General features: G+C 62.8%; 54 protein-coding genes and 2 pseudogenes (2 of these 56 running past the window's edge). 28 read left to right on the forward strand and 28 right to left on the reverse strand.

The features are described 5' to 3' along the window. From DM450_RS02665 to DM450_RS02685, 5 genes are all read left to right on the forward strand, one after another. Positions 1–1,307, forward strand: partial view of a protein adenylyltransferase SelO gene (locus DM450_RS02665; protein ID WP_142632471.1) — the 3' portion only. It extends 151 nt beyond the left edge of the window; 1,307 of the gene's 1,458 nt are visible here — the last part of the coding sequence; the start codon falls outside the window, past its left edge; the stop codon is at positions 1,305–1,307. Between the two features lie 34 nt (positions 1,308–1,341). Further along, complete coding sequence (locus tag DM450_RS02670; RefSeq protein WP_185928688.1) at positions 1,342–1,884, forward strand: N-acetyltransferase; 543 nt, start codon at positions 1,342–1,344, stop codon at positions 1,882–1,884. A gap of 1 nt (position 1,885) precedes the next feature. Next, positions 1,886–2,167 (forward strand): DUF427 domain-containing protein, encoded by a 282-nt coding sequence (locus DM450_RS02675; RefSeq protein ID WP_142632473.1) that lies wholly within the window; start codon positions 1,886–1,888, stop codon positions 2,165–2,167. Positions 2,168–2,238: 71 nt separating this feature from the next. Continuing rightward, a complete protein-coding gene (locus DM450_RS02680) occupies positions 2,239–2,682 on the forward strand; it encodes a hypothetical protein (RefSeq protein WP_142632474.1) in 444 nt (147 codons plus the stop codon). A 26-nt stretch (positions 2,683–2,708) separates the two neighbouring features. After that, positions 2,709–3,461 carry a folate-binding protein gene (locus DM450_RS02685; protein ID WP_142632475.1) on the forward strand — a complete coding sequence of 251 codons (753 nt, stop codon included), beginning with the start codon at positions 2,709–2,711 and terminating at the stop codon, positions 3,459–3,461. 45 nt (positions 3,462–3,506) lie between these two features. Here DM450_RS02685 and tnpC read toward each other — a convergent pair whose 3' ends face one another. From tnpC to tnpA, 3 genes are read right to left on the reverse strand one after another with little or no spacing between them, the layout of a single operon-like run. Beyond that, a complete protein-coding gene (gene tnpC / locus DM450_RS02690) occupies positions 3,507–5,171 on the reverse strand; it encodes an IS66 family transposase (RefSeq protein ID WP_142632476.1) in 1,665 nt (554 codons plus the stop codon). 60 nt (positions 5,172–5,231) lie between these two features. Then, the gene (gene tnpB, locus DM450_RS02695) at positions 5,232–5,573 is read right to left on the reverse strand and encodes an IS66 family insertion sequence element accessory protein TnpB (protein WP_260610108.1); all 342 of its coding nucleotides are present in this window, start codon (positions 5,571–5,573) and stop codon (positions 5,232–5,234) included. Beyond that, positions 5,570–5,926, reverse strand: coding sequence for an IS66-like element accessory protein TnpA (tnpA, locus tag DM450_RS02700; protein WP_142632478.1), 357 nt, complete (start codon positions 5,924–5,926; stop codon positions 5,570–5,572). The genes tnpB and tnpA overlap by 4 nt, the downstream gene beginning before the upstream one ends. A 162-nt stretch (positions 5,927–6,088) precedes the next feature. Here tnpA and DM450_RS02705 point away from each other — a divergent pair, with 162 nt between their 5' ends. From DM450_RS02705 to DM450_RS02715, 3 genes are all read left to right on the forward strand, one after another. Further along, on the forward strand, positions 6,089–6,823 hold the full coding sequence (locus DM450_RS02705; protein ID WP_409529357.1) for an ABC transporter ATP-binding protein: 735 nt from the start codon (positions 6,089–6,091) through the stop codon (positions 6,821–6,823). Then, complete coding sequence (locus DM450_RS02710; protein ID WP_142632480.1) at positions 6,820–8,376, forward strand: ABC transporter permease/substrate-binding protein; 1,557 nt, start codon at positions 6,820–6,822, stop codon at positions 8,374–8,376. Before DM450_RS02705 ends, DM450_RS02710 begins: the two co-directional genes overlap by 4 nt. 261 nt (positions 8,377–8,637) lie before the next feature. Next, positions 8,638–9,582, forward strand: coding sequence for a TIM barrel protein (locus DM450_RS02715; protein ID WP_142632481.1), 945 nt, complete (start codon positions 8,638–8,640; stop codon positions 9,580–9,582). A gap of 16 nt (positions 9,583–9,598) precedes the next feature. Here DM450_RS02715 and DM450_RS02720 read toward each other — a convergent pair. Beyond that, positions 9,599–10,356, reverse strand: a protein-coding gene (locus DM450_RS02720) for an IS5 family transposase (RefSeq protein ID WP_142632413.1) whose coding sequence is annotated in 2 segments (ribosomal slippage) — positions 9,599–10,023 and positions 10,023–10,356 — 759 coding nt in all. Because the reading frame shifts where the segments join, the coding sequence is not laid out codon by codon here. 47 nt (positions 10,357–10,403) lie between these two features. Between DM450_RS02720 and DM450_RS02725 the strand changes: the two genes are divergently transcribed. Continuing rightward, positions 10,404–10,844: an alpha/beta fold hydrolase gene (locus tag DM450_RS02725; RefSeq protein WP_142632482.1), complete on the forward strand. Its 441-nt coding sequence runs from the start codon at positions 10,404–10,406 to the stop codon at positions 10,842–10,844. Between the two features lie 191 nt (positions 10,845–11,035). Here the strand turns inward: DM450_RS02725 and msrA are convergent, their stop codons facing one another. The 3 genes from msrA to DM450_RS02740 all read right to left on the reverse strand — a co-directional run bounded on the left by msrA (position 11,036) and on the right by DM450_RS02740 (position 12,954). Next, on the reverse strand, positions 11,036–11,680 hold the full coding sequence (gene msrA / locus DM450_RS02730) for a peptide-methionine (S)-S-oxide reductase MsrA (RefSeq protein ID WP_142632483.1): 645 nt from the start codon (positions 11,678–11,680) through the stop codon (positions 11,036–11,038). After that, positions 11,677–12,189 (reverse strand): peptide-methionine (R)-S-oxide reductase MsrB, encoded by a 513-nt coding sequence (msrB, locus tag DM450_RS02735; RefSeq protein ID WP_142632484.1) that lies wholly within the window; start codon positions 12,187–12,189, stop codon positions 11,677–11,679. Before msrB ends, msrA begins: the two co-directional genes overlap by 4 nt. Positions 12,190–12,399: 210 nt before the next feature. Continuing rightward, a complete protein-coding gene (locus tag DM450_RS02740; protein ID WP_185928689.1) occupies positions 12,400–12,954 on the reverse strand; it encodes a glutathione S-transferase N-terminal domain-containing protein in 555 nt (184 codons plus the stop codon). A gap of 247 nt (positions 12,955–13,201) precedes the next feature. On the opposite strand from DM450_RS02740, the gene DM450_RS02745 reads away from it, so the two are divergent. Both DM450_RS02745 and DM450_RS02750 read left to right on the forward strand, forming a co-directional pair. Further along, positions 13,202–14,140 carry a VPGUxxT family thioredoxin-like (seleno)protein, type 2 gene (locus DM450_RS02745; RefSeq protein WP_260610110.1) on the forward strand — a complete coding sequence of 313 codons (939 nt, stop codon included), beginning with the start codon at positions 13,202–13,204 and terminating at the stop codon, positions 14,138–14,140. A gap of 23 nt (positions 14,141–14,163) precedes the next feature. Then, positions 14,164–14,964, forward strand: a complete 801-nt coding sequence (locus tag DM450_RS02750; protein ID WP_142632486.1) for a transglutaminase-like domain-containing protein — start codon at positions 14,164–14,166, stop codon at positions 14,962–14,964. A gap of 26 nt (positions 14,965–14,990) precedes the next feature. Here the strand turns inward: DM450_RS02750 and DM450_RS02755 are convergent, their stop codons facing one another. Continuing rightward, positions 14,991–16,118, reverse strand: a complete 1,128-nt coding sequence (locus DM450_RS02755; protein ID WP_142632487.1) for an aminotransferase class V-fold PLP-dependent enzyme — start codon at positions 16,116–16,118, stop codon at positions 14,991–14,993. 103 nt (positions 16,119–16,221) lie between these two features. On the opposite strand from DM450_RS02755, the gene DM450_RS02760 reads away from it, so the two are divergent. Genes DM450_RS02760 through DM450_RS02775 form a run of 4 tightly spaced genes read left to right on the forward strand, consistent with a single transcriptional unit; the run spans position 16,222 to position 19,267 of the window. Next, positions 16,222–16,926 (forward strand): DNA-3-methyladenine glycosylase I, encoded by a 705-nt coding sequence (locus tag DM450_RS02760; RefSeq protein ID WP_142632488.1) that lies wholly within the window; start codon positions 16,222–16,224, stop codon positions 16,924–16,926. A 25-nt stretch (positions 16,927–16,951) separates the two neighbouring features. Continuing rightward, a complete protein-coding gene (locus tag DM450_RS02765) occupies positions 16,952–17,419 on the forward strand; it encodes a DUF1348 family protein (RefSeq protein ID WP_142632489.1) in 468 nt (155 codons plus the stop codon). A 2-nt stretch (positions 17,420–17,421) separates the two neighbouring features. Continuing rightward, positions 17,422–18,342 (forward strand): pyridoxamine 5'-phosphate oxidase family protein, encoded by a 921-nt coding sequence (locus tag DM450_RS02770; protein ID WP_142632490.1) that lies wholly within the window; start codon positions 17,422–17,424, stop codon positions 18,340–18,342. A gap of 40 nt (positions 18,343–18,382) precedes the next feature. Further along, the gene (locus tag DM450_RS02775) at positions 18,383–19,267 is read left to right on the forward strand and encodes a DMT family transporter (RefSeq protein WP_221889450.1); all 885 of its coding nucleotides are present in this window, start codon (positions 18,383–18,385) and stop codon (positions 19,265–19,267) included. Between the two features lie 163 nt (positions 19,268–19,430). Here DM450_RS02775 and DM450_RS02780 read toward each other — a convergent pair. Beyond that, positions 19,431–20,794 (reverse strand): annotated as a pseudogene (locus tag DM450_RS02780) (IS3 family transposase). 819 nt (positions 20,795–21,613) lie between these two features. Here DM450_RS02780 and DM450_RS02790 point away from each other — a divergent pair. After that, positions 21,614–22,939, forward strand: coding sequence for a tyrosine-type recombinase/integrase (locus DM450_RS02790; RefSeq protein WP_142632492.1), 1,326 nt, complete (start codon positions 21,614–21,616; stop codon positions 22,937–22,939). 109 nt (positions 22,940–23,048) lie between these two features. Here DM450_RS02790 and DM450_RS02795 read toward each other — a convergent pair whose 3' ends face one another. Continuing rightward, entirely contained in the window at positions 23,049–23,414 is a 366-nt protein-coding gene (locus DM450_RS02795; protein ID WP_409529358.1) for a DNA -binding domain-containing protein, read from the reverse strand. Positions 23,415–23,446: 32 nt separating this feature from the next. Between DM450_RS02795 and DM450_RS02800 the strand changes: the two genes are divergently transcribed. Further along, on the forward strand, positions 23,447–23,701 hold the full coding sequence (locus tag DM450_RS02800; RefSeq protein ID WP_142632494.1) for a multiprotein-bridging factor 1 family protein: 255 nt from the start codon (positions 23,447–23,449) through the stop codon (positions 23,699–23,701). On the opposite strand, the gene DM450_RS26520 is transcribed toward DM450_RS02800, so the two are convergent. Then, on the reverse strand, positions 23,698–24,018 hold the full coding sequence (locus DM450_RS26520) for a helix-turn-helix transcriptional regulator (protein ID WP_142632495.1): 321 nt from the start codon (positions 24,016–24,018) through the stop codon (positions 23,698–23,700). The two genes, DM450_RS02800 and DM450_RS26520, sit on opposite strands and share 4 nt — an antisense overlap. On the opposite strand from DM450_RS26520, the gene DM450_RS02810 reads away from it, so the two are divergent. Beyond that, positions 23,988–25,351, forward strand: a protein-coding gene (locus DM450_RS02810; RefSeq protein ID WP_142632496.1) for an IS3 family transposase whose coding sequence is annotated in 2 segments (ribosomal slippage) — positions 23,988–24,336 and positions 24,336–25,351 — 1,365 coding nt in all. Because the reading frame shifts where the segments join, the coding sequence is not laid out codon by codon here. The genes DM450_RS26520 and DM450_RS02810 overlap by 31 nt on opposite strands. Before the next feature lie 89 nt (positions 25,352–25,440). Next, positions 25,441–26,226, forward strand: a pseudogene (locus DM450_RS02815) (sulfatase-like hydrolase/transferase); the annotation flags it as partial. Here the strand turns inward: DM450_RS02815 and DM450_RS02820 are convergent. The 4 genes from DM450_RS02820 to alr form a co-directional block, all read right to left on the reverse strand. Beyond that, complete coding sequence (locus DM450_RS02820; protein ID WP_142632498.1) at positions 26,223–27,104, reverse strand: OmpA family protein; 882 nt, start codon at positions 27,102–27,104, stop codon at positions 26,223–26,225. The pseudogene DM450_RS02815 and the gene DM450_RS02820 sit on opposite strands and share 4 nt — an antisense overlap. Positions 27,105–27,903: 799 nt before the next feature. Further along, positions 27,904–28,251 (reverse strand): RidA family protein, encoded by a 348-nt coding sequence (locus tag DM450_RS02825; RefSeq protein ID WP_142632499.1) that lies wholly within the window; start codon positions 28,249–28,251, stop codon positions 27,904–27,906. Between the two features lie 22 nt (positions 28,252–28,273). Further along, complete coding sequence (locus tag DM450_RS02830; protein WP_142632500.1) at positions 28,274–29,524, reverse strand: D-amino acid dehydrogenase; 1,251 nt, start codon at positions 29,522–29,524, stop codon at positions 28,274–28,276. After that, positions 29,521–30,657, reverse strand: a complete 1,137-nt coding sequence (gene alr / locus DM450_RS02835; RefSeq protein ID WP_142632501.1) for an alanine racemase — start codon at positions 30,655–30,657, stop codon at positions 29,521–29,523. The genes DM450_RS02830 and alr overlap by 4 nt, the downstream gene beginning before the upstream one ends. Positions 30,658–30,809: 152 nt before the next feature. Between alr and DM450_RS02840 the strand changes: the two genes are divergently transcribed. Further along, a complete protein-coding gene (locus tag DM450_RS02840) occupies positions 30,810–31,277 on the forward strand; it encodes an Lrp/AsnC family transcriptional regulator (RefSeq protein WP_142632502.1) in 468 nt (155 codons plus the stop codon). Between the two features lie 175 nt (positions 31,278–31,452). Here DM450_RS02840 and DM450_RS02845 read toward each other — a convergent pair whose 3' ends face one another. From DM450_RS02845 to DM450_RS02890, 10 genes are all read right to left on the reverse strand, one after another. Beyond that, entirely contained in the window at positions 31,453–32,400 is a 948-nt protein-coding gene (locus DM450_RS02845) for an IS481 family transposase (protein WP_142632503.1), read from the reverse strand. Positions 32,401–32,457: 57 nt separating this feature from the next. Further along, positions 32,458–33,399, reverse strand: coding sequence for a sugar transferase (locus DM450_RS02850; protein WP_260610113.1), 942 nt, complete (start codon positions 33,397–33,399; stop codon positions 32,458–32,460). A gap of 658 nt (positions 33,400–34,057) precedes the next feature. Then, positions 34,058–35,419, reverse strand: coding sequence for an HlyD family type I secretion periplasmic adaptor subunit (locus DM450_RS02855; protein ID WP_260610114.1), 1,362 nt, complete (start codon positions 35,417–35,419; stop codon positions 34,058–34,060). 4 nt (positions 35,420–35,423) lie between these two features. Further along, positions 35,424–37,226: a type I secretion system permease/ATPase gene (locus DM450_RS02860; protein ID WP_260610115.1), complete on the reverse strand. Its 1,803-nt coding sequence runs from the start codon at positions 37,224–37,226 to the stop codon at positions 35,424–35,426. Positions 37,227–37,290: 64 nt separating this feature from the next. After that, positions 37,291–38,856, reverse strand: coding sequence for a TolC family outer membrane protein (locus DM450_RS02865; protein WP_142632506.1), 1,566 nt, complete (start codon positions 38,854–38,856; stop codon positions 37,291–37,293). A gap of 416 nt (positions 38,857–39,272) precedes the next feature. Further along, a complete protein-coding gene (locus DM450_RS02870; protein ID WP_260610116.1) occupies positions 39,273–40,541 on the reverse strand; it encodes a cell wall hydrolase in 1,269 nt (422 codons plus the stop codon). Positions 40,542–40,564: 23 nt separating this feature from the next. Beyond that, a complete protein-coding gene (locus tag DM450_RS02875; RefSeq protein ID WP_185928690.1) occupies positions 40,565–41,785 on the reverse strand; it encodes an outer membrane beta-barrel protein in 1,221 nt (406 codons plus the stop codon). 97 nt (positions 41,786–41,882) lie between these two features. Beyond that, a complete protein-coding gene (locus DM450_RS02880; RefSeq protein ID WP_142632508.1) occupies positions 41,883–42,965 on the reverse strand; it encodes an IS630 family transposase in 1,083 nt (360 codons plus the stop codon). A gap of 69 nt (positions 42,966–43,034) precedes the next feature. Then, complete coding sequence (locus DM450_RS02885; protein WP_260610117.1) at positions 43,035–43,619, reverse strand: polysaccharide biosynthesis/export family protein; 585 nt, start codon at positions 43,617–43,619, stop codon at positions 43,035–43,037. A 425-nt stretch (positions 43,620–44,044) separates the two neighbouring features. After that, positions 44,045–44,473 carry a hypothetical protein gene (locus DM450_RS02890; protein ID WP_142632509.1) on the reverse strand — a complete coding sequence of 143 codons (429 nt, stop codon included), beginning with the start codon at positions 44,471–44,473 and terminating at the stop codon, positions 44,045–44,047. An 860-nt stretch (positions 44,474–45,333) separates the two neighbouring features. On the opposite strand from DM450_RS02890, the gene DM450_RS02895 reads away from it, so the two are divergent. Both DM450_RS02895 and DM450_RS25690 read left to right on the forward strand, forming a co-directional pair. Continuing rightward, a complete protein-coding gene (locus DM450_RS02895) occupies positions 45,334–46,359 on the forward strand; it encodes a polysaccharide pyruvyl transferase family protein (RefSeq protein WP_185928691.1) in 1,026 nt (341 codons plus the stop codon). A 275-nt stretch (positions 46,360–46,634) separates the two neighbouring features. Next, entirely contained in the window at positions 46,635–46,793 is a 159-nt protein-coding gene (locus DM450_RS25690) for a hypothetical protein (RefSeq protein WP_185928692.1), read from the forward strand. A 141-nt stretch (positions 46,794–46,934) separates the two neighbouring features. Here the strand turns inward: DM450_RS25690 and DM450_RS02900 are convergent, their stop codons facing one another. Next, complete coding sequence (locus DM450_RS02900) at positions 46,935–47,285, reverse strand: hypothetical protein (protein WP_142632511.1); 351 nt, start codon at positions 47,283–47,285, stop codon at positions 46,935–46,937. Positions 47,286–47,518: 233 nt separating this feature from the next. Between DM450_RS02900 and DM450_RS02905 the strand changes: the two genes are divergently transcribed. The 4 genes from DM450_RS02905 to DM450_RS02920 all read left to right on the forward strand — a co-directional run bounded on the left by DM450_RS02905 (position 47,519) and on the right by DM450_RS02920 (position 53,034). Further along, complete coding sequence (locus DM450_RS02905; protein ID WP_142632512.1) at positions 47,519–48,628, forward strand: acyltransferase family protein; 1,110 nt, start codon at positions 47,519–47,521, stop codon at positions 48,626–48,628. Positions 48,629–48,744: 116 nt separating this feature from the next. Beyond that, on the forward strand, positions 48,745–51,366 hold the full coding sequence (locus tag DM450_RS02910; protein WP_142632513.1) for a family 16 glycosylhydrolase: 2,622 nt from the start codon (positions 48,745–48,747) through the stop codon (positions 51,364–51,366). Positions 51,367–51,505: 139 nt separating this feature from the next. After that, positions 51,506–51,691 carry a hypothetical protein gene (locus tag DM450_RS02915; RefSeq protein ID WP_142632514.1) on the forward strand — a complete coding sequence of 62 codons (186 nt, stop codon included), beginning with the start codon at positions 51,506–51,508 and terminating at the stop codon, positions 51,689–51,691. After that, positions 51,688–53,034 carry an O-antigen ligase gene (locus DM450_RS02920; RefSeq protein WP_142632515.1) on the forward strand — a complete coding sequence of 449 codons (1,347 nt, stop codon included), beginning with the start codon at positions 51,688–51,690 and terminating at the stop codon, positions 53,032–53,034. The genes DM450_RS02915 and DM450_RS02920 overlap by 4 nt, the downstream gene beginning before the upstream one ends. Positions 53,035–53,125: 91 nt before the next feature. Here the strand turns inward: DM450_RS02920 and DM450_RS02925 are convergent, their stop codons facing one another. Next, positions 53,126–54,091, reverse strand: a complete 966-nt coding sequence (locus DM450_RS02925) for a family 16 glycosylhydrolase (RefSeq protein WP_142632516.1) — start codon at positions 54,089–54,091, stop codon at positions 53,126–53,128. A 196-nt stretch (positions 54,092–54,287) separates the two neighbouring features. Here DM450_RS02925 and DM450_RS02930 point away from each other — a divergent pair, with 196 nt between their 5' ends. Beyond that, positions 54,288–55,412: a glycosyltransferase family 2 protein gene (locus tag DM450_RS02930; protein WP_142632517.1), complete on the forward strand. Its 1,125-nt coding sequence runs from the start codon at positions 54,288–54,290 to the stop codon at positions 55,410–55,412. 9 nt (positions 55,413–55,421) lie between these two features. After that, positions 55,422–56,414 carry a glycosyltransferase gene (locus DM450_RS02935; RefSeq protein ID WP_142632518.1) on the forward strand — a complete coding sequence of 331 codons (993 nt, stop codon included), beginning with the start codon at positions 55,422–55,424 and terminating at the stop codon, positions 56,412–56,414. 21 nt (positions 56,415–56,435) lie between these two features. Here the strand turns inward: DM450_RS02935 and DM450_RS02940 are convergent, their stop codons facing one another. Then, positions 56,436–57,177 carry the final stretch of a hypothetical protein gene (locus DM450_RS02940; protein ID WP_142632519.1) on the reverse strand. 1,817 nt of this gene lie beyond the right edge of the window, so the window shows 742 of its 2,559 coding nt (coding positions 1,818–2,559); the start codon falls outside the window, past its right edge; its stop codon occupies positions 56,436–56,438.

Genomic DNA, 57,177 nt, shown 5'->3' on the forward strand with positions numbered 1-57,177 from the left:
CTGAGCTCATTTCGGGCTTTCGGCTGCCCGGTGGCGCCGACCCGATTGCGCAGGCCTATTCCGGGCACCAGTTCGGCCACTTCTCGCCGCAGCTTGGCGATGGCCGTGCAATACTATTGGGGGAACACATTACTCCGAATGGGGCCCGGTTCGATTTGCAGCTGAAAGGCTCGGGGCGCACGGCTTTTTCTCGTGGTGGCGACGGCCGTTATGCGCTGGGGCCGGCTTTGCGCGAACATCTGGTTTCGGAAGCGATGGCCGCGCTCGGGATCGAGACGACGCGGTCGCTCGGTGTCGCGCTGAGCGGGGAGCAGGTGGCCCGGCAGACCCTGCAGCCTGGCGCCGTGCTCGCCCGGATCGCCAAGAGCCATATCCGGGTCGGCACATTCCAGTTCTTCGCCGCCCATCTTGGGCCGGATCATGTCAAGCGACTGGCAGACCACGCCATTGCCCGCCACTATCCGGCGGCCGCTGGGGCCGCCAACCCCTATCTCGCCTTATTCGAGGCGGTGATGGAAGCGCAGCTGCGATTGGTCGCATCGTGGATTCATGTCGGCTTCGTGCACGGTGTGATGAATACCGACAATGTCGCGATTTCGGGTGAGACGATCGACTTTGGCCCTTGCGCATTCCTCGATGCCTATTCGGCCAAGGCGGTGTTCAGTTCGATCGATGAAAATGGACGCTATGCCTTTGGCAACCAGCCGGTGATCGGCCGCTGGAACCTGACGCAACTTGGATCGGCGCTGGCGAGCGTGGTTGCCGAAGTCAATCCGCAGGAGGTGGAGACGATGAATGCCCTGCTGGCGGGATATGGCGAGCGATACCTTGGGGTATGGCTGAACGGAGTGCGGGCCAAGCTGGGGCTGGCCCGCGCCCTTGCGGGTGATCTTGATCTTGCCAACCGGCTGTTCGCTGCCATGGAGGGACAGGGGGTCGATTACACCAATCTGTTCCGAAACCTGGCCAGGTCGCTGACTGCTGGACTTGAGGTTGTCACTGGTATGTTCACCAACCGCGAGGAAATCGGCATCTGGCTCGATGACTGGAATGCCCGCATTGCCAACGATGAGGCCATGTTGCCCGAAGCGCGTGCGGCGGCGATGAATGCGGTCAACCCGCTTTATATTCCACGCAATCACAAGGTGGAAGCGGCCCTTTCGGCGGCGGTCGAAGGGGATCTTGCCCCCTACTTCAGACTGCTCGAAGTCGTCACCAATCCCTACGTGGAACGGCCTGAGTGGGCCGATTACGCCATGCCGGCACCCGCCGGGTCGCAACCGTGCGTAACCTTTTGTGGAACCTGACGAGATGGCAAGTGTGTCAATGGAAACGAACCCGGTGACGATCCTGACCAATGGTTCTTGTGCCAAATCGCGAGCCATTGCCGAACAGGTCAAAGGTCTTGGTGTAGAGCCGCAGATTGTCGACATTTCCGGCGATCCCGAAACGGCGGCTGACTTCGCCACCCTGTTCGGTGATGGCAGGCCGCATTCACCGTCGCTGGTGATCGGGCAAAGGGCATGGCGCAACCCGGCGGTCAGCGACATCGAAAAGCTGCTTGGACGGTCCGGACTGATCCCGCGCCGGGCAATTCACTATCCGCACCAGCAGCGCGTCGTCTGGCACATGGAACCCAGCGACGCATTTGCCAGTTACTCGCTGCGTGAAGACGGGACCTTTGTTTTCGGCCATATCGAAACACCGTCCGCACTGCGTGGGTCGGGGCTTGGCGCCAGGCTTGCGGCGGAACTGTTCGCCTGGATTGCGGAGTCGGGCATCAAGGCCCTCCTGACCTGCAGCTTCCTACGGCGGGTGGCTGCGTCGAAGCCCGATTGGGCTGCGAGATATTTGTATGAACGGATCAACCGACCGGGAGATTGATATGGTACAGGCAGTGTGGAACGGTGTGGTGATCGCCGAAAGCGACAGGACCGTTCAGGTGGAGGGCAATCACTACTTTCCGCGCGCGTCGGTGAAGGCGGAGTACCTTGTGGAAAGCTCGAGAAAATCGACCTGCCCCTGGAAGGGGGTGGCGTCCTATTATTCAGTATCAGTTGATGGGCAGACGAATGCCGATGCGGCATGGTACTACCCCGAGCCGTCAGGAGCAGCCTCCGAGATCAGGGATCACATTGCGTTCTGGCGCGGCATCGCGGTGGGCTAAACGGTCTTCAAGCTGAGCCTTTGGAAATCAGGGTTGCCCGGGTGACGTGCCCGGCGGAAAAAGGTGGGACAATGAACAAAGAATGCGTCAGGGAAAGCCTGCGGAACCTCACAGCCGAGGAACTGGAGCACGCTACACATAATTATCTTCAGTTCCTGGCGGGAACCAGGCTGGTCCCAACCGAACCAATCGAACTGGATGAACAGGCCCAGGCGAAGTTTCAGGCCAATCTTGCCGAAGGACTTGAGCAGCCGGTCCATTCCGCCGAACAGAAATTCAAGGCGATCGGAGCAATCGATTTCAGCCCCAAGGACAGGGTTGAGCAGGGAGCCGTGGTTTGCGTCGATGGCCGTCATTTTGTGATCGGGGTATCGACAGGAAGGTTTACTTGCGAAGGCGTGGAGATGATGGGGCTTTCCGAGTCCGCACCGTTCTATGGCGCGATTGACGGCTTGACGGCGGGAGATGTCACGGAATTTCGCGGGCGCGAATTTGAAGTCCGTGCCGTTTACTGAACTTTCGCAAATAGCCAGGATTTTCCATGACCGCGACCCGATTGTTCTCGCGCCGTTTCGTCCGTCTTGATCCCGCAGATCGCTCTATCGATGTCGCTGCTTTCCTTGAGCCGCGCCTGTCGAACCGGATCACGCACTATCTGCCGGTATGGGCGGCCATGCTTGACGATCGGGGGCGGGTGCTGTTCGATTTCCTGGTCTGGCCGGGTGGCTATGGCTATCTCCTCGATTGTGAGGCCGCATACGCGGAGGAGCTGGTGAAATATCTCAGGCCTGACTGTGCGCCAGCCGGCATCACCGTTTCAATAGATGACAGCGTGGCCGCTCACTACCGTGCATACAGCGGCGATGGTGCAGCGTCCGACCCTCGACACCGTGCGCTCGGTCAGCGATGGATCCAAAAGGTGGGTACAGACGATGAAAGTGCAGACAAGCGCTGGTTGGAGTGCCGCCTGTCGCTTGGCATCGCAGAGGGCAGGGCGGAACTTGGTTTCGGTGAACTGACATTGCTCCAGTGTAACGGACTCGAACTGAACGGGGTGGTGCTGGATCGGCATGACTTTCCGGGGCGAGCTGCCTTGATCGCCGAGAAGTCAGATGGTGTGCCGACCCGCTTGGTTGTGGTGCCTCTCGGCCTTGCTGAGAAGACCACGAAGCGTCACGACCACCCGGATCAGGGACTGTCAGTCGACGCTCGGCATCCCGGCAATCTACCGGCACATGTGATCCCCGATTGGCTGAAGGCCAGCTGTGCCTGCGTCGTTGAAAACCGGGGTTGAATGGGGCGTACGTAAGCATACGCCGAGGACCGCGGCGAAGTTGGGTCAGGCGGCGAGATCGACCTTAGCGGACCGCCAGTTCCACGGGAGCAACTCGTCGATCCGGCTGATGGGATGATCGGCGATGCGGGCGAGGACGTCGGCGAGCCACGCCTGGGGATCGACGTCGTTGAGGCGACAGGTCTGGATCAGCGAATAAGCGACCGCCGCCCGCTGGCCACCGCGATCGGAACCGCAGAATAGCCACGATTTGCGTCCGAGCGGCACACAGCGCAGCGATCGTTCGGCGGCGTTGTTCGAGAGGCAGACCCTGCCTTCGTCGAGAAAGCGGGTGAACGCACTCCAGCGGCGCAGCATGTAGTTGATGGCCTTGGCGAGATCGTGGTTGCGCGAGATTCGGGCGAGCTGTGCGTTCAGCCATTCGTGGAGCTCGGTCATCAGCGGCGCGCTGAGTTCCTGACGGGCTGCGAGACGTTCGGCCGGGCTCTTGCCGTTGATGTCGCGCTCGATGGCGAACAGGGCATCGAGCTTCTGCACGGCCTCGAGCGCGATCGGATAGACGAGCCCGGCCTTCTCGCCGCGGCTCTTTTTACGTGCGGCACCTTCGACGTCGGCCAGCTCGAAGAATTTCCTCCTCGCGTGCGCGAAGCATCCAGCCTCGAGGATCGCCCCCGGCTGCCGGTTCGGAGCGTAAAGCTCGTTGTAGCCGCCATAGGCGTCCGCCTGCAGAATCCCGGACCAGGCCGCAAGATGGCGTCGTGGATGATCGCCGCGCCGGTCGCGCGAATAGTAGAAGACGACCGAAGGGGGATCATTGCCGCCGAAGGGCCGATCGTCGCGTACGTAGTCCCACAATCGCCCGGTAATCGTCTTGCCCTTGGCCATGATCGGCACGGTGGTGTCGTCGCCGTGCAGGCGCTCGGCGGCCAGTGTGTGGGCCTCGATCAGTTGGTATATTGGCATCAGCGCAAGACAGGCCGCGCCGATCTGGTCGGCGAGCGTCGAGACGCTGAGCGTCACGCCTTCGCTGGCAAAGCGCTCGGCCTGACGGTGAAGCGGCTGATGCTGGCCGTACTTGTCGAACAGCAGCATGGCGAGAAAGCTGGGGCCGGCCCATCCGCGCGGGGTGACGTGGAACGGTGCTGGCGGCTGCGTGATCTTCTCGCAATCCCGGCAGGCGAACTTCTCGCGCACCGTCTGGATGACCTTCCACGAGCGCGGGATCACCTCCAGCGTCTCGGTCACATCTTCGCCGAGCCTGGACAGCCGGTTGCCGCCGCAGGCCGGGCACGAGCACGGCGCGGCAACGACAACACGTTCGCGCGGAAGATGAGCGGGGAACGGCTTCCTGACCGGCTTCTTGCGCTCGAAGGCGGAAATGGCCGTCGTCTTCGCGGCGGCGGCTTGGGCGGCGAGTTCGTCCCCGGCCGCATCGGCTTCGAGGTCCTCGAGCTCAAGCTCGAACTGCGCAAGCAGCCGCTCGGTGCGTTCGGCGCTGGTGCCATACTGCTCGCGGCGTAGCTTGGCGTTCTGCAACTTGAGATGGGCGATCATGGCCTCGGTCGCACTCGCCAGAGCGCGGGCATTGGCCAGTTCGGCCTCGACGGCTGCGGCGCGTTGCTCTGCCTCGTCGGCCTTCAGAAGCGCGTTCGCCAGCAGCGCCTTGAGCGCATCAGCGTCATCTGGAAAGGGCGAAGCAGCGGCTTCCATGAAGGGAGTGAATCATCGTCAGCCCCTCCGATCAAGCCCGAAATGCGATCGCTTTACTAGCTATCCGGCGCTCTGTGGCCGCCAGGAATACTGCGGGTTGCGCCAATCGATACCGTCGAGCAGGCAGGCGAGTTGCGAACTCGTCAGCGACACCACACCATCCTTCGCCGAGGGCCAGATGAAACGCCCCTTCTCAAGCCGCCTTGAGTAAAGCGACATGCCGATCCCATCGTGCCAGATGATCTTCACCAGCGTGCCGCTGCGTCCCCGAAAGACCCACAGATCGCCGGCAAACGGATCCTTGGTGAAGTGCTGCTGGACCATCGCGGCCAGACCCTGCATGCCCCTACGCATATCGGTGTGGCCCATCGCGATCCACACTCGCGCGCCCGACGGGATCACCGTAGCGCCTTCAGCGCGGCTGCGGCCAAGGCAGGCGGCGTCGATGCCGAAATGCGCAGTTGCCGGCCATCAGGCAGTTCCAGCACGATCGCCGCCTCCGGTTCGGACAGCCCAGTGGGAGTCACGGTTGGCTCCGAAACTTCCTCGATGACCGCGGGGACGAACGCCGCTTCCGCCCGCCGCATGGCCGCTCGGCGCCAAATGTAAATCAGCCCCCGCGAAACATCGTATCGCCGCGCCACCTGCGAAACGACTGCGCCCGGCGAAAATGCCTCACGGAGAATCTCCAGACGTTCCTCGTCCGACCAATCCCGATGCCGTCGCGCACCATTCAACACCGTCACTTGCGTCATGATCGTCCTATCGTACGCTCAAATGAGCGACCAATAGGACGTCCTGACCACACATCCCGAACCGAGCAAGCGGGTCAGGCCGGACGGTTACCGGCGTACGGCCCTTCCTGTCGCTGCAATGATACACTACCGGTGTTGCACGTGGACCTTTCGACCCCAACCATTCTGACCTTTCGGAACGCCAGCAAGGCATACGGTGCAAGGCCCGTGCTGGGGCCGTTGTCACTGGACATAACGCGCGGTAGCATGACCGCGATCGTAGGAACGTCCGGCGCGGGAAAATCGACCTTGCTGCGCCTGGCCAACGGATTGATCGCACCCGATGGTGGCGAGGTGCTGTTTGAAGGCGCTGCGCTTGGGCCAATGGATCGCCGCAAAATCGGTTTCGTCTTCCAGTCGGTCGCGCTGTTTCCGCATATGAGCGTGGCACGTAACATCGAAATCGGCGTGACGATCAAGGGCGAGAGGTCCGATAGTGCGCTGGTTGCGCGCCAGCTCGAACTGGTCGAGCTCCCAGCCGATTTTGCCACGCGCATGCCTGGCGAACTTTCGGGCGGGCAGCAACAACGGGTAGGGCTGGCCCGCGCGCTCGCACCTTCACCAGCCCTGCTGTTGCTGGATGAGCCCTTTGCCGCGCTCGATCCGGTTACGCGCAGTGGCCTCGCCCGACGTGTCCGCGCCCTGCATGACTCGCTTGCGCTTACCAGCCTGATCGTCACGCACGACATGGCCGAAGCTCTGCTTATCGCTGACCGGGTTCTGGTTATGGAGCGCGGACAGATCGTGGCCGATGAAACGCCCCGTGCACTACTCGGAGGCGCCGGCGGTGAACAGGCGCAGGCGTTGATCGCCATTCATCGCGATGCGGCACGTCGGTTGATTGAGCTTCAGCAATGACCGCGTGGTCGGCAGCCTTCGATGGTCTGGGCACGAAGCTCGCGGCACACGTTTTGCTCAGTGCTGCGGCATTGCTGCTGGGGATCACCCTGGCGCTGCCGCTCGCGGTGTGGGCAAGCCGTTCGCGGCCTGTGGCGACCGTGGCGCTGGGACTGGCCAGCCTGGTCCAGACAATCCCGGCGCTTGCACTGCTGGCGCTGTTCTATCCCGTCCTGGTAAGTTTTGGCTCGCTTACCGGTTGGCCGATCCCGGCATTCGGCTTCACCCCGGCGCTGCTGGCCCTGACGCTCTATGCCCTGCTGCCCATCCTGCGCAATGCGGTGACAGCCCGGCAGCGGATGGACCCGGAGGTGATCGAGGCAGCCGACGCACTGGGGATGACATCTTGGCAAAAGCTGCGCCTGGTCGAGGCGCCGTTCGCCATGCCATTCATCGTCGCAGGAATACGCACGGCGGCAGTGTGGACAGTGGGGGCGGCCACGCTTGCCACCATGGTCGGCCAACCGAGCCTTGGCGATCCGATTTTTGCAGGGCTCCAGATCCAGAACTGGTCATTGGTGCTGGCGGGCTGCACACTGGCGGCGGGGCTGGCGCTAACAGTCGATTTCCTCATCGGTCAGATCGAGGTCGGCTTGTCGCTCCGGCGCAGATGGCAGGCCGTGCTGGCGGGGTTCGCGATTGTCGTTGGCTTTGTTTTCTGCCTCGCGGTCACTTTCGCGCCTTCCGCTGCCGAGCGTCCACGCGTCGTGATCGGGGCCAAGAATTTTTCCGAACAATTCATCCTTGCCCGATTGATCGGGCAACGCCTGGAAGCGCAGGGGTATGCGGTCGACTACCGCGACGGCCTGGGTTCAAGCGTTGCATACAAGGCGGTCGCTGCTGGTGAGATCGATGTCTATGTTGACTATACCGGCACACTATGGGCCGGCGAGATGAAACGCACGGATCAGTTAGATCGAGCGGAGACACTCGAAACGATCGGGCAATGGGCGAAGTCGAATGGCGGGGTGGAATTGGTCGGGGCCCTGGGTTTCGAGAATGCCTATGCCTTCGCGATGCCAGGTGAAAAGGCTAAGGCGCTTGGAATCTCAACTCTCGATGACCTCGCCCGCCAGTCGCCGCATCTGGTAATGGGCACCGATCTGGAATTTCTTGCACGGCCCGAATGGCAGGCGGTGAGGCATGCCTATCGGTTCGAATTTGCCAATACCCGGCGCTTCGCGCCGTCCCTGATGTACAGTGCGCTGGCCAGCGGCGATGCTGACGTGATCTCGGCGTTCAGCTCGGACGGTCGGATCGCGGCAGACAGTCTGGTTGTTCTGACTGACCCGCGCCGGGCGCTGCCAGGATACGACGCTGTCATGCTGCTTTCACGGCGCGCCGCGGGTGATAGCCGGTTTCTTGCGGCAGTACGGCCGATGGTGGGGCGGATTGGCGTGGATCAGATGCGCAAGGCGAACTACGCAGTTGATCGCGCTACCGACAAGCAGTCACCGGAAACTGCGGCGCGCGTGCTAGCATGCGCCACCGGCCTCGGAACCTGCGGCCGGTAGCGAGCACACTCTGGGACGGATAGTTCTGTCCGCCACCCGCCGCGAGGGGAAACCATATTTGCCCCGCGCCGCCAATGGGATGCGGCGCACCATCCGGATTTCGTATTGAATCTATTCGGATAGGCGATTGGACAAGCGCCCGGGTTGTTGAGAACACCTCCGCGCGCACCAGATCAGGGAGCGTGTAATGAATTATCTGCCCTTTGTGGATTATTGCTGACCGCCCTATGGATAATCTGTCGACTTCGGTCAGAGCTGCACGTGCGTGAATCTACCGCGCGAAGTGGGCAATTCTGCAATCCGGTTGAGGCCACCTTAACCCCGGCAATGAACCGCCAGATGCCAAATTTTGGCGTGGGCGGGTTTCCACCTGCCTTCGTGAGGGGGACTACGGGGAAAGACCGTTCGGCCATATTTGCGTGGCTAGCCGGGCTTGGGCTCAATGCGTTGGAACTGCAGATGACGCGCGGTGCAAACATGCCGAAACACACCTGCCGGCTGTACCGCAAGCTGGCAGAAAATTATGGCATCAGACTTTCGATCCATGGATCCTATTATATTGTCCTGAGCAGTCCAGAGCCTGAGAAGTATCGGCGTTCAACCGAATCCCTGCTGCGGACTTTCGAGTTGGCGGACGAGCTTGGAGTCCGAGAAATCGTGATCCACCCCGGCTCGTTGTACGGCCAGGACGAGGAAGAGGCCGCAAAGCGCTTCGTCGATGGGGTTGGGGCATTCATGGAGAAACTCGGCCGCTGCGGAACGGGTCTGTTCATCGAAACCGCGGGCAAGCTGGGTCAGTTGGGCTCAGTTGAGGCGATTCTGGATATGGCCAGCCAGGTCGATGGTGTGGAGCCGTGTATCGATTTTGGCCACGTTCACGCACGAACCCTGGGCGGGCTGAGTGAAGCTGAGGCGGTAGCTGCACTGGGTTCGCGGCTCGTTGAATTTGCCGCGCGCTGGCCGGGCAAGCGCTTCCATTTTCACTATACGCCGATTCACTACGGTTTGCGGGGCGAGATACAGCACCGTGCGTTGTCGGACATTCGCCCACTCGGCATTTCGGGTCGATCCGAGCCGTTTTACCCCAGACCTGAACCCGTTGCCGAAGTGCTGCGGCGCATACTGTCGCGATTTACGGCCATTTCCGAGACGCTTGATAGCCAGGAAGAGGGAGGGCTCGCTCTCCAAAATCTGTGTCTTCGCTAGGCTCAGGACTCACTGATCACAGCCAGAAGAGTACGGTGGCCGCCAGTGCGAGGGCTGAGAAGTAGACGGTTGGGCAGCGGTCATATCGCGTTGCCACGCGGCGCCAGTCCTTCAGACGACCGAACATGATCTCGATGCGGTTACGCCGCTTGTACCGCCGCTTGTCGTATTTGACGGGCAAAGAACGGGATTTGCGGCCCGGAATGCACGGTTTTATGCCCTTTTGTTCCAGCGCATCTCTGAACCAGTCAGCGTCATAGCCGCGGTCGGCGAGCATCCACTTGGCCTTGGGCAAATCGTCGAGCAAGGCCGCTGCACCGGTGTAATCGCTTACCTGGCCGGCCGTGATGAAGAAGCTCAAAGGACGCCCGTTGGCATCGGTGATGGCGTGTAATTTCGTGTTCATGCCGCCTTTTGTCCGTCCGATCAAACGCCCGAGATCCCCTTTTTTACCCCAAGGCTGGACGCCGTGCGGTGGGCCTTGAGATAGGTCGCGTCGATCATGACGGTCTGCGGCTCGGCCCTCTGCGCGGACAGGCCCTCCATCATCCGAGTGAACACGCCCATTTCGCCCCACCGCTTCCAGCGGTTGTACAATGTCTTGTGCGGCCCGTATTCTCTGGGCGCATCCCGCCAGCGCAGGCCGTTCCGATTGACGAAGATGATCCCGCTCAGGACACGCCTGTCGTCAACTCTTGGCTTGCCGTGGCTCTTGGGAAAATACGGCAACAGCCGCGCCATCTGCTCGTCCGTCAGCCAATACAGGTCGCTCATGCTCAGTCTCCTCGCGGAGCCTGAATCACATCGCCGTCAGCCAATCAATGGGTCCTGAGCCTAACAAGACGCCGGAAACAGAGGAACCACTGAGGGGTTTCCTGCAGCCGGATACGGTCAAGACACTATACCAGCATGGTCATCCCGACCCCTCGCTGGTGTCACCGGAAGCCTGGCAGATTGACACCTTTCATCTTCAGCACGAATACGCCGAGCGGATCCAGCTCGATTTCTTCTACGATTACCGGAACAACGTGAGTCAGTACCAGTCAGTTCAGGCCATGTTCCAGAAGATGCAACCGAAGGCCCAGATTTTCTGGGGCAACGGAGACATCTTTTTCACGCCGAAAGGCGGTGAACTTTATCTGACGATTTTGCCGGATGCGGACTTCCATTGGCTTGAAAGCGGCCATTTTGCAGTAGAAGACTGCGGAAACTACATCGCTGCCGAAATGAAGCGATTCTACGCAGAGCAAGTGGCCGGGTAGAGCCGTCACTAGGTCAGTGGGCATCGGTGGCATGTGTTTCGACATGCCACCGATGCAGCACCTGGGTAGGCCCGTTACGAGCTTGCCCCGATTGGTCCGGCAAATAATGTTTGCCTGACCACGAGACGCTGATCAGGGAACGCGCACGGCAGCGAGTGCTGTGCACGCCACTTACCGCTGTCAGGAACAGACTATCGAACGTATAGCTGGGGCCAGGTCCGAGCCAACTTGGCAAGGCGCGGCTTGTCCCACCTGACGATATAGGGGTGATCGGGATTGCGCCGCATGAAATCCTGGTGTTCCGCCTCGGCGGGATAGAAGGATCCGTTTTCCAGCCTGGTTGCGATCGGCTTGGCAAAGGCGCCGGAGCGACCCAGCGATGCGATATAGGAAGCCGCCATCCGTCGCTGGACATCGTTCTGCGGGAAGATCGCGGAGCGATAGCTGGTGCCTTCGTCGGGGTATTGGCCGTTCACTTGAGTCGGATCGTGGGCCACGGTAAAGAATACGCCCATCAGGTCTGTATAGCTCACCTGCCGGGGGTCAAAGACGATCCGCACAGATTCAGCATGGCTGGTGGTTTCCGACGAGACTGCGGGATAGTTGGCGTCCCGCGCCGTACCTCCGGCATAGCCAGGGGTAACGGACTTAACGCCCTTGATATGCTCGAACATGCCTTCCATGCCCCAGAAGCAGCCGCCCGCAAACACTGCCACTTCATTGCCTGCAGCCACGGGCTGGACAGCGCCCGTTGCCCGGGCGTACGGCGCGGGAATGTTGATTGCGGCGGCGGTCAAACCGGCAACGGCGGCCGAAACTAGCAAGCTCTTGGTCATCGTGATTTCTCCGGCAGGAATTTCATCGCCACTCCGTTCATGCAGTAGCGTTTCCCGGTGGGGCGTGGGCCATCGTCAAAAACGTGTCCGAGATGTCCGGCACAGCGGCGGCAGCGGACTTCGGTGCGGGGGTATCCAACTTCATAGTCCGTGGAAAGCACCACCGCGTTGGGCAGGTGATCCCAAAAACTGGGCCAGCCGGTTCCGCTGTCGAATTTGGTGGTCGCTGAATAAAGCGGCAGATCGCAGCCTGCGCAGGCAAACGTGCCCTTGCGATGTTCCCGGTTGAGCGGGCTGGTACCGGGGTACTCGGTATCGGCATGTCGCAGCACCTGATAGGCCTGTGGGCTCAGGCGTCGGCGCCACTCGGCATCGCTCAGGTTGATCTCACCGCGCGGTCTTGCGTCGATCGCAGCATGTGCGGGCGCGCGTAGCACCTTGTTCGCGAATGGCAACGCCGCGGCGCCGACCAGCAGTCCACCCAGCAGTCTTCTTCGATTCAGTTCCATGTTCTCGATTCCTGTCCAGGCATTTGTGCCTTCACTAGGGATTCAATCACAGCGGAAGAGGCAACCTGTCAGCCTGATCGGCAGCGTTTCCTCCGTGTCACCAAGATTGGGTGCGACAGGGGCAGCCACAATAAGGCATCGAATCTATACAATCGTCGCATGCGTTCGGCGCGCATGTGCAGTCGATCGGTCAGGGATTGCAGCCAGCAATTATGTCTTCGCCAATTCATGCAGATAACGGACGATATCGGTGGATTCCGGCATCCAGCGATCTCCGTCCTGGTCAGCGATCCTCAGCACCGGAACGGTGGTCCGCCCACGCGCGGCCTGAAGGTCTGCCCGATGCTGCTGTTCATCCCAGATGTGACGCAGCGAGACATTGGCACCTGTTTCCGTGATGGCGCGCAGCACTCGCTGACAATAGGGGCATTCCGGGTAATAATAGAGCGCCAGTTGGGGCTGGGCATCCGGTTGAGGCGCTGTAAACATGGTGAGGAAATGGTCCGCATACAGCGGTGCCCACGGGTGCTGGTCGCCGAACCGTGAGAGTCGCTCGTCCTCAATCGCGGTCAGGCAGACAACGATTTGCGAGCGGGTCAGTTCGCGGCTCAAAATGAGTGAGAGCGGCTGCTGTAGTATGTCTGCGTACCAATAGGCCCAATCATCGTCTGCTCCATTTACCTGCACGAATGCAAACCCATGTGCCCTGCCGGCGGTGGTGAATGCTTCGATCAATCGCTGTCGTAAGTCGGTGTTGTCGGGCATAGTTTGGTTTTCCCTTACCGCCATGCTGGGGTTGGACCGATCACTCTCTTCACCCCCGGTGCTGGCACACCTCAGCTTCGATCGGTCGCCAGCAGGATGCAACGCATTAGTGACATACGTGAACTGCATGGATCAAATGTCTGCCGGTGATTTGGGTTTGCGGCATACCGTGTGCGGGCGGGCCAGTCCTGGCCCGGTACTGGAAATGGTACGCATGCCGCCTACATATTCAAATATGCAAACACTCATGATTTCCCGTCGCGAGCACCGTGAGCTCGGCGATGTCAGCTGGCTGCGCGATTTCGAACAGGCACAGGCGTTAGCCCGTGCAGACGGCAAGCCGATCCTGCTGTTATTCCAGGAGGTCCCTGGTTGTTCCACATGCGTAAATTTCGGCCATGATGTGCTCAGCCATCCCTTGATGGTCGAGATTATCGAGGAGCATTTTGTCCCTCTGGCGATCTTCAACAACCACCCGGGCAGCGATGCGGAAGTATTGCGCCAGTTTGGCGAGGCGGCGTGGAACAATCCGGTGATCCACTTCGTCACGGCCGATGCCGAACCAATCGTTGATCGTCTGGCCAATCGGTATGACCCGCTGGGTCTATTCAGTAAGATCGGTCAAGTGATGGAACGTGGCGGCATTGCAATACCGCCATGGTTCACCATGCTGGGTCGGGATCTGGTGGTAGAAGCCGGGCTTGCCGAGACCGCGACCTTCACCACGCCGTGTTTCTGGTCGGGTGAGACCAGCCTGGCCCAGCATCCTTCGGTCATTACCACCGACGCCGGCTGGGTGGATGGCGAGGAAGTGGTGCGGGTACAGTTCGATCCGCGCAGCAACGGACGTAAAGACTTGATTCAACATGCCCGAACGGAAGGCTTCGCCCTGATCGGAGGGGGTGGATTTAAAGTCGATCAGGAACCGCAATTCTATCTGCGCAAGACCGCGATGCGATACCTTCCGCTTACTCCCGCGCAGCGCACCGCGATCAACCTGGCTGTCCCATACGGCGGGAATACGCGAGGCTTACTCAGCCCCAGGCAGCAGGCTTTGCTGAGCCTTCCCGGCCTCGCGCAGGTCAGCGACGATGCACTTTATCGTCAGGAGATCCGGGCGGCATGGCGAATGATTGGCGATAGGCTGGACGACTCTGTCCGTACGGCACCGGCCATGCTGAGGTGACAAGTTTCGAAGGGACGAATGCCATGGATATTTCCGTAATCGGGGTCCTTGATGATCAGGATATCCTCCTCGATATCGCAGCGCTCGCGCTCAGCCAGCTTGACCATGCGGAATGCGACGTAGGCACCTATCTGGCGCAGCTCGAAGCAATAGAGGACGGGGTTTGCGAGGAAGGCCGCGGCGCGATCATGTCGAGCGAGCAGGCTATCGTACTGGCCGAGGTGCTGCATGATGAACATGGCTTCACCGGCGATGCCGAAAGCTATGACGCGCCGGTCAACGCGGATTTCATCCGGGTTCTGGATCGCAAGCGGGGTCTGCCGATAAGTCTGGCCATCCTCTACGTCGCGATGGCCAGGCGGGCAGGCTGGGTTGCCCATGTTCTCAACGGGCCGGGTCATGTGCTGGTACAGATCGGAGAGAAGAATCCCGTTATCATTGATCCGTTCAACGGTGGCCGCCATGTTGGCGCGGACGAATTCACGGCGCTCTATCAGGGACACGCCATTGATGTGGATATGGATGGCAAACTACTGCTTGTTCCGATGACCAATCATCAGGTCCTCGCGCGGCTGCTGTTCAATCAGGCGGTCAGGGCTGAGAGCGAAAACGATACCCAGCGCGCAATCGTGCTGCATGACCGGATTACCCGGATCGCGCCCCGGATGCTCGATTCCTGGCATCATCTGGCCCGCCTGCAGATCTCCACGAACGATAGCCAAGGCGCACGCGCAACCCTTCTGGGGATTGCGGAACTGACTGGAGACAAGCACGCGCGCGATCAGGTCATGGCGGTATTCAGGTCACTCGGCCCCGCACGATGAGCAATGGGACAGGCCATGTTCCGCTATCAGGTCGACGCCGCCTTGATCAGGAGCTCGAGATCGGCCTCATCGTGATAGATCGAGAACCCGATGCGGAGCAGGTCCCCTCGTGCGTCCACATCAACGCCCTTCTCGGCAAGTTTGCTGCGCACCTCTTCGGCATGGATTCCGCGATAAGCAAGGAACCTGGCACCCGGTTCGTGGCCAAATCGGCTGACCAGTTCCAGACCGGGAAGCCGCACGTCCTGCAAAAATCTGTTCTGCAGCGCATGCGCGTGCGCCGCCATCAAGGCCGTATCCAGCCCTTCGGCATCCAGCAGCCGCCGCACCGCATTGAACCGATAGAGACCGCTGGGATCAAACGTGCTGCCCATGAAACGGCGAGCATCCTTGGGATACCATACTTCGCCAGGGAGTTGAGAGGCGTCTTCGGCAGTCTGGGCGAACCATCCGGTGATGCCGGGTTTCGGTGCAAACCCGGGCGGTGCGTGCAGGATGCCCACGCCTTCCCCCGCCATCGCGTATTTGTATCCGCCGGCGATGTAGAAAGCGCGTTCGGCAATCCCGGACAGATCGGTCGGCAACGCCATGAAACCGTGATAGCCGTCAATCACAACCCATGGACCTTCCGGACGCCCAAGCCGGGCGATGCTGCGCCAATCGGATTCCAGGCCGCTGTTGTAGAGGATCTGGCTGACATGGATCAGATCGAAGTCGCCTTTCGCGACGATGCCCTCGATTTCCGCAGGCTTCGCGATCGTGAGCGTCACTTCTCCGGTTTCCTCCCATCGGCGCAACTGGCGCATGGCGCTGAGGAATTCGCTGTCGCTGGTGAGCACACGCACCGGTCGGCGCGGCATGGCAGAGACGATCCTGACGAGGAAATCATGGGCGTTACCCGCAAAGCTGATTGTTCCGGGATCGGGCAGGTTCAGTTCGTTCGCCACATGGCGCCGGGCTTCTTCCCATACTGGTCCAAGCACATGGTCCCATTTCCGTCCCGCCAGGGCGCTCGCGTCATGCCAGGCGGCTATTTGTGCTTCCAGCGTCACGTCAGGCCACAAATGGTGGCCATGTGCCATAAACGATACGCGCGGCGCCTGCGCGGCAAGCGATCGGGAAAACAGGTGCTTCCAGTTGCCGGTCGCGGGCATGGTCTTGATCCAGGATTGGTCCGCGTGCGCGGGGTGGATACCTTTGCCGGGTGGGTGGGCAAACCGGTGTCGAATCGACGCGGGCAGGGCAAGGAATAGTCCCATGCGCAAGTTTACGGAAATCCTCGCCATCGCCGTTGGGCGCAAGGGAAGTATTGAGAGGGTTGAGGCGTCGATCCCGGCTCCGCTCTCGCCGCAGCACCTGTCTGCAGTACCGGGCGACCGGTGGCTGTCGCAGATGACGCAGAACATCTTTCGTGCCGGATTCAACCGGCAGGTCATCAACAGCAAGTGGCCCGCCTTCGAGGAAGCCTTCGCCGGCTTCGATCCCGAACGCTGCGCCAACATGAGTGACGACTGGTTCGACGACCTGCTCAGGGATACGCGAATAGTGCGCAACGGCGCGCGCATCCAGTCAGTCCGGCGCAATGCCATCTTCGTGCTGGATACGATCGAACGTCACGGCAGTTTCGGTGCATTCCTGGCCGGACACGGTCCGCATCAGTTCGCCCAGTTGCTCGAACACCTTCACCGCCGCGGCGATCGGCTTGGCGACAAGACGGCACAATATTTCCTGCGTGAAGCGGGCGTGGACAGCTATGTTCTGTCTGACGACGTTATCCTGCGCCTCTCAATCGAAGGCGTGGCTGACAAGGTGCCGACATCCACACGAGCCCGGCAGGCGATCCAGCAGGCATTCGATGTCTGGCAATCCGAATCCGGCCAGAGTCTTACCTACATCAGCAAAGTGCTGGCGATGAGCGTCGAAAGTCCGCGCGTGTCGAGGTTTCATCGCACCCCTGCATAGGACCTCTTGAAGAAGGAATATTCAATTGGAAAACAGACCGCCGCTTCCGCCGTTCACCCGTGAAAGCGCTATGCTCAAGGTCCGTCTCGCCGAGGATGGCTGGAATTCGCGCGATCCGGAGGCCGTATCCAGAGCCTACACAGCGGATACGAAATGGCGCAACCGTTCGACATTCGTCGACGGGCGCGAGGAGGTCGTACGGTTCCTGACGGAGAAATGGGCGAAAGAGCAAGAATACCGGCTGGTCAAGGAGCTCTGGGCTTTCACCGAGAACCGCATCGCCGTGCGCTATGCCTATGAATACCATGACGACAGCGGCCAGTGGTACCGTGCTTACGGCAACGAGAACTGGGAGTTCGAGCCAGACGGGCTGATGAAGAACCGCCACGCCAGCATCAACGATCTGCCGATCGACGAAAGCCAGCGGCTGTTCCGTTGGGAGCAGGGGCGGCGGCCGGACGATCATCCATCGCTTTCGGACATGGGGCTGTGACGATGAATGAAGGGGCATTCCATGAGGGCGAGGTGCGCCTCCAGACATTGACGGGAGAGCGTTCCACGGGCCTGAAGAACGAGCGGTTCATCAGCGATCATCTTCCTGCGAATGCCGGTGCCTACATGGCCGAACAGCGGATGGTGAATATCGCCATGAGTGACGATCGGGGCCGCGTCTGGTCGTTCATCGTCGCGTCCGCCCGGCCGTTTCTCGTAGTTGAACATCCATGGCGCCTTGCGGCATGCTTGACCCATGCCCATGTCCCGGAACTGCTGCGGGAACTGCTGGACGCCTGCCCGAAGCCGCGTCCGATTGGTATGGTGGTGATCGACCCTGCTCGGGGCCGCCGGTTCCGAGTCAACGGCCTGCTGGAACAGGCGCGCGATGGCAACCTTGCCATCGCCGTGCAGCAGACGTGCCCCAATTGTCCCAAATATATCCAGAAACGGGTGCCCGGCGGAGCGCCAGGCGCCTATATTTCCACCGTGCACGAGGCTGGAACCCTGCTTTCAGCGCCGGTTCGCGAACTGATCGAACGCGCCGATACGCTTTTTACCGCAAGCAGGGCCGCAGATGATGCGCATGACGCCAGCCATCGGGGCGGCAATCCCGGGTTCGTCGCGGTCGAGGGCAACCGGCTGACGATCCCCGACTATATCGGCAATTCGATGTTCATGACGCTGGGCAACTTCCTGCTCGAACCGGCGGGCGGCCTGACGGTCGTCGATTTCGATGGCGGAAGGCAACTTAACCTGACGGGGCGTGCGACAATTGAGTTTGCCGACACCCGGGCGCATGACGGGACAGGCGGTCGTTTCTGGACTTTCGATGTGGAGGAATGGAACCTCGAACCATTCCAGCCCGATCCGGCGTGGGTGCTGGAAGGCTATTCGCGTTTCAATCCGCCAGTGGGTCAGTGAATTCGAGAGTTCGCTGCCCCGGCTGACAGGAGCCCCCCGCTTGCCCCGATCCTCGCCTTTCGGTCTTGTTCTCGCAATCATGGCCGCCATGCTGCTGACACCGGATACCTTGCTGGTCCGTCTGTCGGGCATGGACGGATATCCCCTCATCGCCTGGCGCGGTATTGGTGTGGCCACGATGCTGCTGGGGCTCTGGGCATTCCAGGGCTTGCCGGAACGGGCCAGTCTCAAGAGCCGCGCGGCGCTGATACTTGTTACCTGTCACGCGCTGAACGGAATTTTGTTCATTGCCGCGTTGTCGGTAGCACCTGTGGCCATCGTGCTGTTCGCGGTGGCAACGGTCCCGGTGTTTTCCGCGATCTTCGGCTGGATAGGCGGTGAAGCTGTGCCGCGGATCACCTGGGCGGTCATCGCTGCGGTATTGAGTGGCATCGCCGTCGCGGTGTTTGGCAGCAGCGATGGCGGCCTTGTACTGGACATTCCGGTGCTGCTGGGGGCGCTGGCCGGGTTGGGCTCGGCCGCGGTGCTGGCGCTGTCCTTTGTGGTCATCCGCAAATGTGACAAGATGCCGATCGAAGCGGTGGTCGGGCTTGGATCGCTGCTGGCGGCACTGTTTGGTATCGTCGCTGTCGGTGGGGCCGGTACATTTTCGGCCGGGGACCAGCTTTGGCCGATCGTGGTGTCGGGCTTCATCATTTTGCCGACATCGTTCATGCTGCTCAATGTGGCATCGCGGCATACGCCCGCAGCCAACGTCAGCCTGCTGTTGCTGCTCGAAACCGTTTTGGGTCCGGTCTGGGTATGGGCGGTTATCGGAGAGGCAATGACATTGCCGATGATTGTCGGCGGAACGGTAGTGATCGCCAGTCTGCTGCTCTACATTGTCGCTAGTGCACGAATGCTGCCCTCCGACACCTTGCACTGACAGGGGGCAAGCGAAGCCGGAACCAATGGCTTGGGGTCTCCTTGCGCGATGCCGGCCTGTGCCATGAGGCAAGGATGACATCGCGCGAGTGTCCGTCGTCAGAACATTTGGCGCAGGTCGCGGCGTAGATTAGCGGAGTGCGGGCCTCGTCTGGGGGTTGATGTTAGGCGGCGATCTTGCAGTGTTGCAAGCGCCGATATTCGATGGTCTGTCGTTTGATCCTTTCCCGCTGTTTGATGATGGCTGGTGCCCTGCCGAAGTAGGCGTCGGCGGGCGTCACGTTGCCGAGGCTCTCGTGGTAGCGCTGGTGGTTGTAGTACTCGACGAAGGCCTCGATCTGGGCCTCAAGGTCACCGGGCAGGAAGTAATTTTCCAGCAGGATGCGGTTTTTCAGGGTCTGGTGCTAGCGTTCGATCTTGCCCTGGGTTTGGGGGTGACACGGGGCGCCGCGCACGTGGCTCATCTTGTTGGCCTCGATGTATTCGGCCAGTTCGCCGGCGATGTAGCTGGGCCCATTGTCGCTGAGCAGTCTTGGCTTGTGCAGCACTGTGGCGCTGTCGCAGCCCGAGGCCTTGAGCGCGAGGTCCAGCGTGTCGGTGACGTCCTCGGCCCGCATGTTGGTGCACAACTTCCATGCGATGATATAGCGCGAGTAATCATCAAGCACGGTGGAGAGGTACATCCAACCCCAGCCGATGATCTTGAAGTAGGTAAAGTCGGTCTGCCACATTTCGTTCGGCCGGGTGGTCCTGGTGTGGAACTGGTCGGCGGCCTTGATCACGACGTAGGCCGGGCTGGTGATCAGATCATGGGCCTTGAGCAGGCGGTAAACCGTGGCTTCAGATACAAAATATTGGCGTTCATCGGCGAAGCGCACGGCCAGTTCGCGCGGGCTGAGCTCGGACTGTTCCAGGGCCATCTCGATGATCTGGTCCTGGATGTCCGCCGGGATACGGTTCCACACCCGGCTCGGTGCCGATGGCCGATCCTCCAGCGTTTCTGGTCCGCCCTCAAGGTAGCGGTCGTACCAGCGGTAGAAGGTCCGTCGGGCGATGCCGAGTTGGTCCAGTGTGCGTTTGGCGGGCAGGTGTGACTGCTCGACGATCCTGATGATCTCGAGCTTCTCGGATGCGGGGTACCTCATGCGTCGTCGTCCCCATCCGCAACGATGCTTTTTTTCAGCAGGCGGTTCTCGAGCGTCAGGTCGGCAACACATTCCTTCAGGGCGCGGGCTTCGCGGCGCAGGTCCTGCACCTCACCGGTGGTCGCAGCGCGGGCTGTATCGCCGGCGAGGCGGCGCTTGCCCGCTTCCATGAACTCTTTGGACCAGGTGTAATACAGGCTCTGGGCGATGCCTTCCTTGCGGCACAGCTCGGCAATGCTGTCCTCGCCGCGCAGGCCCTCCAGCACGATGCGGATTTTGTCTTCGGCCGAGAAATGCCGCCGGGTTGCACGCCGGATGTCCTTCACCACCCGCTCCGCGGAGGCCTTGGCTGGCGATTTTTTCGAGGAGGATTGGGGCTTCATCTGCGTTCCTTCGTCACTACGACGAAGCCCCAATCCTCCTTAACTCACAACCTCAAATCTGTGCCATTGGTGCTGACGGCGGACAAGCTCTTCCATCGAGCCGCGCCTTGCCGTCGAGCAGGACGGGCAGATAATGATCATCGCATCCGGAATTGGCATTTGGCCACCTCTGCCGCTGAGATGGGACCGCCGAACTCAAATATAAGTCGCAGGGCTGACGACTTTGAGAATGCCGATTCGTGCCAGCCTTGGAAAGTGAGCTTGAGCTGGGCCGCAAGGCAACCCGCGGAACGGCCATTTTGCAGCTTTCGCTCACAAAATCAATTTCAAGGAGCCTGCTACCTAGAGAGCTACCTAGCGCAATTCCGTCACGCGGCAGGTCTCTGCTGTCGCGCTGTAAGCATATGCTTTATAAGGAGAAAGTGGTGGACGCACTAGGGCTCGAACCTAGGACCCGCTGATTAAGAGACAGATCGCGATTTTTTGCATGGTTGATGGCACAGCCTCGGATTGAGGCGCCTCGTCCGAGACGATGCGGATGCGTCCAATTTTTTTGGGGGCAGAGCAGGGGGCACACTTAGTAAATTTCGTATGTGCATGCGAGCATTTTCAGGCTTCTACGGGCCATATTCGAATCCCACCCTCTCCGCCACCGACCCCTCCAAGGGGGTCCGCAAACGTCCACTCGGATTGACGTTTTTCCTCTGAAATCTGACACTTAACGGGCTCACACGGCCACAGTCGTCCATACGCCTCCAACCATGGCGTGGTCTCGTGTTGTGGTCTCGACGCTGGAAAAACGTGGTCTCGGAGATGACGATGTTAAGCGACGCAAAAATCCGCGCAATCAAGCCGCGCGACAAGGCTTTCAAGCTCACTGACAGCCATCGGCTCTATCTGCTGGTGAAGCCGAACGGATCGAAGCTCTGGAAGTGGAATTACACCTACGGCGAGAAGCAGAAGACCATGGCCTTCGGCATCTACCCCATGGTCACTCTGGTCGAGGCGCGTGCCAAGCGTGACAAGGCCCGTGCCGAGTTGGAAGAGGGCAAGGATCCCTCGACCGTCAAGAAGCTGCGTATCGAAGCCAATCTGGAAATCGCGCGCAACACGTTCGAACTGGTGGCGCGTGAATGGTTCGAGAATGCCAGAACGCAATGGGCCAGGGTCCATGCCGACGACATTATAAGAAGCCTGGAGCGGGACGTATTTCCTACCATCGGCGATCTGCCGATTTCCGAACTCACGCCGCCAAAGGTTCTCGAAGTCCTCAAGGGCATTGAGGAGCGCGGGGCGGTGGAGACGGCCAAGCGCGTCCGGCAGCGAATCTCTGCGGTCTTCATCCATGCCATCGCAAAGGGCATTGCGGAGAAGGATCCGTCCGAAAAGCTGGGCGCGGTCCTCAAGCCCATGCGTAAAGGGCGCCAACCGGCCATCACCGATCTGAAGCGCCTGCGAAAAATGATCAATGATGCGGAGGAAGATCATGCCCGGCCGATCACAAGGCTGGCGTTGCGCTTCCTGGCACTGACTGCTGTCCGGCCCAATGAGATCAGGGGCGCGCAATGGGATGAATTTGAAGATCTCGAAGGGGATGAACCGCTCTGGCGTATTCCGGCGGCGCGGATGAAGGGCGATCTTGATCGCAAGGAAGAGCTTGGCGGGGATCATCTCGTCCCACTGGCCCGGCAGAGTGTTGAGGTGCTGAGGGCGCTATGGCCGCTGACCGGCCGGAGCCTTCTACTGTTCCCGAGCAATCGGCATGGGCATAAGCCGATGAGCGCGAATGCCATCGGCTATCTGCTCAACCGCGCCGGCTATCATGGTCATCATGTTCCGCATGGCTTCCGCGCTGCGTTCTCGACGATCATGAACGAATGGGTGGAACGGCACGGCAAGAAGCATGACCGAAAAATCATCGACCTCATGCTTGCCCATGTCCCCAAGGAGCGGGTCGAGGCAGCCTATAACCGGGCGGCTTATATGGATCGAAGGCGGGAACTGGCTGTCGCATGGGCCGATATGCTGACTGAGTCTCTGCCGCCACCGACCATATTGATCAGTCGACCGGCCAAGGAGGTCGGGTCGGCATTTCGTTTCCGGCCGCCAGCCGAATTTTCGGGTGACTTCCGTTTCCCGACTTAACCGTGCCGGGGGCGGGACTGTTCTCGTCCCTAACGGCCCTTCGATGTTGGAGAGCGCATGATCCTGGTCGCCCATGCGCTCTCCACCCACTCGGAATGCCTGCTGGCAGTTACGGCAGTTCTTTCCTGATGCGGCCCGATGCATCCAGCGCTTCGTGCATTGCACCATGGCGGTCCGCAGCGACCAGCCGGGCGCGCGCCAGATGCGTTTCCCAGCACCGAAGGCTGCCGTCATGATCGGCATCGGGGTCGCGATTGAGCACGATACGGGCAACTTCCCGCCAGTCTGCCCCTTCAGCATCGGCGTCCAAAAGACGAAGATATGTGCGGAGCCGAGCTTCGTCATAAGCCGTCAGAGCTTCTCCGCCGGGCGCTTCATCAGCAATCATGGGCTCGTGCTCGACCATCTCAAACCTTCTGGCGCTGCGCTCGCGAGATAAAATCCCGTTATGGGATAATCCGAAAATGGGATCAATGAAAGCTCCGGCCTCTCAATTCGCCGGATCCCATGCCCAGTTCGCTTCGCTCGCCTCAGCAAGATAAACTCCGGGAAGTTTTAATCGACGCCCGCAAAAACGCCAAGCTGACTCAGGCGGAATTGGCTGTGCGTCTCTCGCGTCCGCAATCCTTCGTAGCGAAATATGAGCTTGGCGAGCGCCGCATCGATGTTGTTGAGTTCGTGGCTGTCGCCCGAGCCATTGGTCTGGAGGCTACGGGTCTTCTCACCACTTACCTCGCCGCGTGTGAAGCGGGCGGACTCTAAGTAGAATCAGCGCGGAAGCGTGCCGGGGTGGTGCCGGTCAGTTTTCTGAAGTTGACCGTGAAATGGCTTTGATCGGCGAAGCCGGCACGCAGCGCGACCTCCGCAATCGGTATCTCCCGATCGAGAAGCAGTTCCTTGGCACGCCCGATCCGCCGTTCGAGAATGAAGCGAAAGAGCGTTGTCCCGGTCGATACCTTGAACTGTCCGCCGTCAGCGCCAATGGCACAGGTTTGAGGTTGTGATTTAAGGAGGGTTTGGGCTTCGTCGTAGTGACGAAGGAACGAAGATGAAGCCCAAACCCTCCAATGCAAAATCACCGGTGAAGGCCCCCGCTGAGCGGGTGGTCAAGGACATCCGGCGGCAGATGCGCCGGCACTTCTCGGCCGAGGACAAGATCCGCATCGTGCTCGATGGGCTGCGTGGCGAAGACAGCATTGCCGAGCTGTGCCGCCGTGAAGGCATTGCCCAAAGCCTATATTACACCTGGTCGAAGGAGTTCATGGAGGCCGGCAAGCGCCGCCTGGCCGGTGACACGGCCCGTGCCGCGACGACTGGCGAAGTGCAGGATCTGCGCCGCGAAGCCCGTGCCCTGAAGGAATGTGTGGCCGACCTGACGCTGGAAAACCGGTTGCTCAAAAAAAGCATGATCGCGGATGGGGGCGACGACGAATGAGGTATCCCGCATCCGAGAAGCTCGAGATCATCCGGATCGTCGAGCAGTCGCACCTGACCGCCAAGCGGACGCTGGACCAACTCGGTATCGCCCGGCGGACGTTCTACCGCTGGTACGATCGCTTCCTCGAAGGTGGCCCGGAAGCGCTGGAAGATCGGCGATCGGCACCGAACCGGGTGTGGAACCGCATCGCGACCGAGGAGCAGGATCAGATCGTCGAGATGGCACTGAAGCACAGCGAGCTGTCACCGCGCGAGCTGGCGTTGCGCTTCACCGACGAGAGGCGCTACTTCGTCTCGGAAGCCACGGTTTACCGCCTGCTCAAGGCCCATGATCTGATCACCAGTCCTGCCTATGTGGTGATCAAGGCCGCCGATGCGTTCCACACCAAGACCACCCGGCCGAACGAGATGTGGCAGACCGACTTCACCTACTTCAAGATCATCGGGTGGGGCTGGATGTACCTGTCGACCGTGCTCGACGACTTCTCGCGCTACATCATCGCCTGGAAGCTGTGCACCAACATGCGCGCCGAGGACGTGACCGACACGCTGGACCTCGCGCTCAAGGCCTCGGGCTGTGACAGCGCCACGGTGCTGCACAAGCCCAGACTGCTCAGCGATAATGGCCCCAGCTACATCGCCGGCGAACTGGCGGAATACATCGAGGCCCGGAAGATGAGCCATGTGCGCGGCGCCCCGTGTCATCTGCAGACCCAGGGCAAGATCGAGCGCTGGCACCAGACCCTGAAGAACCGCATCCTGCTGGAAAACTACTTCCTGCCCGGTGACCTGGAGGCCAAGATCGAGGCGTTCGTCGAGCACTACAACCACCGGCGGTACCACGAGAGCCTCGACAACGTGACACCCGCCGACGCCTACTTCGGCAAGGCGCCAGCCATCATCAAACAGCGTGAAAGGATCAAACGACAGACCATCGAGCATCGGCGCTTGCTTCACCGCAAGCACGCCGCTTAACATCAACCCCAAGACGAGGCCCGCACTCCGCTATTCTACGCCGCGAGTTGTGCCGAATGTTCTGACGACGGACAGCGCCGAACAAGCCGTTCTTCATGTACTTCTGCCCCGGCGCCCAGCACGCCCCGCATCACGTGCCGAGGGAATGGGCCGACAAGTACAAGGGCCAGTTCGACAAGGGCTGGGACCACTACCGCGAGGAAACCTTCAGGCGGCAGAAGGAACTGGGCGTCATTCCGCAGAACACGGTGATGTCGCGCCACGATCCCGACGTGCAGGACTGGGACAGCCTCTCGGACGACGAGCGCAAGCTCTATGCCCGCATGATGGAAGTCTTTGCCGGCTTCCTGGAGCACACCGACCACTATCTCGGCGAGCTGATCCAGTTCCTCAAGGACATCGGCGAGTATGACAATACGCTGATCATGCTGGTTTCCGACAATGGCTCCAGCGCCGAGGGCGGGCCGACCGGATCGGTCAACGAAAACAAGTTCTTCAACAACGTGCCCGACAATCTCGAGCAGAACCTCAAGGCGCTGGAGGACATCGGCGGGCCGAAGTATTTCAACCACTTCTCCTGGGGCTGGACCCATGCCGGCTGGCGCGCGGTCTGTCCCTGGCCGGGTACCTCGTTTGTCGAATCCGGCCGCGCCTTCGGCGACGAGATCACCCACGACAAGCTCAACGCGCTCGATGCCTCGGGCTGGGAGCTCTACAACCTTGTCGACGATCCGGCCGAGACGACCGACCTTGCCGACCAGGAAAAGGCCAGGCTGATCGAGATGATCGGCATATCGAGTGAGGGCGAGCCGCGGCCGATCGCGGCGAATGGCCGGGGTCCGCAGCACCCCGGCCATTTCCTGTTCCCGGTTTAGAAGCCGTCCACGGCCTTGCTGACCAGGATGTTCACCGCCACGCGGCGGTTCTGGGCCTTGCCTTCCGGCGTGCTGTTGTCCGCCAGCGGGTCGGCCTTGGCCATGCCGGTGGGGGTCAGCATGCGGTAGGGCTTCCAGTGGCAGGCCTGCTGGAGATAGTTCACCACGCGGGTGGCGCGCTTTTCGCTGAGCGTCTGGTTGTAATCGTCGCTGCCCACCGAGTCGGTGTAGCCGACCACCAGCAGCAGGGCATTGTCCATGCCATCGGCCGAATTGGCCGCGGCGCACAGGTTGCTCTTGGCTTCGGGCGAAAGATCGTACTTGCCGGTGTCGAAGTTCACGTTGGTCGTGCCCTTGACGTTGTACTTGTCGATGTCGCCCATGCGGCCGCGCAGGGCCTCGGTGGCGGCCTCGTTGCTGGCAAAGCGCTGGTCGGTGCCGTTGTGGATCATCGACGCGGTCTTCAGATCCTTGTTCTTGAGGTCGATCGAGTCCGCCAGCAGAGCACCGTTGGCCTGCAGGGTGTCGACCGAGACCGGCAGGCCGTTCAGCAGCGAGGTCGCCGCCAGCTTGCTGCGGCTGATGCCCAGGAAGCCGCCGCTGGCCTTGATCTTGGTGGCGTCATCGATGACGATGACGGTCTTGCTGCCGTCGGCGCTGGTCACCTGCATCTTGTCACCCATGCGGGCGGAGATGATGCCCTCGATCTCCGGGCCCTTGGTCGCTTCCGCCCGGTTGACCGGACGTTCGCCGTAGACGGTGGCCGCTACATCGCCCTCTTGCGGATCCTGCTGCTGCGCCGCAACGCTGCCCGAAACCGGGATAGCCAGCATGCCGAGCATGATCAGCATCTGCGACCTTTTGGAAATGCCACTCATAACGTCGTTCCTCCAAACCTGTTCAGCCGGTTTGTGCGTTTCCTCGGCATTTCGTCCGAACCCCCTGTTCGCGTTTCCGGCTTTCAAAACCCCCTTCATCTGGCCAGGGTGTCCATTGCGGCTCTCTTGCCGCCCTTGTGCACCGTGGGCTTTCTGGATGTTGACGGCAGCCTTTCCCGCATATGAACGCGCAGGGGCTGCACCCTCGATCTGCGGGTAATGCGAGAGCGCGGTGCGGTGAACGGTGGCGAATCGCCCCTCTTCGTGCGTGCATTCGTGGCCGCAAGAGGAGGGGGATGCCGCGTGGGCGCTTTGGCGGATGCGGCCACGTTGCAGGGCAGGCGGCCTGGGGGAAGGGCACCGCGGCAACTGCCGCTGCGGAATGCATCGGGCGGACGATCTCATCGCGGGACAACTGTCCGCCCGAAATCAGGCTATCGCCGGCTTGTTGTGTTAACTAATGTACGCAAATTCCGACGGGGGGTCGTCGGAATTCACGAATTGCACTGGGGGGCCATGCAATGTTTGCGACCAAGTTGAAGTGCTTGCTCGGGCGGCACAAGCCTGTCCGGAGAGATGTCGTGTGGACCGATGCCGGGTATGTCGGGGCATGCCGGGGGTGCGGCGGCGGCATACGCCGGACGGCCCCGGGCAAGTGGCATCTGGAGGACCATCCCGAGGCGGGCTGACCGATCCGGGATTTCGCGGCAGGGGCGCAGGGGCCCGTGCCGCGAAATTCGCTTTTTGCGGGCTGGCGCCGCCGTCAAAATGCCCTCTCGGGCATTTTTCAAACAGCCTCTCAGGCCCTGGCGGCGATCACGATGATCTCGACCTTGTAGTCCGGGGTGAACAGCCTGGCTTCACCGGTCGCCCGGGCCGGGGCCGGGTGGCCGGCGATCCAGCCATCCCAGACCGCGTTCATTTCCTCGAAGTCGGCCATGTCGGCGAGCCAGATCGTGGCCATCAGCAGGTGATCCTTGCTGCTGCCGGTCTTGGCGAGCAACGCCTCGATCTCCGCCAGCGCCACCTTGGTCTGCTCGGTGATGCTCGCGCCCGGTTCGCCGATCTGGCCGGCGAGGTAGATGGTGTCGCCGTGGATCACGGCCTCGCTCATGCGTGGGCCCTGGTCGATGCGGGTAATGGTCATGTCGGGTCCTTCCGGATGAGGTTCAGTAGCGGCTGATGGCAAGGTCTGCGGTCTCGATGGCCGGCTTGTGGCCGCCGATGATGTCGGCGATGACATGGGCCGAACCGCAGGCCATCGTCCAGCCCAGCGTGCCGTGGCCGGTGTTGAGGAACAGGTTCGGCACCTTGGTGGCGCCGATGACCGGCGTGCTGTCCGGCGTCATCGGCCTGAGGCCGGACCAGAAGCTGCCTTGCGCCATGTCGCCCGCGCCGGGGAACAGGGTGCCGGCCGAATGTTCCAGCGTGGCGCGCCGGGCAGGCGGCAGATCGCGCGAAAAGCCCGAGATCTCGGCCATGCCGCCGATGCGGATGCGGTCTCCCAAACGGGTGATCGCCACCTTGTAGCTCTCGTCGAGCAAGGTGGAGACCGGCGCGCGCGGCTCGTCGACGATCGGCACGGTCAGCGAGTAGCCCTTGACCGGGTAGACCGGCAGGCGAATGCCCAGCGGCGCAACGAGCTGCGGCGAGAAGCTGCCCATGGCGACAAGGAAGCCATCGGCCGCCAGCTTGCCCTGGTCGGTCTCGACATGGGTGATGCGTCCGCCGTCCTCGATCAGCCGGTGGATCGAGGTGCTGTTGAGGAAGCGCACGCCCTTGGCGGCGGCCATCGCGGCAAGGGCATTGGTGAACTTGAAGCAGTCGCCGGTCTCGTCGTGGGGCAGGCGCAGTCCGCCCGCGATGGACGCCTGGCTGGTGGCGAGACCCGGTTCGGCGCCGATGCAGCCGGCCTTGTCAAGCACTTCGAAAGGCACGCCATCGGCCTTCAGCACTTCGATGTCCTTGCCGATCCCGTCGAGCTGCTTCTGTTCGCGGAACAGTTGCAGGGTGCCCTGCATGCGTTCGTCATAAGCGATGCCGGTGTCCCGGCGCAGCGCGATCAGGCAGTCGCGGCTGAATTCGGCAAGGCGCACCATGCGGCTCTTGTTGATCGCATAGTCGCGCGCGTTGCAGTTGCCGAGCATCGCGAAGAGCCAGCGCAGCATCGCCGGATCGGCGTGGAGGCGCAGGATCAGCGGTGCGTGTTCCATCATCAGCCAGCGCAGGGCCTTGGTGGGAATGCCGGGGGCGGCCCAGGGCGACGCGTAGCCGGGCGAAATCTCGCCGGCATTGGCGAAGCTGGTTTCCAGTGCCGGGCCTTCCTGCCGGTCGATCACCACGACTTCGTGGCCCGCTTCGGCCAGATACCAGGCGGAGGTGACGCCGATGACGCCGCTGCCGAGGATGGCGATCTTCATGGGGCAGTCTTCATGGATGCAGTGCTCCGAATGCGCGCGCTGGTTTCAGAGGGGAGGTAGACCCGTTCGTAGCGGCGGCTGAGTTGCGTCAGGATCTCGTAGGAAATGGTGCCCGCATCGGCGGCGACCTGATCGATGCCCTGATGAGGGCCGAGCAGTTCGACCGGCGCGCCGGGACGGAGGTGCTCGGCGGGCACATCGGTGACGTCGAGGGTAATGCTGTCCATCGAAACGCGCCCGGCAACCGGCACGCGGATGCCGGCGATATAGGCCGAACCCCGGTTGCCGAGGCAGCGCGGCCAACCATCGGCATAACCGACCGGGATGGTGGCGATGCGGGTCTCGCGCGTGGTCTTGAAGGTCAGGCCATAGCCGACCCCGGTGCCGGCGGGGATCGTGCGGAGCTGGGCGATGCGGGCTTCGAGGTGCACCGTCGCGCGCATCGGGTTAGGTGCATTGCTGCGAGGCGCGCCGCCGTAAAGCGCGATGCCGGCGCGCACGAGATCGAAGTGGCCGCGTGCGTGGAACGCGCCGCCGCTGTTGTCGAGAGCGAGCGGGACACCGGGAAAGCTGGCGGCGATCGTGCGGAAGTGTGTTTCCTGCGCGGCGTTGGCGGCATCGCCGGGTTCGTCGGCGCAGGCCAGATGGCTGATGATGAAATGCAGGTCGATCGGGCGAAGCAGCTCGGGCCGCGCCAGTACCTGTGCGATCTCGTCGCCCGGCAGGCCCATGCGGGACATGCCGGTATCGACCTGAAGCACGGCTGGCAGGCGCGTGTCGCATCGTGCCGCTTCGGCCGACCAGCGCTCGATCTGGTCCAGCGAATTGAGCACCGGCACCGCGCCGAGCGCCGCGCAGGCAGCTTCGCCGCCGGGGAGGAGGCCATTGAGGATGTAGACCGGAATGCCGGCGGGAAGTTCGGGAATCAGGGCTTCCGCTTCGCCCTGCAAGGCCACGAAAAGATGGCGGCATCCTTCGTCGATCAGGGTGCGCGCGACTTCTGCAGCGCCGAGACCGTAGCCGTTTGCCTTGACCACGCCGCCGACCGCTGCGGGGGCCACACGGTCGCGAATCAACCGGTAGTTCGCGGCGAGTGCTTCGAGGTCGATTGTCAGGCGTGCTCCGGCAACCACATCATTCCCCTTGGAACCGGTTATCTCCTGATCGATCAGGGCCGGAATGAGGAAAGGCTATCGTACCCTGTTTCAAATAGGCTGCCAATTATTCGCAGGAATCGCTACGATATGCGAAATTTGGCATCGTTCTACGAAGGTTGTGATAGATCATGGCATGGGCCCCCGACGACGTGGACCGCTCGATCCTGCGTGTGCTGCGCCTCGACGGGCGCAAGCCCAATGCCGAAGTGGCGCAGGAAGTGGGGCTTTCTCCTTCCGCATGCCTCAGGCGGATCCGCATCATGGAAGATCGCGGCGTGATTCGTGGGTACACCGTGATCACCGGCGCGGAAAACGACGATGTGCGGGGCGTCGATGTGGTGGTGCAGGTGACGCTGGAGCGCCAGACCGAAGACTACCTCTCACGCTTCGAGAACGCCGTGCGGCAGTGCCCGGAAATTCGCGAGTGCTTCCTGATGGGCGGTGATGTCGACTATTGGCTACGTCTGCGCACCGAGAGTGTTGCCGCATACGAGGCGATCCACGGTGAAGTGCTTTCGCGCTTGCCGGGGGTGACGCGCATCAGTTCCAGCTTCGCAATGCGCGATGCCCTGCGCCCCAAGCGGATCAGCCGGTAGCGGCGGGGACCTTTCGCCGGTCCTGTTCGCCACCGCCTTGTTTGCCACCGCCTTGTTTGCTGCCGCCTTGCGTCGGCAGCTGGCTGGTGTGCCTTAGACGATGCGCCAAGTAGATCGCCTGGTGCAGGGCGCGCGTGTGGGCGGTGGTTGCGGGGAGCGGCGAACTGTTCACGGCTTAGGTGTTTAGTCCCAACATGTGATGGTTAGGTTTGACGATAAAGATGTGAGGCTTTGATTTCCAGAGTTCCTCGACAGCTTCGTAAGGCGTTCGGAACTTGAGCGCCTTGAGCTGCTTGGCGAAGTTGTAGGCGGTCAGCCAGTCACGGACGTGCCGTCGCAGTTCGTTGATCGAGGCGTAATGGAAGGATTTGACGGTCGCCTCCTTGATGGTTCGCACCATGCGTTCGGCCTGCCCGTTGGTCCAGGGATGATAGGGCTTGGTTAGCCGGTGCTCGATACCGTTTTCCTGACAGACGCGGCCGAAGATGTGCGGGAAGGACAGGCCGGTGCCACGCTCGAACTGGGCGAACTGCACGCCGTTGTCGGTGAGGATGGTGTGAATCTTGTAGGGCACCGTCCTGATCAACGCTTTCAGGAAGCCGGCTGCGACCAGCTTCGTCGCTCTGCGATAGATGCGTGCGAAGACCAGCTTGGATGTGCGGTCCACGGCGACATAGAGGTAGGCCTTGCCATCCTCATAACGCAGTTCGGCGATATCGATGTGGAAGTAGCCGATCTCGTAGTTCTTGAACTTCTGCGGCTTCTCGCGATCGGCTTTGGGCAACTGGCTGATCCCATGCCGTTGCAGGCAGCGATGCAACGACGAGCGGCTCAGATGCGGGATCACGTCCTTGAGCGCGATGTAAACATCGTCGAGTGGCAGCCGGGCCTGCACCCGCAGCGCCACGATCGCGGCTTCCTCCATTGGGGAGAGCACAGTGCTGCGCCGCTCCCTCGGTCCCATCGGCAAGTCTTCCACCGATTGCCGCTTGCGCCACTTCAGGACCGTTTTCTCGTTGATCCCGTACTTCTTGGCGAGGTGCGCGACCGAAGCTTGCGATCGCTGTAGCTCTGCTCGAATGGCGTGCGTGGTCTTGGCGCTGCCATGGAGAACCTGGCCCATAAATCCCTCCGCTGTGATGGGGATAGTTTTACACCATCACATGTTGGGACCAAACACCTAGTAGCAGCCGCGTGAAGCGAGGACGGCAGGTACGGTGCGCAGACAGATTGCCATGTCGTAGAAGAACGACTTGCGCTGTGCGTAGCGGGCATCGAGTCGGACACGGGCTTCGTAGGAGACCTCGTTCCGGCCGCTGACCTGCCAGAGCCCGGTCAGGCCCGGACGGACCGAGCAGTAGGCCTCGAAACGGTCGCCGTAGCGCGGGATTTCCGCCTCGACGATGGGGCGCGGGCCGACGATGCTCATGTGGCCGAACAAGACGTTGAACAGCTGCGGCAGTTCGTCGAGGCTGCTCTTGCGCAGGAGTGCGCCGATCGGGGTGACGCGCGGATCGCTACGCAGTTTCTGGTCGCGCGCCCATTCGGCGCGTGCGCGGGGGCATTCGGCGAGCAGCCGGTCAAGCACGTCCTGTGAATTGATCACCATGCTGCGGAACTTGAGGCAGGGGAACAGGCCGCCAGCATGGCCGACGCGGCGCTGGATGAAGATTACCGGCCCCGGTCCGGAGGCGCGGATGGCGCAGGCGACCAGCACCAGCAGCGGCAGGAAAGCAATGATCGCCAGCATGGCGACGGCGACGTCGAACGCCCGGGACAGCCCGGCTGCATTGCTTGGCCGGGGTGTGGCCATGGCGTCGTGCAGGGGACCGGCCACAGGATCGGCCGGTTCTGGCGAAGCGTGCGGGGCAGAATGGTCCGGTTCGCCCCGCAGCAGGTAGGAAGTCTCGTCCCGTGTGCCGAGCGGGATGGCCCGATCTTCCGGCGCGACGGGGCCCGTCTCGCCGAGCGGCCCGCGCCAGGCCCGATGCTCGAGGTTGGCCGGGCTGCCTTGCGCGACGATGCCGTGCCCTTGCGAGCCGTTGGTGCGATAGGGGGGGGCAATGACCGGGGCCGAAGGGGCCACGGTGCTTCCAACGCTTGCCGGAATGACGGGGTTCATGGCGCCTCCTTGCGGTTTTGCACCTGCACCCAAAAGAGAGCGCTTGTGCGTCCCATACGCTTCCGGAGGAAGGTGGTGCGAGGTCATCTCATCTTGCCGTGTCGAGATAGCGTCCATCGTTTCATCCGCTTGAAAAGGGAACACAATTGCGATGGCGACCGAATTGATTCTTTGGTTGATGAGATGGTAATAAAAGTTGATGTCTCGTCAATATGTTGATGCTGCATTGCAGCATAGGTAAATGATCCATTGTGGCTTTGAATGCGGATATTTCGTGCGTTTTATTATGTGAACTTACTTAAGTGCCTGTGTTTATGGTGGGTGTGTTTCAGTCCGATTTGGATTTTGTAAATTTTGAACATTCATATTGGACTATTCATTTTTACATTATCTTCCTGTTCGTCCGCTATTGCCCGTTTGAGATCCTGCGTGAACCGGACCGTTCTGGGACTGCGTCGGCACCAGACCGCCTGCACCATGGCGCGTGTATGGCGGGAATGCGGCTAGAGCAGTTGATCCGATTGAATCGGACCAACTGCTCTACGGTTTTGGTTTTGCGCGTTTTTTGAGTCATCAGGTGATTCCACCGGATTGGAAAACGCTCCAGAGGGCCGGCGAGTGTGCCTGGACATCAGCCCCGGAACAGCGCCTGCTGTGTTCAATTCTCGCGGAATGCGCGGGAGAACTGGTCACTCAGTGGCTTGAGGATGTAGTTTAGCATCGTGCGGTGCCCGGTCTGGATGAAGACTTCCGCCGGCATGCCGGGTTTGAGCCGCAGTTCCCCAAGTTTCGCCAATTCGCCGGGATCCAGCGTGATGGTGGCGCGATAGTAGGTCGCCCGCGTCTGGCTGTCATCGGTGCGGTCGGCGGCGACATGGGTGATGTGGCCCTGCAGTTCGGGCGTGGTGCGCTGCGAAAAGGCGCTGAACCGCAAGATGGCAACCAGTCCTTCGCGCACCTGATCGATATCCGCAGGCTTGATCATGGCGTTGACGGTCAGCCGATCGTTGTCGGGGACGATTTCCATGATCGTCTGCCCGGCCGGCACGAAGCCGCCGATGGTGCGAAAGGCGAGCTTGTCGACCACGCCGCTTTGCGGGGCGCGGATGACCGCGCGGTCGTAGCTGTCCTGTGCGGCTACCTGCTGGCGGCGCAGTTCGCTGATCCGTGTCTGCGTGTCGAGCAGTTCGGTGGCGGCGGTGCTGCGGGCCTCGGCGTTGATGGAGCCCATCTGGTAGCGCAGTTCGGTGATGTGCGCGCGCTGCGACTGCGCGCTTTCGCTGGCGCCGGTGCGCTGGGCGGCGAGATCGGAAGCGGTACGCTCCAGCGCGCTCAGCCGGTCGAGCGTGGTGTAGCGCTTTTCGTAGAGCTTGCGGGTGGCGTCGAGTTCGTTGCCGATCATCGCGGCCTGTTCGCCCAGGCTTCGTGAGCGGGCGCTGTAGCTGTCGAGGTCAGCCTGGCTTTGCTGGATGCGCTGGCCCAGTTGCGAAAGCGCCGATTGCCGCGAACTGCGTTTGAGTGCCAGGGTCTTGCGTTCTGCCGCCATCAAGGCGGCGATCTCGGGCTGGCTTGCTCGCTGCGTCAGTTCGGCAGGGAAGGCGATGGCGGCAGCGCCATCCCGTTCAGCCTGGAGGCGCGCAGCGCGGGCGAGCAACTGGTCGACATTCTCGCCGGTGTAGTTGGCTGCCGCGCCGGTGACCGTGGTGTCGAAGCGGATCATCGGCTGGCCCTGCGTGACATGGTCGCCATCGGCCACGAGGATCTGCGCGGCGACGCCGCCGGAAGGGTGGCTGACCTGCTTCACGTGCGATGCCACCGAGACATCGCCCGGCGCGATCACCGCGCCCGCCATCGGCAGGAAGGTGGCGAGGCCGCCAAGGCCGAAAACCAGTCCGCCGCAAAGCCACATGCCGAACCGGATTTCGCGCCGGAGGCTTTCCGCCGGTTCGTATCGGGGTGGCGGGAGCAGGGCGGTGGCGGGCTGGGCGAAGGGGCCGGGGCTGGGAATGGTGCTGTTCACGCGGTTATCCTGCCTCTGTTCCTGAAACCGCATGCGATGCAGCTTCCGTGGTGGACGGTGAAGGCGCCGGGGTACCTGGCGCGGCGGGAGAACCCGCCGGATTGCTGCGCACCGCCGGATTGAAATTGAGGCGCTGGAGCATCTCGGTACGCTCGCCCATCTGGCGGATCTGGCCGTCAGCCATGACCATGATGTGGTCGACATGGGCAAAGACGGAAGGGCGGTGTCCGACCACGATGACGATCGCGCCGCGCGCCTTGGCCGTGCGCACGGCTTCGATCAGGGCAGCCTCACCGGCGGCATCGAGGTTGGAATTGGGCTCGTCCAGCACGAGCAGGAACGGATCGCGGTAAAGCGCCCGGGCAAGGGCGAGGCGTTGTTTCTGCCCGGCCGACAGGCCTCCGCCTCCAGGGCCGCCGAGGGCATATTCATAACCGCCGGGCAGCGACAGGATCAGATCGTGCACATCGGCGGCGCGGGCCGCGGCGATGATGGCGTCGGCGTCGGCCTCCGGATCGAAGCGGCTGATGTTCTGCGCCACGCTGCCTTCGAACATCTCGATCGTCTGGGGCACGTAGCCGATGTCTCGCCCGAGTTCGACTGGGTCCCACTGGTCCAGCGAGGCGCCGTCGACGCGCACCGCGCCGCGCAGGCTTGGCCAGGCGCCGGTGATCGCGCGCATCAGGGTGGATTTTCCCGATCCGCTATGGCCGATCACCGCAAGCGCCTCTCCTGCCGCCAGGCGGAAGCTGGCGTTGCTGAGCGTGACGGCGCGCCGTCCCGGCGGACCGCAGAACACGGCCTGGACTTCGAGGTCGCGGCAGGGGCGGGGCAGGCGCAGTGGCGGCACGCGGGTTGGTACGGTGTCGAACAGGGCGTGAAGGCGGCGCCAGGCCTGGCTGGCCTCGGTCATGCCTTTCCATTGGCCGATCGTCTGTTCCACCGGCATCAGCGCGCGGGCGCTGAGGATCGAGCCGGCGATGATGACGCCGCCGGTCGCCATGTTCTCGATCACCAGATAGGTACCGACGGCCAGCACCAGCGACTGCAGGAACATGCGGAAGGCCTTGCTGATCACCTGCATGCGTCCGGAAACCCCGGCGAGTTCATCGTGTGCTCCGATGAGCGCGAGGCTGATCCCGTCCCAGCTGTCGTTGCGGCGGCCGGACATGCCGAGTACGCGCAGCACTTCGCCGTTGCGGCGGATGTCCTCGGCCATGGCAAATCGCGCGGCGGCCACCGAGGCGACCTGCTGGGCGGGCTTGCGGCTGCGTTGGTCGCCCACCAGCATCAGCACCAGCAGGACGGCGACACCGGCCAGCGTCACCAGTCCGAGCGCCCAGTGGAACACGAAGAGGATGAGCAGGAACATCGCGACATAGGGCAGGTCGAGCAGGGCCAGCGGCCCGGGGCCGGTGATGTAGCCGCGCACCAGATCGAGATCGCGGACCGGGGCGACACCGGATGGCAGCGGGCCCACTTCGCGTTCGTGGCGGCTCAGGACGTCGTAGATGCGGTCGCAGAAGCGGCGGTCCGCCAAGGCGCCGGTGTGCATGAGCACGCGGGCGCGCAGCACGTCGATCCCGCCCTGCACGAGATAGGCGAGCGCCACCATCAGAAGCAGTCCGCTCAGCGTTGGCACGCTGCGGCTGGCCAGAACGTCGTCATAGACCAGCAGCATGAAGAACGAGCCCGCCAGCAGCAGCACGTTGAATACCGCGCTGAACGTCAAGATCGGCCAGAGCACCGGCAGCAGCGTGCGCATCATCGCCTTGAGCGACGCGAAGAGGTTTTCGCCATTGGGCATCACGCCGTCTCCTCATGGGATCGGCCCGGGCTGGGCACAGGGGCGGGGCGGGTGGGCCTGCCGGTCATTGCTGCGGCGCCCTTGCGGGTTCGGGCGGCATGTCGTGGCCCGGTTCCTCGGCGTGTTCGACTGCGACGGCCGTGCGTTTGTGCCCCGCGTCGTAGCCGATCACGTCAAGGACCTCGATCACCGGCCCGGTTGGCAGGCCGGTGTAGAACAGCGTTTCGTAAGGTGCCGGGTCAAAGGCCGGGCTGTTTGGCGAGAAGCTCTCCGGGCGCAGCTGTCCCATGCTGCCCAGCAGGAGCGCATGGGCGACGTAGAGCTGGGCTTCGGCCTGGGCCAATGCCTGCCGGGACGTCAGCAGGTCACGCGCGGTATCGAGCACGTCGAGCGAGGTGACTTGTCCGGCCAATTGCTGCTGCCGGGCGCCCTCCAGCGCAGCTTGCGCGGCCGACACGGCGCGGGCGTAGGCGGGAAGGGCGCGCCGGGTGGCGGCCAGCTGGTCCCAGTAGCTGGCGACGTTTTCCCGCAGATCGCGCGAGGTCTGTTCCAGTTGCTGGCTGGTGCTGTCGGCGTTCTGCTTGGCCTCGCGGACTTGCGAGGACAGCAGGCCGGACGAGTAGAGCGGCACGGTGACGGCGACTTGCACCTGTGTGTCGATCTCACGCAGGTCGTCGCTTTCGATCGAGAGCGGGGTGCGGGACACCGCGCCCTTGAGGCCGAGATAAGGCCTGGTCGCTCCGCGCGCGGCGGCGACCTGATGCTGGGCGGCAAGGAGGTCCATGCGGGCGCCCTCCAGCACCGGACTGGACGTGGCGGCGATCGCCTGGGCATCCTCGATCGTGCGCGGGAGAGGCGGCAGTTGCGGCAAGGGGGAAAGGCCTTGCGGATAGCGGCCGACGAGGTTGCGAAAGCCGTTGCGGCTGGCCTGCAGGTTGCCCTGCGCCAGTTCGAGCTGGGCCTGGCCGCTGAAGATGCGGTTGCGGGTCTGCTGCAGATCGGTCTCGGTGGCGTAGCGGGCGCCGTAGCGCGCCTGCGTCTGGTCGAGTTGCTCGGTCAGCAGGGTGAGGTTTTCGCGCGCGATGTCGACCAGTTGCTGGTCGCGCAGCACATTGGCATAGGTGACGATGACCTGAGCGATCGTCTGCTGTTCTGCGGCGTGGAGATCCGCCATCGAACTGCCGTAACCGGCTTCGGCCACGCGGCGTTGGGCGCTGAGCCGGCCAAACGTGAACAGGGGTTGTTCCAGCGATGCCGAGAAGTCAGGCGTGAATCCGTGCTGGCGGATCGTCGTCTCCCCGTTCACGCTGACGCGGCGCAAGGCAAACGTGTAGGCGGCATCGGCACTGAGCGTCGGGCCGAACCGGGCCTTGCCCTGGGCGATCCGTTCTTCCGCGGCGTGGGTGGCGGCGCGACCGGCGGCGAGCGATGGATTCTGGCGGAAGGCGATGTCGATTGCTTCCGCCAGTGTCTCCCCTCTGGCCGGAGAGGCCAGGATCACCGGCAGAGTCAGGAGCACGGCGGGGATGGTTGCTGCCAGAAGGACATGGTGCATCGCGCCGTGCTTGCGCGGCAGCGATGGCGAGGTGGTCTGCGGCGTATGCCCGGCACCCTGTACAAGCGCCAGCATGGACGCCGGCGCGGATCGTTGCTGGGCACGCTGCTGCCAATCCGAAATCGGTTTCCTCAAGGCCTGTTGTCCCCCCGACGTGGTTGGGCGTGCACGACGTCACCAGCCATTCCGGAACCGATCGGCCTTGCTGGTCGCGCGGCGTATCGGTTCTTTTCCTGAGATGGAGTATTCGGAATTCGGGCTGACGATGAAGCGCTAGTGGAACCGTTTTGGGCGTAGATGGGGCGAAGACGGGGCCCATTGCTCCAACATGGAGCAGGGCTGGCCATGCCCGGTCGCATGGAGGCTGCGCCGCCAAGGCCGTTAATTCATAAGCGGCACCATCGAGGCGCCCAAATGGCGGGCAATTTGGGCCGAGGTTGCCTCCGCAGGGCCATCAGCCCGACGTGCGTCCCAGTGGCCCGAAATGTTCGTTAATTGGGTGCCTCGACGGCGCTGTCTGTGCGTTTACGGGCCAGGCTGCCGGTGAAAGTGATCCAGTGGCGATTGCCTGCGGAAAGGCATTGGCTGTCGAGCGGTCGGTTGTAGCGTGCGCAGTCCCACAGCACCACTTCCACCCCGGTGCGGACATCGCGAACGTAAAGGAACGATACCGTGCGCACCAGCGGCGTGGCAGGGGAGCCGTAGGCTTCCGCGCGCCGGTCCCAGCCAATCACCTTGCAGCGCAGTTGCCCTCGGCACAGGTCCAGCGCCCCTATCGCGAGGTTGCCGCCGTTGCCGCCGGCATCGGTCTGGATGAAGTGGTCGCCAGGGCCAGTCGCGATCATTTCGGCAGCCACGGGGCGTCCGCTCGTTTCGGCAGCTCCTGTCGGAGCGAGGGCACTGTCGTTGCCGGGGGGCGCATTGCGGTGCGCTTGGGATAGTGCGGCGAGTTCGGGTTCGACAGGTTCCGGTCCCACGCGAATGGCGGTGAAGGCCGGCTGGCGCCCCCAGTCGCCGCGCCAGCGGAAGAACAGGTGCGTGCCGACACGCGCCACTTTGTCGAGACTATCGCTCCAATATGGATGAACCCAGTCAGTGTGGTAGTGGGTGGCGAGGCCGACGGCGGGCTCCGCGCGGCCTTCCAGAAAGGACTCGGCCAGCTTGCGGGCGCGTTGCCAGGCGGCGGGCGAGGGCAGGCGCCGCAAGGCGCCGTCGCACGTGAAGGTGAACTGGCAGCCGGTCGCCCGCTCCGATCCCTGGTAGACCACCGCGCATACGGTGCGAGGAAACGCAGGGTGGTGCACCCGGTTGATGACGACTTGTGCCACGGCGGCCTGCCCCGCCGGATCGTCGCCCGCTTCGTAAAGCACGGCGGAGGCAAGGCAATCGAGCGCACGTGCGAAATCGCCGCTCTTTTCCGAGAACCTGACCGAAGTGGGGTGATCCGGTCCCAGCGGCACGAACGCGGCCGCCGCGTTCAACGTGCGGGCGGAATCGCTATCGATTTCGGTGGATGGATCGCCATCGCCACCAGGCGTTCCGGGCAGCACGGTCATGGGCGGCACATTGTCGGTTCCTGCGCGCGGTGGACCGATCGTGTTCTGGTGCGGGACGGCGGCGTGCAGCGGCGCATAAGTGACCGAAGATCCGGCCAGCAGCACGCTCGCGAGCGCGGCGATCACCGTGGCCAGGGCGGAATACATGAAGCGCGCCGCGCGCGGGGGCGGTGTTTCGGCCAGTTCCTGTACGCGGCGAGGCATAATCCGGGGAAGCGGGATTGCGATCATGGCGCGAGCGTGATGGTCAGCAGCGCATAAGTGCGGGAATAGCGAGGGAATGGCGCGATGCCTTGGGTGAAGCGGCGATCATGGCCAAGGGTCGCTTCAGCGCTGAGCCATCGGTTCAGGCGCCAGCGCGGCCCGGCGGAAATCGAGAGGCTGCGCGCGGAATAGTCCTTCGACCCATAGTCCTCGGCGGTGAATTGCACCTTGCCGACCCACGACAGGGCGCGGCGCATCTCGTACTCACCCTCGATTCGGGCCGTGGTCAACGTGACCGCTCCGACGAGATCGTAGGGGCTGGTGGTGCTGGTCTGCTCGATGCTGCCGCGGATCGAGAGCAGGCGTGTGGGAAAGTAGCGCAATTGCCCCGCGATCGAGAGCCCGGAAAATCGCCCTAGTGCCGGATCGACAAAATCATATTGCCGCTCGCCCAGCGCCAGTTGCGCGATCAGCACCCGGCTGACTTCGTAACTGACCCCGGCAGCCGCGCTCCAGGCGTCGGCATCGCGGTTGGTGAGGGCTGGCGACATGCGGTAATCGAAATGGTCGTAGCTGCCGCCGGCAAACAGCGTGGTGCGACCGCTGAGCTCGTAACTCGCCGTCAATTGGACGGCATAGCGCTCACCGTTGCGAAAGCTCTGGTCGATCGCCAGGCCATTGCCCAGGCGGGCCTCCTCATAGCGCATGTGCACGAACCGGGCGGCGCCGTCGATCGCGAGCCGGTTGAAGCGTTTGTGCCCCTGTATTGCGGTCTGGATCGCTCGCCGGATCAGCGGGTCGCCGAAAGGCAGGTCGTTCTCGGCCGTGCCGCGCTGTACGACCTCCCGGCGATAGGAGGTGCTGGCCGTTATGGAATCGCCCGCTCCGGCGAACCGGGTATAGGAGGCAGAGGCCGCAAATTCGTTCGAATCCTGGCTGGCGAGCGATCCGAAGCGGCTGATGCGGGCATCTGCCTCCAGCGTCGTCCGGCTTGACCGGGTCAGGCGCCTTGCCGTGATTTTTGGTGCGAGCGAGAGGGCGATATCCGATCGGCGGCGCGTGTCGTCGGCAAAGACGTTGCTGTCGCCGCGTGCGGCGAAAGCCAGTTCGGGAAAGACATCAAGGCCCGCGAGTTCATATCCGATTGAGGCATATCCGGCGATCTTGCGGTTGCCCGCGGCATCGTCCGGCTCGTGTATTGGCGGCGTCAGCGTTTGCGCGCCGACCACTGTGGGCAGCGCCACAAGTCCGCCGGCAAGGGCCAGTGCGAGCGGGCGTCTTCGGTGGCGGACGGGAAGGGCCGCGGCCCCGCCGCCTGAGGGAATGCGCGTGCGCACCGTGCTAGTGGATTGACTCCAACGTTTGGAACCCTCGATTTCGAGCCGCGATGATTTCGTCCGGATTGGCCTTCCAGATGAAGGGCTTGGGGTTGTCGGCGTTGTACTCCCGGATGAACCGGTTGATGGCAGCCTGGAGGTCGACGACGGAGTGGAAGACGCCGTGCTTAAGGCGCCGCCTGGTCAGCTTTGCGAAGAAGCCCTCGACGGCATTGAGCCATGAGGAAGATGTCGGCGTGAAGTGGAAAGTCCAGCGCGGATGGCGGGCGAGCCACTCCTGGACCTTGTCCTTCTTGTGTGCGGCATAGTTGTCGAGGATCACGTGGATCGCCTTGCCCTTGGGTACTTCACGCTCGATCCGATTGAGGAAGCGGATGAACTCCTGGTGGCGGTGGCGCTGCATGTTCTGCCCTATCACGGTTCCGTCGAGCACATTGAGCGCAGCGAACAGCGTGGTCGTGCCGTGGCGCTTGTAGTCATGGGTCAGGGTGCCGGCGCGGCCCTTCTTCATCGGCAGACCGGGCTGGGTGCGGTCGAGCGCCTGTATCTGCGATTTCTCGTCGATCGACAGGACCACCGCATGGGCGGGGGGATCGACATAGAGGCCGACGATCTCGGTGAGCTTTTCGGCGAAAGCCGGATCGTTCGACAGCTTGAAGCTGCGCCAGCGATGCGGAGCAAGCCCATGCGCCTTCCAGATCGACTGCACTGTCGAAACGGCAAGCCCGACCGCTTTGGCCATCGCGCGCGCCGTCCAGTGGGTTGCCTCATGCGGCGGCGGTTCCTGCGTAAGCCGGACAATTTCGGCCACGCGCTTGGGCAATACCGGCGCCTTGCCGGGCGGACGGGACTTGTCGCGGAGCAGGCCATCGACGCCTTCGTGCATGAAACGCTCCTGCCAGCGCCACACGCAGGTCTTCGACTTTCCTGTTGCCGTCATAATCGCCGAGGTGCCCAGGCCGTCGCTGCTCAAAAGAACGATACGGGCGCGCCAGACATGTTTCTGTGGACTCAAGGGCGCCGACACGATGTCGTGCAGGCGTTGACGGTCGGAGGCCGAAACGATGAAGCTGATCCCATCACGCATCCTCCGAGACTGACACGCCAGCAAGCCAGTGGGAATCCCCAACTGGACTCTTTCGTTCCGGTCAATCCACTAGAACTTGCGTTCCAGCACCCGGATCGTGTCGCCCGGGAGCACGGGGGTGGCGCCGTCCAGCCGGTAGAGCGTCTCTCCGGCTTCGTCCTTGTGGCGGATGAAGACCCGGCGTTCGTCCGCGCGGTAGGTGAAGCCTTCCGCCTTGGCCACCGCGCTGAAGATGGTCAGGCTGTCTGCATACGGATATTCGCCCGGTTTGCTGACTTCGCCGAGGATGTAATAGGGGCGGTAGTTCAGCACGTCGATCGAAACACTGGGGGCGTCAAGGTAGCCCTGGCGCAAGGCGCCCGCGATCCTTTCTGCCAGCGCTGATGCGGTCAGCCCGCGTGCCTGTATCGCGCCCACCAGCGGGAACGCGACCGAGCCGCCGCTGTCGACCATGTATTCGCCGGTCAGCTTGTCTTCGCCGTAGACGGTGATGCGCAGCTTGTCTCCGCTGCCCAGGGCATAGGCGGTTTCTCCTGGCCCAAGCGTGCGCACCGGCAGTTCCCCCGCGCTGGAGCAGCCGCCCGAGAGGAGAGCCATCGATAGAGGGAGTGCAAGCAGCAGGCTGCGCATCGTTGTCATCTCAAGCTTGGCCACGTGATGAATTCTCCGGAACAAACCCGGGATGGTGCTTCAGCCCGGTAGGTGCCGCAGAAATTGTGGCGCGGAAAGCGCTCTGGCGGCAAAGCATAATGGGCCTAAATCCGATCCTGTTTGGACCTGTATGGTCCGGTTTGGATTGAAAATGGGGTTTTATACTTTGGATGGCGTAGTATTCGCTGTGTTGTTCAGGCAGAGTTGGCAGCAGCGCTACCCCAAAGCGGAATATACGGTTACCCCCGTGGCCGGGGTGCACCCTCTGGACGGTCGACATGTGTTATTGCCGTACCTTGCGCTCTGGCCGATCTGGCGGCCTTGTCGCATCGCAGCGCTGTTTGGAGTTGCCTTGCAACAAACGACAGCGCGCGGAAGGTGTTGGTTCCTTCCGCGCGCAGGCTTCGCATTTGCGGGCCTTGGTCTGCTCAGTTGTAGAAGTTGAAGTCGCCGGCGCCGAGCAGTTTGCCATTCATCGAACCGATCGCGATCGTGTAATCGAGGCCGGTCGTGGCGCTGTGGATGATGTAATACTGCGATTGCGTGGTGCCGTCCGTACCGTATCCCGCGAACGTCAGCGTCGATCCCGCGCCGAAATTGGCAAGATAGATGAAGTCGTTGTTGCCGCCACCTTCCCAGCCGCCAGCGCCGTAGAAGTCATAAATGACGTCCTGGGTCTGCGCGCCGAGGCGCGCATTGTTCGACAGGCTGGGGTCCATGTCATAGAGATTGATGACAAAACAGTCATTCCCGGCGCCGCCGTACAAGTAGTCGACGCCCTTGCCTCCGAAAATCGCATCGCCTTCGTCAGTACCGCTGATGCGGTCGCTGCCCGCAGTTCCTACAAATTTGCCCATAGATGCCTCCTGGAATAGCTTAACGGATCTGGTCCGCTGCCTATCCTTCCGGTTATGACTCCGGAAATGGACAGGGATGCGTGCCAGCAATTCACGCCTGCCGATGGAGGCGCGTTAGCGAGCGAGATTGGCGTGGACGACCCCCCCTTCGCGTGACGAAGCTGCCGTTTCTCCTTGTCCTCGCCGCAGCCCGATCCGCGCAGAAGGGGCCGGATTTCCGGCCCCGTGCATCGCAAAAAGGAAAGCGTTGACGACTCGATAAGCATACATCTTGGTATTCATTGTTTACAATGTTGGGCGAGGTCCGATTTCGGTTGATGTCATGACTATAAGATCCGATTTGGATATTTACGGTTATGGTGATGGCGTTCTGTGTTTGATATTATTCAATCCGTGCAAGATATTGCTTGTCCATTCTTCGATCGGGAACACAAGCTGCGCTTTGGCGGTCGCGGGCGCTGCATCCGGCTCCATAGGGGCGTTGTGCACCGCAGCGTCCGGTTTGGTGCATGCGGCTCACCGCATGGCGGCTGGGGGCGGTCGGGCGCTCGGTATGGAGGTGGGTAATCCGGGATCGGGTGGGCCGGTGTGCAAGGGGGTGGGAATTTCACGGGCATTGTGCGGGCAATCAAGCATTGCGATGCATCGCTCCGGCCCGGGCTCCTGCATGTGTGCGCTTGGTTCGTATCGCTCGACCAGATGGAGACTTGTGGCCTTATGTTCAGTCCGCTTTCCGCAATTCTCGTGATGCCTGATGCCGTCATGGCGTCAGGGACGAAGAGGGGGGCGAGCAGTGTGCTGCGCGCCGGCCGGATCGCCGGATGGGCGTTGCCGGTGCGCCCGAAGGCTGGAGGGCAGGCATGAGGTTGCTACACTACGAGCCCGCCGTTCCGAATTTCGGGGACGATCTCAATCCCTTGCTCTGGCCTGAGCTTGCGCCTGGGCTGTTCGGGCAGGATGTCTCCTTGCCGGGCACAGGGACGGGCAATGGTACCGCTTTTGTGGGGATCGGTACCATCATCGGCATCGATCCGGCCGGATGTTCCCGGTTGCATGTCTTCACCAGTGGAGCGGGGTATTCCGATCCGGCGCGCTGGCAGGGGCTCGATGTGCGCTACCACTGCGTGCGCGGCCCGGTAAGTGCGCGGGCGCTCGGACTTCCGGCGGATCGGGCATTGACGGACGGTGCGGTGCTTGTTCCCCGTTCGCCCTCATTTGCGGACCTGGCGTCCAGGCCGTCGACCACAAGAACGGTGGTCATGCCGCATTATGAAACGCTGGCATTCCCGGGCTGGTCCCGGGCCGCGCAACTGGCGGGTTTCGATATCGTTGATCCCCGGGGCTCTCCGCGTGACGTGATCGCGGCGCTGGCCGGTGCGCGGCTGGTGCTGACGGAATCGCTGCACGGGGCCATCCTGGCGGATGCTTTCGGCGTGCCATGGCGAGGTTTTGCCGTTTCGCGCAATTTCTCCACGGCGAAATGGGCGGACTGGGCGGCCTCGCTGGACATGGACGTGACTGTCGCGCTCGTGCCGCCGCCGGATCCCATGCCCCTGCTGCGTTTCGGCAAGCGGCCCGAGCCGTTTGGCACGATGATCGCGCTCGATCCCGAGGCAGCGCTTGCCGAATTTCGGGCGCGTATTGCCGCGCCGCCAAAGGTGGCGTTGGTCCGGCGCCAGGCCAAGCGCGTGCTTGAAGCGGTGCCGGTCACGCGGCGGTTGCTCGGCTTCAGCCCCGAACGCACGGCGCAGGCTCTGGTGGAGCTGGCCACGCGCGATCCGTTTGTCAGCAATCCCTCCCGGCGGGCTGGCCTGGCCGATGAAATGCTTGAACGATTGTACCGCCTGGCGAAGGAAGCGGGGGCGAGTGCAGCCGTGCTCGCCTGAACGCTTGCACGGTTTGATCCAGCCTTCGGCTCGGGAAGGGGCAAGCATCGACGTCGTGCCGCACGCATAAGGCGGTTCACGCTTGCTCTGTTGCGCCGCAGCGCGTTATGCATGGGGGCGTCCGTGCTCAGGCTCGCTCCATGTGGTATTGCCTCATGCCATCCGCTGACAATTCTCCCCAGATCACACCGCAACCGCCTGTGGCATCCGGGCGCAGGCATAATCATGCCGCCACCGATCGGGGGCAGTCCAACCTGCAATCACAAGGCGAAGGCATGGCTGAGTTTCCCGCCGGTCCCGATGAAGTCACGCCGCGAGGGCAGGGGGCGGCGGGTTTCGGGGCAGGACCGATCCTGTGGCGGGGATGGCTGGTCGGCTTGGTGATCAGCCTTGCCTGCTGGGCACTGCTTGCCTGGGTGCTTGGTTTCGTCTGAGATCAAAGGGTAAGCAGCCCATGCGGGCGTGCGAGCGCTCGTCTTCCCCGCTTCCAGTGCTCACGCCCCGCCATTGAGGTGCCATTGAGGCTGTCCGGGGGTTCGTCCCGGACAGGTGGTCGTTGCCGCGGGTATTGCGGTTCAGCGGGCGGCTTTCGCAAAGGCCTCCAGTGCCGCAAGCGCTATGCTCTGCGGAGTGCCCGGGGAGCGGCGGGGCAGCAAGGCCGGCCGTGATTGTGCGATGGTCGTCAGTGCTTCCCGCAAGGTCCGGCTCTCGTGTTCCAGTGCCTCGATCCGCCGCGCGGTTTCGTCGAGCACCTGTGACGGGACCCAGCTGCGGACACCGTTGACGGGACGGGCGAAGCAGTCCTCGCCGCCGCATCGTCTGGCTGCGCGTGCCAGAGCTACCAACAGTTCGCCGAGCTGGGTGAAGGCCGCGGCATCGATCGACACCGGCGCTGAACTGGCGGCGCCCGCGGAAGCAGCGATCATGCTCTGGCCGGCCTCAAGGCCGGCAGAGGCCAGGTCGTGCAACGAGGCTGCCGGCGGCGGTAGCAGTGGCGGGGAGGGGGGAGCGGGGGGCTGGTCGGTCATTGTTTGGTGGGTTTTGGAGGTTCTTGCAGTTTGAGCGGTCACGCGATGCCCTCATAAATCCGGCACAGTGAACGGCACGCCAACGGTTCCCTAAGGAAGCGTTCGCTGATTTCGTTTTTCCGGGGGGCGGCATGAGCCGAAATCTATCTCTTTTTCTCGATCTCTTGCGGCTCTTTGCTGCATTGCTGGTCTTTGTCGGCCATGCCGGACAGGTCTACCGCATCGACCTGCCGGTCATCGTCGGGCACAGCGCCAAGGAAGGCGTGGCGATATTCTTCGTGCTTTCCGGTTTTGTCATCAGCCATGTCGTCACGTTCAAGGAGCGTGACTGGCGCAGTTATGTGCGTGCGCGCGCGCTGCGGATGTACTCGGTGATTCCGCTGGCAGTCCTGGTGCTGATCGTCTGTTATGCGCTCGGAACCTATCTGGTGCCGCAAGTCTACGTGGCGGCCGCGCCGGACGGAGCCAAGGCGGCGGGGCTGGGGGGCGTGCCGCCGGGCTGGTTCGAAGTGCTGCGTTATCTCACTTTCACCAACGAACTGTGGTTCGACCATGCGACGATCGTCACCGGCGCACCGTTCTGGTCACTGGCTTATGAGGTCGCCTACTATGCGCTCTTCGCCTTCCTGGTGTTTGCCAGGGGGTCTGTGCGCATCGTGCTTGCCATGGCGTGGTGTGCAGTGGTGGGGCCGAGAATCGTGGTTGCCTTGCCGCTCTGGCTACTGGGCGTGTTCATTCATCGGCTGGTCTTGCGGGGGCGGCGTTTGCGCCCGGCCATGGGTTGGACGCTCTTTGCGGGACTGCTTCTGGCGAGTGTCGTATGGAGGAAATACCTTGGAATTTCAGCCATTCCCTTGTTCGAATGGCCCGCCGTTGACAGGCTGATTCCCAGCATGGCGTACTACTTTGGTCTGGGGCTGCTGCTGGGCGGAGCGATCGTCGTTTTTGCCTCGGTGGAAACTACCTACAGTTTCTTTCCGGCCTGGTTCGAAAAGCTCGTGCGCTACTTCGCGGGGGCGAGTTTTACCCTGTATATCATGCATCTACCAGTCATGGTTCTGATCGGTGCATTGTGGCCGCAGTGGGTCGCCACCCCCGTTGGAGCGCTGTCGGCCAGCCTTTTGACCATTGCCGCGATGCTTTTTCTTGCTGAATTGGGGGAACGTCGCAAGGCAGACTTCATGAAAATAATTTCAACTATTTTCATGACTTTATCGCGAAAAAGCGTTCGTTCGGCGTGAATGCAATCGTTGACATCGATTAACTGCCATCTTTAGATCGCCGTTCCACGGCGCGCGCATAAAAGCCAATTCCAGAGACGAGGGAACATTTCCCTGTAATTCTGGGGTTTTGAATTATGGCTTTTCCTTATACGAACGCTCTTGGAACTGTACTTAACTACTCCGGAGCCTCGAAGAAGGTCTTTTACGGGACGTCGGCGGCGGACAATCTGCTGGGTACGACCGCAAATGACATCATGCGTGGTTATGGCGGCGGGGACACCTATACCGGCGGTCTGGGCGACGACATCTACTGCATCTCGTCGCTCAAGGACCGTGTGGTCGAACTGGCGGGCGAAGGCGTCGATACGATCCGCAGCAGCGTCTATCACATTCTTGAGGCGAACGTCGAAAACCTCGTTCTCGAGGGCAAGAACGCCTGGTACGGCGGTGGCAACGATCTCGACAACGTCATCGTCGGCAACGAGTACGACCAGCAACTCGACGGCGGCAAGGGCAACGACGTCCTCGTCGGCGGCGATGGTGCAGACACCTTCATCATCAGCGCCGGTAACGGCAGCGACGTTATCCAGGACTTCACCAGCGGGCTCGACCAGATCCGCCTTGGCGGTTACGGCATCACCGCGTTCAGCCAGATCAAGTCGATCGCCAGCCAGGTCGGCGCCGACACCGTGCTCAATTTCGCCAATGGCGAAAAGCTGGTGCTGCGCGGCGTCACCGCCGGCAACCTGACTTCCGGTGACTTCACCTATCAACTCGACACCTCGAAGCTGAAACTGTCGTTCTCCGACGATTTCAATTCGCTCAGCCTCTATAGTCAGGGTGGAACCTGGCGCACCGAATATGGCCATGGCGGTGCGGGCACGATTGCCAGCCACACGCTGACGGGTGAATCGGAGATCTACATGGATCCCGATTGGGCCGGCACCGGCTCCAAGGCGCTGGGCGTCAATCCGTTCTCGATCGACAGCGGGGTGCTGACCATCACTGCTGCGCCGACCAGCGCCGAAGTCCTGCCTTATGTCGACGGGCATACCTACACCTCGGGCCTGCTGACCTCGAAGTTCACGTTCTCGCAGCAGTACGGCTATTTCGAGATCCGTGCCAAGTTGCCTGATGGCGCCGGCATGTGGCCCGCGTTCTGGCTGCTGCCGACCGACAGTTCGTGGCCGCCGGAGCTCGACGTGTTCGAGATGCTCGGCAACGATCCCAATGTCGTCTACCTCACCACCCACGGCACCGACGGTACCGCCAACACCTCGGTCCAGGACCGCGTGGTCGTCGATACCTCGCAGTTCCACACCTACGGTGTCGACTGGAATTCCGACCGCGTCATCTATTACATCGATGGCGTCGCGGTTGCCGAACAGCCGACCCCTGCGGCGATGAACAAGGAAATGTACCTGCTGATGAACCTCGCGGTCGGTGGCAGCGGCAGCTGGGGCGGAGGCCCCGATGCGCAGACCGGCACCGGCGAGATGCAGATCGACTACGTGAAGGCCTATCGCACCGTCGATACCGTTTCGACGACGATCAACGGCCAGCACACGACGTATGACGGCAGCGACTTCGTGAAGGCCGCGTCGGCGACCGCGTCGGCCACGCCGCCGGCGCAGACTGCCGCTCCCCAGGTCTTCACCGGCACGAGCGGCAACGACGTCTATCAGGTCGGCAATGCGCAGGACAAGATCAACGAAAGTGCCGGCGGCGGCAGCGATTCCGTGGTCGCTTCGGTCAGCTACGTCCTGCCCGCCAATGTCGAGACCCTCACCCTGGCAGGCGATGCCTCGCTCAACGGCACCGGCAACGAACTGGCCAACCGCCTGTTCGGGAATTCGGGCGCGAACGTGCTGACCGGGCTTGCCGGCAATGACTATATTGACGGGCAGGGCGGCAATGACACCCTGATCGGAGGCACCGGAGACGATACTTATGTCGTCAACGACGTGATGACCCGGGTGATCGAAAATCCCGGCGAGGGCACCGACACGATCCAGACGTCGATCTCCTATGTCCTGCCGAACGCGGTCGAGAACCTGCGCCTCACCGGTACGGCGGACATTACCGCGACCGGCAATGCCGATGCCAACCGGATGATCGGCAACAGCGGCTCCAATGTGCTCAGCGGCCTTGGCGGCAACGACTATCTCGACGGGCAGGGCGGTAGCGACACCCTGATCGGCGGCAAGGGCGACGATGTCATGGTGGTCGACAACACGACGACCACCGTTGTCGAGCAGGCGGGCGAGGGGACCGACACCGTCCAGGCCTCGATCACCTACAAGCTGCCGGCCAATGTCGAGATCCTGCGACTGACCGGGACGGCCGACGTCAACGGTGCGGGCAATGAGCTTGCCAACAAGCTCTTCGGCAACAGCGGGGCCAACCATCTGGCGGGCGGCGCCGGCAACGACATCATCGACGGCGGCGCCGGTGACGACATGATCGCCGGGGGGGCGGGCAACGATACGCTGACGGGCGGTGTCGGGGCCGACCAGTTTGTTTTCACGGGCGGTTTCGGCATCGACACCGTCACCGACTTCACGGCGGGGCAGGACAAGCTGGTCCTTGTCAGCACGCCGACCAGTTCGGTCACCATCACTACCCAGGGCGCCAACACCATCGTCACCGTCGGCACCGACAAGATCACGCTCACTGGCTGCGCGCACATCGACATGAGTGACATCACGTTCGTGAACGACAGCGGATACATGGCATCGATGGGGCTGGTGGCCTGATCTGCCGGGGCAGGCAGGCCTTGCCCTGATCGCATCCAAAGCGGAGCAATCCCCGGTCCCCTGCGGTCGACGCCGCATAGCGGGAAAGTTATCGAAGCCGTGGCGCCATCGGGTGCCGCGGCTTCGAAAGCATGTATCGATGCATTCCACCGGTAATGTTTGCGCCTTGCAGGCGGTATTGGACAAGGCGGCCCCTGATGGTGCGCTGCCGATCCTGGTGCCGGCCCTGCGTGTTACCGCAAGGGAAGGCAGCGCGTACCGCCACGGCGAAGCGCCGCTGGCACGGCATCTGCACGCCGTCGCGATCAAGAGGGGCAAGCCATGACGGGTGGGGTAATGGATGTCCGGCGCCGAACAATCGCCACGGCCCGGCGATCCGAAGGAAGGTACCACCCGCAAGGCGATCGCCGCAGCGCGCTGGCCGTCTGGTTGGCGCGGCGCGATGTTCAGGACGGGGGGCTGGCCGGGCTGATCGTCATGGCGCGTATCCCTGCCAACTTCGGCATGCCCGGGGCGCTGGCCTTTCTGCTGCTTGCCGCGTTTTACGCCGTCCTGCGGCCCGAGCAGGTGCGGGCGGTCTTTACGCGGTGCTGGATGTTCCTGGTCATTCCGCTTTTCGCGCTGGCGTCGGTCGGCTGGTCGGTCTTCCCGATGGTGACGCTGCGCGCTGCGGTACAGATGGCCCTCACGATCATGGCGGGATTGCTGTTGTCACAGTCCAGCAGGCCGCGCGCCGTGGTGGCCGGGTTGTTCGTGGCTTATGCCGTCTACACCTTGCTGACCCTGGCGCTGGTGCCGTTGCGCCCGATCGAAAATGGCCAGAGCCTTGCGCTCTACGGCCTCGGGGGAGAGGTGAAGAACTATTTTTCCGACACGGCGAGCACCGCCAGCCTGCTCGCCTTGACGATGGCGGCGCTGTTTGCCGAACAGCGCGCGCCGCTGCGCATGATGCTGGCCCTCGGGGTGACCGGATTGTGCGTCTGGACGACCGTGCGCGCCAATTCGGCCGGGGGCCTGGCGGCGCTGGCGGCGTCCGGTGCGCTGCTGGTTGTCCTGCTGCTGCTGCGGGAGCGTTCGCGCGGGGTGAAACTGGCGTTCGTCTGCATGATCGTGCTGTGGCTTGTCGGGATCTTGTGCTTTTTCGACACCATCCTCGCGCTCGTTCAGCAGATGTCCGAAAAGGACAGCGGGCTCACCGGGCGGGGGTACCTGTGGTTCCGGGCCCACTTCATCATCGCCGAGCGGCCCTGGCTGGGATATGGCTATGCGGCCTTCTGGCACGCCGACAATCCCGATGCCGTGGGCCTGTGGCACCATTTCGAGTTGCGGCAGGAATCGACGGGTTTCTCGTTTCACAACACGTTCCTGCAGACCATGGTCGAGACCGGGCTGGTGGGATTGGCGGCGCTGCTGGCTGCCTGGCTGGCAGGGTGCCTGACGCTGTTACGCCGCTTTGTGTTGACGGCTTCGCTGCCGACCTGTTTCTGGCTCGCCTACATGGCGCTGCAACTGACCAAGACCCCGGTGGAATTGATCCGTCCCACCGGATTGGTGGCGCCGACGATCCTGATGGGCATCGCGCTTGGTTTTGGATGTTTCCCGGTCGGGCGTGATCAGGCGATCGCGTTGCGCTTCCGGCGCGAGCCGCAGTCGTCAGCGTCCGGCTAGAGCGTTCTCCAATCAGGTGGAATTACCTGATGGCTCGGAAAACGCGCAATACCGAAATCTTGGAGTAGTTGATTCGATGCAATCGGATCAACTACTCCAGCGGCCAGACGGTGATGCGCCGGATCGCATAGCGGCCGGGAAAGGGCGTTGAGGCATCGGGCTGCCCGGGCCAGCTGCCACCCACCGCGAGATTGGCGATCAGATAGGCGCTTTCCTGAGTGAGCGGGGCGGGGGTGGCCGTGCTGGCAACGGCTTCCCGGTCGACGAACCAGGTGATCGTGCGCGGTGTCCACAAGACGCCGTAGCGGTGGAAGTCCCGGCTCGCATCAAAGGCCAGGGCGATGCGCCGTGTCGTGCGCTGCTTGCCGGCGATCGCGGTGCAGTGGATCTCGTGCGGATTGCCGAGTCCTTCGAACACGTCGATCTCACCCGCATCGGGCCATGTGCCCTTGACCGGCAGAAGCCAGAACGCGGGCCACATGCCTTTGCCTGCGGGCAGCCGTGCCTCGATCTCGAAATAGCCGAACTTCTGCGCAAAGCTGAACCGGGTGGTGATCGCACCGCCATAATAGGGTTTGCCCCAGACGCGCGGGCGCAGCCTCTCCGGCGTCGGCTGGCCGAGAATGGTCAGTTCGCCGCGCCGGAAGACAAAGGGATCGAGGCCAAGCGGCACGGCACCTGCCACCCCGCCGTTCACGCCGGTAAACGCGGCGTCGGAGGCGAAGCTGCTGGCCGACATCTCGCGGTTGCTGATCGCAAGGCCGCCGCCATGGCCGTAGACGGTCCGCCAGCGATGGGGCCGGGCCGGTCGTGCCTGGTCGGTGCCGTGGTCGAACTGCTCGAACCGTTCGTCGAACGCCGGGGCGGCCAGGGGAGGCAGGTGCGGCAGCGGAGCGGTTGTCGGAGGGGGAGCCGCCGTTGGCGCGGCGCTCGTCAGCAGCAAGGCGCCGCCAAGTCCGGCGGCGCGCCAAAGCCAGCGGTTTCCCGGCGGTATTGCAGGCGCGCGCGTCCATTCGTTGCAATGCGGCATCGCGGACGGGTCTTTGACGTTGGGCATGGTGGTAAGACTGGCTGAAAGCGCCGTGGATGTCCGGAGTGCGGCCGATTAACCGTATCCACAATGGAGCCTTCATCCATTCGCCGGGCCTGCTGCCTGCGTTAGCCTTGCGATGTCGTTGCCGGGGTTGGCTGGTCCTTCTCCCGATCCCGACCGGCGCTGCGCGGCCGGTTATCCTCTCGGAGCATGATGGCCCTTGTCCGGATCCACGAACCCGCCGGAAGTTTCTATCCTGATCGTTGCACGCAACACGGCACCGTTCATCGGTTCCGCGCTGGCTTCGGCGCGGGCGCAGAGCGTGGCAGATATCGAAGTGCTCGTCGTGGACGATGGCTCGACCGATGGCACCACGGACATCGTGCGATGGCACGCCGCCCAGGACGATCGCGTGCGGCTGATCGGCGGCCCGTGCAACGGGCTCAGCGCCGTGCGCAATCTCAGTCTGGACGCCTGCCGGGGCCGGTTCGCGGCCATTCTTGATAGCGACGACATCCTCCATCCACGTCATGTCGAACGACTGCTCGCCGCGCAGCGGGCCCATGGCGATGAAATCTGCGCCGCCAACATGGTGGAGTTCCAGAGCGATGAAAAAGGCCTGCGCGCGGGCCTTTTTGCGGATGGCAAGGCGTGGCGTGCGGAGCGGCGCATCGGACTGGACGAATTCCTGGCGGGCAGCATGTTCGGCAGCCGTGCCGTGTCACCGGGCTATCTCAAGCCTTTGTTCGACATGGCGTTCATGCGCCGCCACGGGCTCCGTTATGACGAACGGCTGCGGATCGGGGAGGATTTCGATCTGGTGCTGCGGGCGATGCTGGCCGGTGCCCGCTACCGCTTCCTCCCGGCGCCGGGCTATTATTACCGGCGCCATGCGGCGTCGACCTCGCACCGGCTGTCGCCGCAGGATCTGGAAGGCCTGCTGGTGGCGCTCGACGCTGTCGATGCCGGGACGGCCGGGGAGGCAGCCCCCTTGCTGGGCGCGCGGCGGGACAATCTGGCCGGTGCACTCGCGCATCTCGAGGTCATCGCTGCGCTCAAGGGGCGGCAATGGCGGCGGGCCTTGCATATCACCGCCGCCAATCCGGTTTCGCGCCGGCTGACGCTGACCAGTCTGCGCGAAGCGGCCGCGAAGCGCATCGGATTGGATTTCTCCCGCCGTGCGTCCAGTCCCTGGCTGCGCGGGGAGGAAGGGCAGGGGGCGCTCCGCCAGATCATGGCGGCGCTCCACGCGCCGATGCACCCGTCGACAGATCTGTCCATTCCGGCGGCATCGCCGTCTCCGCCCCATTCCACCACCACGCCGCCACGATCCCGGCCAGCCTAGGAGCCCCGCTTGCGACCGCTCGTATTTCTTTTTCCCGATGCGCGCAGCGACGTCGGCGGCAATCTTGCGCAGATGCGTTTCATGCGGGCCTGCACGGCCGTCACGCGCGTGCACCAGGCCTACTATCGCGCCCGGATCGCCGGGCAGGACCATCTCGGTGACTGGGAGGCGGGGCGCATTCCCACCGACGAGGAACCGATCTTTGTCGTGCACTGGGGCCCCGACGTTGCCGAGCTGGTCGACCGGTTGCAGGACCGGGACGTCGTCTATGTCGCGCATAGCAGCGGCTGGGGGATGAAGCTGCCGCCGCGCGTGCCGATCCTTTGCGTCAGTCGCCACACGCTTGGCTACTGGGGGCGCCATGCACCCAATTCCTACCTTGGCTTGCTGCCCAACATCGTTGCCCATCCCGGCCCGGAACCCCGGGGGGACCGCGATATCGACGTGCTGGTGCAGGCGCGCAAATCATCCCGCTACCTGATGGACGACCTGGTGCCCGCCTTGCAGGGGCGTTGCCGGTTGACCGTGCTGGATGGCTGGGTCGACGATCTTGGTGCCTACTTGCGGCGCAGCAAGGTCTACCTCTACGATTCGGTGGAACACTGGATTGCCGTGGGCGCGACCGAGGGGTTCGGCCTGCCGCCGCTGGAAGCGATGGCGCAGGGCTGCGTGGTGTTTTCCAGCGTCAACGATGCGCTGGCCGACTATCTCGATCCCGGGTTCAATTGCCGCAAGATCCGTGTCCACTCGCCGGATTATGATGTGGCGGCGATCCTGCGCGCGGTGTCCGGGGATGCCCCGCCGGTACCGGGAGCAGAGGCCTTTGCACCTTATTCGCGGGCTGCGGTGGAACGCCGGTTGCAGGTGCTGCTGGCCGATGTCGCGGATTTCTTCGCCGCGACGGCGGGGCAGGGATCGCCGATCGGCGATCTTTGGGCGCATCGCCCGGCATCCGCGTTGCAGCGGATCAGGCGGGCGGCCAAAGTGCTGGCGCTGGGATAACCGCTGGCGGACGTCTCGGGATCAGGTGATCCAGCTGCTGATGTCGCGAAGCTTCCAGCCCTCGCCCTCCCTCCAGAACAGGACGGTGCCGCCAACCCAGCCTGCGCTCCACTCCGCGTATCCCCGTGTCTGTTCGCGGTTCATGACGAGGTTCGGCATTTCCAGCAGGCGGAAGTCGGGGGTCTGGCGCTGAAGCTGGTCCTCCCCTTGCGGACCGTAGATGAGGATCGGCATGGTGGTGGGGCGGGCGCAGGCAAAGTCGGCTGCGCTGCCCTTGAGGAACAGCGGCCAGGCGGCGCCGGTAGCCATCCTCGACCAGCCGCCGATCATCGGGACTGAGCCGCCCCGGGCCACGGGTTCGATCAGCGCTCTGGCTTCGACCCCGTTGATCCGCGCAAGGATGGCAAGGCGCAGTTCGGTGATCGAGGGGGTGACACCGCCGCAATGCGCCCAGTCGCTGCCGACGAGGAACGGCGCCATCGGCGCCGGACGGTCCAGCAGGAGGTGGCGCGCCGCAAGATCGGTGACGCCGTCACTGTCGCTGTCGGCGGTGAGACGAGCGATGGGGATGTCGAGGAAGAGGTCCCGTTCGGTGGGCCAGGTCTGCAAGCCGACGGGCGGATAGGTGATCGACCGGGTGTCGATCTCGGCGTGGACCACTTCGATCTTCAGGTCCTGTTCGCCGAGCATCGGCAGCTTTGAGCGGCGCATCACCTCGTAGGGGAAGTGGAACGAGAGCCCGGTATAGCGCGGCACCTGCCAG

This window comes from Sphingomonas sp. IC081 (assembly GCF_006874585.1).
GTDB lineage: Bacteria > Pseudomonadota > Alphaproteobacteria > Sphingomonadales > Sphingomonadaceae > Novosphingobium.

Coding starts and splice junctions, on each gene's coding strand:
- DM450_RS02790 (WP_142632492.1), top strand. CDS start 21,614: ATGTTAAGCGACGCAAAAATCCGCGCAATCAAGCCGCGCGACAAGGCT.
- DM450_RS02675 (WP_142632473.1), top strand. CDS start 1,886: ATGGTACAGGCAGTGTGGAACGGTGTGGTGATCGCCGAAAGCGACAGG.
- DM450_RS02825 (WP_142632499.1), bottom strand. CDS start 28,251: ATGACCATTACCCGCATCGACCAGGGCCCACGCATGAGCGAGGCCGTG.
- DM450_RS02680 (WP_142632474.1), top strand. CDS start 2,239: ATGAACAAAGAATGCGTCAGGGAAAGCCTGCGGAACCTCACAGCCGAG.
- DM450_RS02750 (WP_142632486.1), top strand. CDS start 14,164: ATGGATATTTCCGTAATCGGGGTCCTTGATGATCAGGATATCCTCCTC.
- msrA (WP_142632483.1), bottom strand. CDS start 11,680: ATGACCAAGAGCTTGCTAGTTTCGGCCGCCGTTGCCGGTTTGACCGCC.
- DM450_RS02860 (WP_260610115.1), bottom strand. CDS start 37,226: ATGCCCAATGGCGAAAACCTCTTCGCGTCGCTCAAGGCGATGATGCGC.
- DM450_RS02760 (WP_142632488.1), top strand. CDS start 16,222: ATGCGCAAGTTTACGGAAATCCTCGCCATCGCCGTTGGGCGCAAGGGA.
- DM450_RS02840 (WP_142632502.1), top strand. CDS start 30,810: ATGGCATGGGCCCCCGACGACGTGGACCGCTCGATCCTGCGTGTGCTG.
- tnpA (WP_142632478.1), bottom strand. CDS start 5,926: ATGACGCAAGTGACGGTGTTGAATGGTGCGCGACGGCATCGGGATTGG.
- DM450_RS02685 (WP_142632475.1), top strand. CDS start 2,709: ATGACCGCGACCCGATTGTTCTCGCGCCGTTTCGTCCGTCTTGATCCC.
- DM450_RS02925 (WP_142632516.1), bottom strand. CDS start 54,091: ATGCCCAACGTCAAAGACCCGTCCGCGATGCCGCATTGCAACGAATGG.
- DM450_RS02900 (WP_142632511.1), bottom strand. CDS start 47,285: ATGATCGCTGCTTCCGCGGGCGCCGCCAGTTCAGCGCCGGTGTCGATC.
- DM450_RS02910 (WP_142632513.1), top strand. CDS start 48,745: ATGGCTTTTCCTTATACGAACGCTCTTGGAACTGTACTTAACTACTCC.
- DM450_RS02920 (WP_142632515.1), top strand. CDS start 51,688: ATGACGGGTGGGGTAATGGATGTCCGGCGCCGAACAATCGCCACGGCC.
- DM450_RS02890 (WP_142632509.1), bottom strand. CDS start 44,473: ATGGGCAAATTTGTAGGAACTGCGGGCAGCGACCGCATCAGCGGTACT.
- DM450_RS02850 (WP_260610113.1), bottom strand. CDS start 33,399: ATGAACCCCGTCATTCCGGCAAGCGTTGGAAGCACCGTGGCCCCTTCG.
- DM450_RS02915 (WP_142632514.1), top strand. CDS start 51,506: ATGCATTCCACCGGTAATGTTTGCGCCTTGCAGGCGGTATTGGACAAG.
- DM450_RS02820 (WP_142632498.1), bottom strand. CDS start 27,104: ATGAGTGGCATTTCCAAAAGGTCGCAGATGCTGATCATGCTCGGCATG.
- DM450_RS02800 (WP_142632494.1), top strand. CDS start 23,447: ATGCCCAGTTCGCTTCGCTCGCCTCAGCAAGATAAACTCCGGGAAGTT.
- DM450_RS25690 (WP_185928692.1), top strand. CDS start 46,635: ATGGCTGAGTTTCCCGCCGGTCCCGATGAAGTCACGCCGCGAGGGCAG.
- msrB (WP_142632484.1), bottom strand. CDS start 12,189: ATGGAACTGAATCGAAGAAGACTGCTGGGTGGACTGCTGGTCGGCGCC.
- DM450_RS02905 (WP_142632512.1), top strand. CDS start 47,519: ATGAGCCGAAATCTATCTCTTTTTCTCGATCTCTTGCGGCTCTTTGCT.
- DM450_RS02740 (WP_185928689.1), bottom strand. CDS start 12,954: ATGCCCGACAACACCGACTTACGACAGCGATTGATCGAAGCATTCACC.
- DM450_RS02770 (WP_142632490.1), top strand. CDS start 17,422: ATGAATGAAGGGGCATTCCATGAGGGCGAGGTGCGCCTCCAGACATTG.
- DM450_RS02845 (WP_142632503.1), bottom strand. CDS start 32,400: ATGGGCCAGGTTCTCCATGGCAGCGCCAAGACCACGCACGCCATTCGA.
- DM450_RS02865 (WP_142632506.1), bottom strand. CDS start 38,856: ATGCTGGCGCTTGTACAGGGTGCCGGGCATACGCCGCAGACCACCTCG.
- tnpC (WP_142632476.1), bottom strand. CDS start 5,171: ATGGAAGCCGCTGCTTCGCCCTTTCCAGATGACGCTGATGCGCTCAAG.
- DM450_RS02725 (WP_142632482.1), top strand. CDS start 10,404: ATGGGTCCTGAGCCTAACAAGACGCCGGAAACAGAGGAACCACTGAGG.
- DM450_RS02880 (WP_142632508.1), bottom strand. CDS start 42,965: ATGCGTGATGGGATCAGCTTCATCGTTTCGGCCTCCGACCGTCAACGC.
- DM450_RS02710 (WP_142632480.1), top strand. CDS start 6,820: ATGACCGCGTGGTCGGCAGCCTTCGATGGTCTGGGCACGAAGCTCGCG.
- DM450_RS02755 (WP_142632487.1), bottom strand. CDS start 16,118: ATGCCCGCGACCGGCAACTGGAAGCACCTGTTTTCCCGATCGCTTGCC.
- DM450_RS02895 (WP_185928691.1), top strand. CDS start 45,334: ATGAGGTTGCTACACTACGAGCCCGCCGTTCCGAATTTCGGGGACGAT.
- DM450_RS02870 (WP_260610116.1), bottom strand. CDS start 40,541: ATGCCTCGCCGCGTACAGGAACTGGCCGAAACACCGCCCCCGCGCGCG.
- DM450_RS02830 (WP_142632500.1), bottom strand. CDS start 29,524: ATGAAGATCGCCATCCTCGGCAGCGGCGTCATCGGCGTCACCTCCGCC.
- DM450_RS02745 (WP_260610110.1), top strand. CDS start 13,202: ATGATTTCCCGTCGCGAGCACCGTGAGCTCGGCGATGTCAGCTGGCTG.